Source organism: Streptomyces sp. NPDC091972, assembly GCF_044756385.1.
Lineage (GTDB): Bacteria > Actinomycetota > Actinomycetes > Streptomycetales > Streptomycetaceae > Streptomyces.
This window is the reverse complement of record NZ_JBIVSV010000013.1, coordinates 41855-98874: the sequence shown is the minus strand read 5'-3', so window position 1 is coordinate 98874 and position 57020 is coordinate 41855. Positions and strand designations below refer to the sequence as shown.

General features: G+C 70.4%; 50 protein-coding genes and 3 pseudogenes (1 of these 53 cut by a window edge). 26 read left to right on the top strand and 27 right to left on the bottom strand.

What is annotated here, in order from left to right:
• Positions 1-132, top strand: the 3' end of a protein-coding gene (locus ACIQJT_RS32170; protein WP_402649360.1) for an FHA domain-containing protein. Its footprint begins 1860 nt before the window's first position; only the last 132 of its 1992 coding nucleotides appear in the window; its start codon lies off the left edge, out of view; the stop codon is at positions 130-132.
• 179 nt (positions 133-311) lie between these two features.
• Here ACIQJT_RS32170 and ACIQJT_RS32165 read toward each other — a convergent pair whose 3' ends face one another.
• The 5 genes and pseudogenes from ACIQJT_RS32165 to ACIQJT_RS32145 all read right to left on the bottom strand — a co-directional run bounded on the left by ACIQJT_RS32165 (position 312) and on the right by ACIQJT_RS32145 (position 4878).
• Complete coding sequence (locus ACIQJT_RS32165; RefSeq protein ID WP_402649359.1) at positions 312-1199, bottom strand: NAD(P)-dependent oxidoreductase; 888 nt, start codon at positions 1197-1199, stop codon at positions 312-314.
• A 195-nt stretch (positions 1200-1394) separates the two neighbouring features.
• Positions 1395-1757 (bottom strand): STAS domain-containing protein, encoded by a 363-nt coding sequence (locus ACIQJT_RS32160; protein WP_402649358.1) that lies wholly within the window; start codon positions 1755-1757, stop codon positions 1395-1397.
• Positions 1758-2268: 511 nt separating this feature from the next.
• Positions 2269-2850, bottom strand: coding sequence for a flavodoxin family protein (locus ACIQJT_RS32155; protein ID WP_402649357.1), 582 nt, complete (start codon positions 2848-2850; stop codon positions 2269-2271).
• A gap of 587 nt (positions 2851-3437) precedes the next feature.
• A pseudogene (locus tag ACIQJT_RS32150) lies at positions 3438-3868 on the bottom strand (transposase); the annotation flags it as partial.
• 158 nt (positions 3869-4026) lie between these two features.
• A complete protein-coding gene (locus ACIQJT_RS32145; protein WP_402649356.1) occupies positions 4027-4878 on the bottom strand; it encodes an enoyl-CoA hydratase/isomerase family protein in 852 nt (283 codons plus the stop codon).
• A 42-nt stretch (positions 4879-4920) separates the two neighbouring features.
• Here ACIQJT_RS32145 and ACIQJT_RS32140 point away from each other — a divergent pair, with 42 nt between their 5' ends.
• From ACIQJT_RS32140 to ACIQJT_RS32130, 3 genes and pseudogenes are all read left to right on the top strand, one after another.
• A complete protein-coding gene (locus ACIQJT_RS32140) occupies positions 4921-5325 on the top strand; it encodes a winged helix-turn-helix transcriptional regulator (RefSeq protein WP_402649355.1) in 405 nt (134 codons plus the stop codon).
• Between the two features lie 35 nt (positions 5326-5360).
• Positions 5361-5739: pseudogene (locus tag ACIQJT_RS32135) on the top strand (transposase); the annotation flags it as partial.
• Positions 5740-5798: 59 nt separating this feature from the next.
• Positions 5799-6143, top strand: a complete 345-nt coding sequence (locus tag ACIQJT_RS32130) for a hypothetical protein (RefSeq protein WP_402649479.1) — start codon at positions 5799-5801, stop codon at positions 6141-6143.
• Here the strand turns inward: ACIQJT_RS32130 and ACIQJT_RS32125 are convergent.
• The 5 genes and pseudogenes from ACIQJT_RS32125 to ACIQJT_RS32105 all read right to left on the bottom strand — a co-directional run bounded on the left by ACIQJT_RS32125 (position 6133) and on the right by ACIQJT_RS32105 (position 10462).
• Positions 6133-6935, bottom strand: a pseudogene (locus tag ACIQJT_RS32125) (IS5 family transposase). The gene ACIQJT_RS32130 and the pseudogene ACIQJT_RS32125 sit on opposite strands and share 11 nt — an antisense overlap.
• A 158-nt stretch (positions 6936-7093) precedes the next feature.
• Positions 7094-8428: an FAD-dependent monooxygenase gene (locus ACIQJT_RS32120; protein WP_402649354.1), complete on the bottom strand. Its 1335-nt coding sequence runs from the start codon at positions 8426-8428 to the stop codon at positions 7094-7096.
• A gap of 555 nt (positions 8429-8983) precedes the next feature.
• Positions 8984-9217 carry a helix-turn-helix transcriptional regulator gene (locus tag ACIQJT_RS32115; RefSeq protein ID WP_365461540.1) on the bottom strand — a complete coding sequence of 78 codons (234 nt, stop codon included), beginning with the start codon at positions 9215-9217 and terminating at the stop codon, positions 8984-8986.
• Positions 9217-9717 carry a DUF2975 domain-containing protein gene (locus ACIQJT_RS32110; protein WP_402649353.1) on the bottom strand — a complete coding sequence of 167 codons (501 nt, stop codon included), beginning with the start codon at positions 9715-9717 and terminating at the stop codon, positions 9217-9219. Before ACIQJT_RS32110 ends, ACIQJT_RS32115 begins: the two co-directional genes overlap by 1 nt.
• Positions 9718-9823: 106 nt before the next feature.
• Entirely contained in the window at positions 9824-10462 is a 639-nt protein-coding gene (locus ACIQJT_RS32105; RefSeq protein WP_402649352.1) for an SMI1/KNR4 family protein, read from the bottom strand.
• Positions 10463-10706: 244 nt separating this feature from the next.
• Here ACIQJT_RS32105 and ACIQJT_RS32100 point away from each other — a divergent pair, with 244 nt between their 5' ends.
• On the top strand, positions 10707-10877 hold the full coding sequence (locus ACIQJT_RS32100) for a hypothetical protein (RefSeq protein ID WP_053847868.1): 171 nt from the start codon (positions 10707-10709) through the stop codon (positions 10875-10877).
• 108 nt (positions 10878-10985) lie between these two features.
• Here ACIQJT_RS32100 and ACIQJT_RS32095 read toward each other — a convergent pair whose 3' ends face one another.
• From ACIQJT_RS32095 to ACIQJT_RS32075, 5 genes are all read right to left on the bottom strand, one after another.
• Positions 10986-11615 carry a hypothetical protein gene (locus ACIQJT_RS32095; RefSeq protein WP_402649351.1) on the bottom strand — a complete coding sequence of 210 codons (630 nt, stop codon included), beginning with the start codon at positions 11613-11615 and terminating at the stop codon, positions 10986-10988.
• A gap of 128 nt (positions 11616-11743) precedes the next feature.
• The gene (locus ACIQJT_RS32090) at positions 11744-12976 is read right to left on the bottom strand and encodes an XdhC family protein (protein ID WP_402649350.1); all 1233 of its coding nucleotides are present in this window, start codon (positions 12974-12976) and stop codon (positions 11744-11746) included.
• Positions 12969-15086 (bottom strand): xanthine dehydrogenase family protein molybdopterin-binding subunit, encoded by a 2118-nt coding sequence (locus ACIQJT_RS32085; RefSeq protein ID WP_402649349.1) that lies wholly within the window; start codon positions 15084-15086, stop codon positions 12969-12971. Before ACIQJT_RS32085 ends, ACIQJT_RS32090 begins: the two co-directional genes overlap by 8 nt.
• Entirely contained in the window at positions 15083-16075 is a 993-nt protein-coding gene (locus ACIQJT_RS32080) for a xanthine dehydrogenase family protein subunit M (protein WP_365461552.1), read from the bottom strand. The genes ACIQJT_RS32085 and ACIQJT_RS32080 overlap by 4 nt, the downstream gene beginning before the upstream one ends.
• Entirely contained in the window at positions 16072-16629 is a 558-nt protein-coding gene (locus tag ACIQJT_RS32075) for a (2Fe-2S)-binding protein (protein ID WP_053847863.1), read from the bottom strand. Before ACIQJT_RS32075 ends, ACIQJT_RS32080 begins: the two co-directional genes overlap by 4 nt.
• A 156-nt stretch (positions 16630-16785) precedes the next feature.
• On the opposite strand from ACIQJT_RS32075, the gene ACIQJT_RS32070 reads away from it, so the two are divergent.
• The 4 genes from ACIQJT_RS32070 (at position 16786) to ACIQJT_RS32055 (ending at position 19589) form a co-directional block, all read left to right on the top strand.
• On the top strand, positions 16786-17382 hold the full coding sequence (locus ACIQJT_RS32070) for a TetR/AcrR family transcriptional regulator (RefSeq protein ID WP_402649348.1): 597 nt from the start codon (positions 16786-16788) through the stop codon (positions 17380-17382).
• A 461-nt stretch (positions 17383-17843) separates the two neighbouring features.
• On the top strand, positions 17844-18275 hold the full coding sequence (locus ACIQJT_RS32065; RefSeq protein ID WP_365461556.1) for an Rrf2 family transcriptional regulator: 432 nt from the start codon (positions 17844-17846) through the stop codon (positions 18273-18275).
• Positions 18276-18357: 82 nt separating this feature from the next.
• Positions 18358-19110 (top strand): SDR family NAD(P)-dependent oxidoreductase, encoded by a 753-nt coding sequence (locus ACIQJT_RS32060; protein WP_402649347.1) that lies wholly within the window; start codon positions 18358-18360, stop codon positions 19108-19110.
• 62 nt (positions 19111-19172) lie between these two features.
• Positions 19173-19589, top strand: coding sequence for a nuclear transport factor 2 family protein (locus ACIQJT_RS32055; protein WP_402649346.1), 417 nt, complete (start codon positions 19173-19175; stop codon positions 19587-19589).
• Between the two features lie 589 nt (positions 19590-20178).
• On the opposite strand, the gene ACIQJT_RS32050 is transcribed toward ACIQJT_RS32055, so the two are convergent.
• Positions 20179-20742: a TetR/AcrR family transcriptional regulator gene (locus ACIQJT_RS32050; RefSeq protein ID WP_402649345.1), complete on the bottom strand. Its 564-nt coding sequence runs from the start codon at positions 20740-20742 to the stop codon at positions 20179-20181.
• 136 nt (positions 20743-20878) lie between these two features.
• On the opposite strand from ACIQJT_RS32050, the gene ACIQJT_RS32045 reads away from it, so the two are divergent.
• The 3 genes from ACIQJT_RS32045 to ACIQJT_RS32035 all read left to right on the top strand — a co-directional run bounded on the left by ACIQJT_RS32045 (position 20879) and on the right by ACIQJT_RS32035 (position 23560).
• Complete coding sequence (locus ACIQJT_RS32045; protein ID WP_402649344.1) at positions 20879-21604, top strand: SDR family oxidoreductase; 726 nt, start codon at positions 20879-20881, stop codon at positions 21602-21604.
• 69 nt (positions 21605-21673) lie between these two features.
• The gene (locus ACIQJT_RS32040) at positions 21674-22744 is read left to right on the top strand and encodes an aldo/keto reductase (protein ID WP_402649343.1); all 1071 of its coding nucleotides are present in this window, start codon (positions 21674-21676) and stop codon (positions 22742-22744) included.
• Between the two features lie 69 nt (positions 22745-22813).
• Positions 22814-23560: an SDR family oxidoreductase gene (locus ACIQJT_RS32035; RefSeq protein ID WP_402649342.1), complete on the top strand. Its 747-nt coding sequence runs from the start codon at positions 22814-22816 to the stop codon at positions 23558-23560.
• Positions 23561-24168: 608 nt separating this feature from the next.
• Here ACIQJT_RS32035 and ACIQJT_RS32030 read toward each other — a convergent pair.
• From ACIQJT_RS32030 to ACIQJT_RS32015, 4 genes are read right to left on the bottom strand one after another with little or no spacing between them, the layout of a single operon-like run.
• Positions 24169-25023 carry an ABC transporter permease gene (locus tag ACIQJT_RS32030; protein WP_402649341.1) on the bottom strand — a complete coding sequence of 285 codons (855 nt, stop codon included), beginning with the start codon at positions 25021-25023 and terminating at the stop codon, positions 24169-24171.
• Positions 25020-25787, bottom strand: a complete 768-nt coding sequence (locus tag ACIQJT_RS32025) for an ABC transporter permease (protein WP_402649340.1) — start codon at positions 25785-25787, stop codon at positions 25020-25022. Before ACIQJT_RS32025 ends, ACIQJT_RS32030 begins: the two co-directional genes overlap by 4 nt.
• Complete coding sequence (locus ACIQJT_RS32020) at positions 25784-26770, bottom strand: ABC transporter ATP-binding protein (RefSeq protein ID WP_365461572.1); 987 nt, start codon at positions 26768-26770, stop codon at positions 25784-25786. Before ACIQJT_RS32020 ends, ACIQJT_RS32025 begins: the two co-directional genes overlap by 4 nt.
• A complete protein-coding gene (locus ACIQJT_RS32015; protein WP_402649339.1) occupies positions 26770-28095 on the bottom strand; it encodes a nucleotidyltransferase family protein in 1326 nt (441 codons plus the stop codon). Before ACIQJT_RS32015 ends, ACIQJT_RS32020 begins: the two co-directional genes overlap by 1 nt.
• 362 nt (positions 28096-28457) lie before the next feature.
• Here ACIQJT_RS32015 and ACIQJT_RS32010 point away from each other — a divergent pair, with 362 nt between their 5' ends.
• From ACIQJT_RS32010 to ACIQJT_RS31960, 11 genes are all read left to right on the top strand, one after another.
• A complete protein-coding gene (locus ACIQJT_RS32010; protein WP_402649338.1) occupies positions 28458-29462 on the top strand; it encodes a hypothetical protein in 1005 nt (334 codons plus the stop codon).
• A 55-nt stretch (positions 29463-29517) separates the two neighbouring features.
• On the top strand, positions 29518-30339 hold the full coding sequence (locus tag ACIQJT_RS32005) for a metallophosphoesterase family protein (protein WP_402649337.1): 822 nt from the start codon (positions 29518-29520) through the stop codon (positions 30337-30339).
• A gap of 195 nt (positions 30340-30534) precedes the next feature.
• Positions 30535-30696 (top strand): hypothetical protein, encoded by a 162-nt coding sequence (locus ACIQJT_RS32000; RefSeq protein WP_159044250.1) that lies wholly within the window; start codon positions 30535-30537, stop codon positions 30694-30696.
• 53 nt (positions 30697-30749) lie between these two features.
• Positions 30750-31817, top strand: a complete 1068-nt coding sequence (locus ACIQJT_RS31995) for an alkaline phosphatase family protein (RefSeq protein WP_402649336.1) — start codon at positions 30750-30752, stop codon at positions 31815-31817.
• A 34-nt stretch (positions 31818-31851) separates the two neighbouring features.
• Positions 31852-33072: a hypothetical protein gene (locus tag ACIQJT_RS31990; RefSeq protein WP_402649335.1), complete on the top strand. Its 1221-nt coding sequence runs from the start codon at positions 31852-31854 to the stop codon at positions 33070-33072.
• Positions 33069-35024 carry an aminotransferase class I/II-fold pyridoxal phosphate-dependent enzyme gene (locus ACIQJT_RS31985; protein ID WP_402649334.1) on the top strand — a complete coding sequence of 652 codons (1956 nt, stop codon included), beginning with the start codon at positions 33069-33071 and terminating at the stop codon, positions 35022-35024. Before ACIQJT_RS31990 ends, ACIQJT_RS31985 begins: the two co-directional genes overlap by 4 nt.
• A 106-nt stretch (positions 35025-35130) precedes the next feature.
• On the top strand, positions 35131-36993 hold the full coding sequence (locus ACIQJT_RS31980) for a DUF4910 domain-containing protein (RefSeq protein WP_402649333.1): 1863 nt from the start codon (positions 35131-35133) through the stop codon (positions 36991-36993).
• Entirely contained in the window at positions 36990-38021 is a 1032-nt protein-coding gene (locus tag ACIQJT_RS31975) for a GNAT family N-acetyltransferase (protein ID WP_402649332.1), read from the top strand. The genes ACIQJT_RS31980 and ACIQJT_RS31975 overlap by 4 nt, the downstream gene beginning before the upstream one ends.
• Before the next feature lie 147 nt (positions 38022-38168).
• Positions 38169-39416 carry an acetyl-CoA carboxylase biotin carboxylase subunit family protein gene (locus tag ACIQJT_RS31970; RefSeq protein ID WP_402649331.1) on the top strand — a complete coding sequence of 416 codons (1248 nt, stop codon included), beginning with the start codon at positions 38169-38171 and terminating at the stop codon, positions 39414-39416.
• A gap of 97 nt (positions 39417-39513) precedes the next feature.
• Positions 39514-40356, top strand: coding sequence for a class II fructose-bisphosphate aldolase (locus tag ACIQJT_RS31965; protein ID WP_402649330.1), 843 nt, complete (start codon positions 39514-39516; stop codon positions 40354-40356).
• Complete coding sequence (locus ACIQJT_RS31960; protein ID WP_402649329.1) at positions 40353-41168, top strand: HAD-IA family hydrolase; 816 nt, start codon at positions 40353-40355, stop codon at positions 41166-41168. The genes ACIQJT_RS31965 and ACIQJT_RS31960 overlap by 4 nt, the downstream gene beginning before the upstream one ends.
• Positions 41169-41254: 86 nt before the next feature.
• Here the strand turns inward: ACIQJT_RS31960 and ACIQJT_RS31955 are convergent, their stop codons facing one another.
• From ACIQJT_RS31955 to ACIQJT_RS31925, 7 genes are all read right to left on the bottom strand, one after another.
• The gene (locus ACIQJT_RS31955; protein ID WP_402649328.1) at positions 41255-42541 is read right to left on the bottom strand and encodes a Zn-dependent hydrolase; all 1287 of its coding nucleotides are present in this window, start codon (positions 42539-42541) and stop codon (positions 41255-41257) included.
• Positions 42538-44325, bottom strand: a complete 1788-nt coding sequence (locus ACIQJT_RS31950) for an amino acid adenylation domain-containing protein (RefSeq protein WP_402649478.1) — start codon at positions 44323-44325, stop codon at positions 42538-42540. Before ACIQJT_RS31950 ends, ACIQJT_RS31955 begins: the two co-directional genes overlap by 4 nt.
• Positions 44325-45293 carry an ornithine carbamoyltransferase gene (locus ACIQJT_RS31945; RefSeq protein ID WP_402649327.1) on the bottom strand — a complete coding sequence of 323 codons (969 nt, stop codon included), beginning with the start codon at positions 45291-45293 and terminating at the stop codon, positions 44325-44327. The genes ACIQJT_RS31950 and ACIQJT_RS31945 overlap by 1 nt, the downstream gene beginning before the upstream one ends.
• Positions 45294-45338: 45 nt before the next feature.
• Complete coding sequence (locus ACIQJT_RS31940) at positions 45339-47594, bottom strand: pyridoxal-phosphate dependent enzyme (RefSeq protein WP_402649326.1); 2256 nt, start codon at positions 47592-47594, stop codon at positions 45339-45341.
• A 14-nt stretch (positions 47595-47608) separates the two neighbouring features.
• Positions 47609-48556 (bottom strand): kinase, encoded by a 948-nt coding sequence (locus tag ACIQJT_RS31935; protein WP_365461602.1) that lies wholly within the window; start codon positions 48554-48556, stop codon positions 47609-47611.
• 32 nt (positions 48557-48588) lie between these two features.
• A complete protein-coding gene (locus ACIQJT_RS31930; protein WP_402649325.1) occupies positions 48589-50094 on the bottom strand; it encodes an argininosuccinate lyase in 1506 nt (501 codons plus the stop codon).
• Positions 50095-50276: 182 nt separating this feature from the next.
• A complete protein-coding gene (locus ACIQJT_RS31925; protein ID WP_402649324.1) occupies positions 50277-51596 on the bottom strand; it encodes a helix-turn-helix domain-containing protein in 1320 nt (439 codons plus the stop codon).
• 300 nt (positions 51597-51896) lie between these two features.
• On the opposite strand from ACIQJT_RS31925, the gene ACIQJT_RS31920 reads away from it, so the two are divergent.
• Genes ACIQJT_RS31920 through ACIQJT_RS31910 form a run of 3 tightly spaced genes read left to right on the top strand, consistent with a single transcriptional unit; the run spans position 51897 to position 56907 of the window.
• Positions 51897-52085, top strand: a complete 189-nt coding sequence (locus ACIQJT_RS31920) for an MbtH family NRPS accessory protein (protein ID WP_053847875.1) — start codon at positions 51897-51899, stop codon at positions 52083-52085.
• The gene (locus ACIQJT_RS31915; protein ID WP_402649323.1) at positions 52082-56086 is read left to right on the top strand and encodes an amino acid adenylation domain-containing protein; all 4005 of its coding nucleotides are present in this window, start codon (positions 52082-52084) and stop codon (positions 56084-56086) included. Before ACIQJT_RS31920 ends, ACIQJT_RS31915 begins: the two co-directional genes overlap by 4 nt.
• 5 nt (positions 56087-56091) lie before the next feature.
• Entirely contained in the window at positions 56092-56907 is an 816-nt protein-coding gene (locus ACIQJT_RS31910; RefSeq protein WP_402649477.1) for an AMP-binding protein, read from the top strand.
• Positions 56908-57020 lie beyond the last annotated feature (113 nt).

Genomic DNA, 57020 nt, shown 5'->3' with positions numbered 1-57020 from the left:
ATCGTCGGTGGCGAGGAAGCCGACATCGACATCTTCTACCAGCAGGACGCTCCGGTCTTCGTCCCAACGACTCCGCAACCACCGCAGCCGCTCCCCGATCCCCGCGCCTCGGTAATCCTCGATCCGGCCTGAACTTGTTCTCCGACATCGAGACCGGTGGCTCTGTCGGCGCCTGGCTCAACCCTCCGCTGAACCTCACGAGCGGGCGACGTGGTTGGTGAGAGCCGATGCACCACTTCCCTGTTGGGAAGGCGGCCGGGCAGGCGGCGGCTACGGGTCTGGGTCGACGAACCGCAGGGATGGGCTCCCGGTCAACTCGGGAGGCGCAGGCGCAGACCGGCCAGTTCCTCCAGCAGGGCAACTGCGGCAAGTTCTCCGCCGGCGGGGCCGTAGGACTCCAGGGCCTCTTGATGGAGTGCGCGGACCGCGGCTGCGAGGGGATGAGGTGAGCCTAGGCGTTCGGCTTGGGAGGTGATGGCTGTGAGCTGGTCCACGATGCGGTCGAGACCGAAGCCCGTCAGGTAGTCGCCGGTGAGCAGGCCCGGCAGGTGGTCGTGCATGAACGCGCTGGATGCGGGGCCGCCGGCGAGTGCACGGGTGAGCGAGGTGAGGTCGATACCGGCGCGGTGGCCGATGAGGAGGGTCTCGGCAGTGGCCACGGCATGGGTGAACCACAGCAGGTTCACGAGGAGCTTGGTGGTGTAGCCAGTGCCGTGGCCGCCCATGTGGGTGACGCGATCGGAGAGGACGTCCAGCAGGGGTCGACATCGCTCCAGGTGGACGGTGTCACCGCCGGTGTAGAGACGTAGGCGGCCTTCGGCGGCATCTTTTGGTGATCCACCGATGGGCGCTTCCAGAGTGGCCACCCCATGAGCAACTGCTCTGTCCCAGCCAGCGCGTGCGTCAGCGGCCGTGTTGCTGGTCATGTCGATCCAGATCGCGCCCGGAGCCAGTGCCGCGAGGACGGAGTCGTCAACGGCGGCTGCCGCTTCGGCCGGTCCGGGAAGCACAGTGATGAGAACCTCGGCCGAAGTGGCGGCGACGAGGGCGGTATCCGCGTACCGGGCTCCGCACGCGAGAATCGCTTCCCTGCGCTCAGGTCGGATGTCATAGGCGTGCACGTGGTGTCCGGCTGCAACGAGCCGGGTACAGATGGGCTCCCCCATGCGGCCGACACCGATCAGACAGATCTTCGACATCGGAGGAGTCTACGTCTTGCAGCGGCTCACACCGTGCGGCGGACGGGGCCTGGGTGCCGTGTCCAGGGCGCTGGTTGAGCGTTCGGACTGCGGCGGGGATGCTGCCGCAACGTGACTGGTGGGTATCCGGGCCGCGAGGCGTTCTCGGACCGGGTGAACACCCGCGGTTACGACTGGCGCGAAAAGGTACCGGCTTCAGGCACCGCCATCTACCACCAGGGCGCTTTCCGCCTCGCCGACCGTGACATACGCCAGCACGACGGTGTCCACGCCGGTCATGACGAGCGTCCTCTGCACGTTCGCCGGCACACATGCCAGTACCAGCTCGGAACCGGCCTCATTCGCCAGGCGCCGGGCCCACAGCAGTACATTCAGCCCGGCCGAATCACAGAACGACACCGCGGACAGATCGAGCACCACACGCCGGTACTCCGCGGTGATCTGCGCCAGAAGCCGTTCACGGAGGAACGGGGCGGTCTGCCAATCCATGTCTCCGCCGACCTGCACCGTCAGCGACAGTCCCGACGCATCTGCCTGATCGGAGGCCTCAGCCGTCATCACGCTCTCCCCACCGCCGCATCGGGAGACGCAACTTTGAATGACGAGCCTACCTCTCTCTACACGGCATCTTCACATGACATGCACAGGCAAGGCGTTCTCAAGGTGGAATCCGATTTCCGGCGAAACGCGGAGGGAGTCCAGGGACCAGCCGTCCCACGGATGGGGCTGTGTCACCAGCCACGCGCGGCTGCCGCAGGCCATCGCCCGCAACCCTGCGCTTCGCCTGCGCGACATCGCGGCAGCCCGCAACAACACCTAACGCACCGTCCAGAGCGCCGTCACCGACCTCCAACGAGCCGGCTACCTCAGCCGCGAGCGCGACGGACGACGCACCCGGCGGGCCAGCTCATCGCCCTGCGAGCCGCTCTCGATAGCCGATGTCACCGCAGACCGGATCGCCGTCGCGCTCGGCGCGCCGACCCGGCCGGGCACGGCGCCCGGACCATGCGCCCATTCGGATCCGCCGTACAGGTCTGGTCCCGCCAATCTCGACTTTCCGTTACGACGCTCAGGCGGCCCGGCCCTGCAGAAACACTCGCGCCGTCTCCGTCACCCGGCGGCCCAGGTGTTCGGCGGTCTTGACGTCGGACTTGTGGACGGCGTCCGGGCCCTCGTCGACGTTGGTCTGCGCGGCGGCGCCGGCGAAGACACCGAGGCGGTTGAGGTCGTGCTCGGAGCCCTCGCTGTTGTTCCAGCCGGGGTGCAGGCCGAGGTTGACCCAGTGCATGCCGTGCTGTGCGGCGAGGATCTGGAAGAACTGCAGGGTGTGCAGCTTGTCGCCGCTCTTGGAGCCGGAGTTGGTGAAGCCGGCGGCCAGCTTGTCCTTCCAGTCCTGACCGAACCAGCGCTTCGAGGATGCCTCGGCGAAGACGTGGAAGGCTCCGGACGCCGTGCCCATGTAGGTCGGCGAACCGAAGACGACTGCGTCTGAACGGTCCAGTAGCTCCCACTGCTCGTCGGTGATCTCGTCGACCTTGATCAGATGCACCTCGGCACCCGCCTCGGCGGCACCGTCCCGGACGGCTTCGGCGAGGACGGCGGTGTGCCCGAAGCCGGAGTGGTAGGCGATGGAAACAACGGGGGTGATCACAGTGCGTACTCCTGGGACGAAGGGAAGAACGAGCCGCCCGAGACGGCCAGCCCGCTGGAACTTACGAAAGGAAAGCACTAACTAGAAGTTAGCGCAACCCACTGGTTAGCTCAGCGACTCTTCCCCGGCATCCTCACCAAGGCCGCCTGCCCGTCGCGCGGCCCCCTGGACACGTCACGGGACGCTGGGGCGCGCTCACGTTGGGCGCCCCTCGCGACAGAGGGAGATGCCGACAGCGAGCCGCTCGGACGGACCGCCGGTGCCCTACGCGGGTTCAGTTGACGGAGGCAACCGAGGCGCAATGTTCAGCGTTCTCGCCGAACGCCCCCACGGCGCCAGCGAGTTGGCCCACCGGATCATCCCGGTCGTACCAGCCCGGGCTCTTCGATCGGCAGGACGACAAGGTCGGTCCACGCCAGGCCTCGCTGCCACGCTCCGGCCCCGCTAAGGGCGCTGACACACCCAAGAGCACGGCCCACCTCCGGCTGCCCTGACCGAGACGCCACGACTGACGGTCTCTGACCGACGCTTCACGACCGATGGGCCCCGACCGACGCGCCGCGACCGACCTCGGATGCGGGGGATCGAGGGATGCATTGCCGGTCGACGATCAGGTGGCGTTCACTGCCTGGCCGTGCGCGGTGGACCGGCGAAGGCCCGGTGTGAACCCCCCTTTGAGAGCTCGAACGTGTGAGCCGTCGATCACAGTGTCGTCCATGTCCCGCAGCCCTGCCTTGCGCAGCTCGGCCAGGAGCACTTTGTGCAGGCCGGACCACACCCCGGCCTCGGTCCAATCCCGCAACCGCCGCCACGCTGTCAAGCCGCTGCACCCTCGGCGGGTACATCTCTCCAGCTCACGTTCTTACGCAGCACCTAAAACGATGCCTCGCAGGGCCGCGCGGGCGTCGGCCGACAGGCGTCCGGGATACCGATGACGGCGCGGCGGCCGGGGCGGCAGCAGCGGAGCGATGCATTCCCACAGATCATCAGGTACAAGATCATCCGGCGCCTGGACCACTCTGCCGCCACCGGATCCGATCGCCGAGCCCTCACACCGAACTCATCCCGAAACAATCAGCTTCACAGAGTTGGAGGCGGTCCGTACGGTCGTTCGACCCGAATTAGCTAACGGACCGTACGGACAACTTCTGCACTCCACCCACGCAGGGCGATTCGTTATGAATGCCGGACGAGGTTCGCCCGCAGCACGTCTTCGAGGTTCAGCTCCACCTCGCGCGTGTGAACCCCGGCCGCGAGCGCTGCCCGGGCAAGCTCTCCAGACGCGGGCGTGAACGTTTCACCGAGCAGGCGGCTTTCCGCGCGCAGTGCGTCCTCAAGCGTGCCGTCGGCCGCGTCGACCGCTTCGGTAGCCGCGGCGCGAACACCCTCGGGCAGAGACGCGATGGCCAGTGCGACCCGATCAACATATTCATCAAGTTCCGCGGCGGGCAGAGCTCGGTTCACCCAACCCCACCGCTCGGCAGTCGCCGCGTCGACGAGCCCGCCTGTCAGCACGATCTCAAGAGCGCGGGCGCGACCCACGAGGCGGGGCAGGTGTGCAGTCGCACCGGCTCCAGGGACGATGCCGATCAGTGCCTCGAACTGGCCGAACGCCGCAGTCTCGAGGGCCGCGAAGCGCAGATCCAGGCTGGAGACCAGCTCGGCTCCACCGCCACGGGCGAGTCCCGCAACCTTGGCGATGGTGGTCTGGGGCAGACGCCGCCAGCGTTCATGAAGCCGCATCATCGGGCCCGTTCCGACAAGCGTCTCCTCCGCGACCGGGAGAGCGGCGTAGGTCGCGGGGTCCTCCACGAATGACAGGTCGCCGTGCGCCAGGAAGAACTCCGGATTCGCGCTCTGGACCACGATGACGTGCAGATCGGGATCATTCTCGGCCGATGCAGCGACGGCGTCCAGGTCGAGCATGAGCTGTGCCGTCATCAGGTTGACGGGCGGAACATCAATCGAAACCCATAGCACTCCGTCCTGGCGCTTGAGATCGAGACTGGGCAGGGACTGTTCGGCCATGAGATTCCTTTGGGTTGCCGGTATCTCTGGTATACCTGGTGCATGGCAGGTACTTCAAAGAAACCTGGTATCCGCGAAGATCGGGCCGATCACGAGACCATTGTTGGCCCGCAGCGCGAGCTACTGGATCAGCTGCTCGACAAATGGGGTCATCTGCTGCTGGCCGCGCTGTGCCGGCAGCCGCGACGCTTCAACGAGCTGAAGAGAGAGCTCGATGGGATTACTCAAAAATCGCTGACGCAGGCACTGCGACGGTTGGAACGCAATGGCCTCGTCGAGCGCCGGGTACTGATGCAACGCCCCGTTGCTGTGGAGTACCGGATCACACCGCTGGGCCGCACGCTTGAGGAGCCCTTCTCGATCCTGCGCTCCTGGACCGCCGACCACCTCCCCGAAGTCGAACGACACAGGGAGGCGTTTGACAAAGGCACGGACACCCATCACTGATTTCTTCGGGATGAGTTCAATGTGAGGGCTTGGCGATCGGATTCGGTGGCGGCAGAGCGGTCCAGGCGCCGGATGATCTTGTGCCTGACGCTCCGTGGGAACGTATCGCTCCGCTGGTGCCGCCCCGGCCGCCGCGGCGCCTGCGGGACTGGACCGAGGTCGGCGTCTGGCCCCGCCTGCACGAAATCCTCCTCGCGGAACTCCGCAGAGCCGGCCTGCTGGACATGGAGGATGCCACGGTCGACACCTCGCACGTCCGGGCCCTCAAGGGGGGCTCACACCGGACCTTCGCCGGTCGACCGCGGCCGCCCCGGCAGCAAGCATCACCTGATCACCGGCTGACACGGAACGCCGATTGTGGTGTCGCCGACCAGCGGAAACCGTCACGACGTCACCCAGTTCATACCCCTGCTTAGACGCCGTTTCTTATGGCTGTCAGAGCGGCATGAGAGCCTCCTGGCAGGAGCTACGACCTGGCTGTCTGGGAAGGCGAGAGGCCGGCGGATGACAAGACCGCCGGCCGAGTCTTCAACGACTTGTACGACCGCTACATCGACAGCGAGGTAGAAGAGCCTCCATCCGAACGCATCGCGGCTTACGTGGCTGCGCTGCTTGAGCGGTGGTGCGACCTCACCGAGGACGAGGAGGACAGCTCCCCCTGGTCGACCGGGCCGTTGATCGGCGAGGCCAGTGGTCCGCTGATCTACTTCCCCATGCGGTGGAGCATGGCCGAGGAGGCGTCCGCCTATGCGGCGGCCGTCGCGGAGTCCATGGGGTTGGTCTGCTTCGACGTGCAGGAGAACCGGCTCAGGCCGTAAGCCGGTCCGCCAGTCGGCGGTAACCGATGAGGGTCGAGGCTATGCCGACGAAGGCGAGGAAGTGTTCGGCCTTGCGTTCGTAGCGGCGGTGGAGACGACGGCAGCCGGCCAGCCAGGACACGGTTCGCTCGACCACCCACCGATGCCGGCCCAGCCGCTGTGTGGACTCGACGCCCTTGCGGGCGATGCGGTGACGGATTTCCGCACAGGCGGCTCCAAGCCCTGGCTATCGTGCGCGTGCAGTTTCGCCGGCCGCCGACGCCGGGGCCCGCGGCGGGACCGGATGGGCAGGATGCCGCGCACAGGCGGCTCCAAGCCCTGGCTATCGTGCGCGTGCGCGCCAGAGATGCCCAGGGACAGTGGTAGACCGTTCCGGTCGGTGATCAGGTGAATCTTCGATCCCAACTTGCCGCGGTCGGTCGGATTCGGTCCGGTCAGTAGCCCCCTTTTGCGGCCCGCAGGCTGACAGAGTCGATCGCGCACCGCGACCAGTCCAGCTCGCCTCGCACTCCAGGTTCGTCGGGGATCACGCGGTACAGATTGGCCCAGACCCGGTCCCGGCTCCACTGGGCGAACCGACGGTAGACCGTGGGCCAGGCCGGCCCGAACACCGGCGGCAACTGCCGCCAAGTGCAGCCCGACGTCGCCACGAAGATGATCGCTGCCAGGGCCTCACGGTCACCTGCCCGGCGCCGGCCACCGCCCTGCGGACGTCACCACCGTCGGCGGCACTACCCGCCTGAACAAGACCCACAACTCGTCTGACACCAACCGCTCAACGAAATCCGTCATGCACCGATCAACGAGCGATCACGCCATAAGAAACGGCGTCTTAAAGCAATCCCCCGCATCCGATGGCCTGGTCGACCACCTCCCGGGAGCCGACACACCGTCACCGGTCCCCTAAGGTCCCGCCGGTCCAGAATCGTGATCGCCCGATTCCGGTGCCCTTACGGATTGGCCGACGAGGTGGTCGGAGCTCCGGCCGGGGCTGCGGAGTCCGCCACCCCCGCGTAATCGGGCAGCTCGACGCCGTTGATCGCGCGTCCGACCAGCTCGGTGAACCATTCGCCGGCGAAGTCGGGGCCCGGTTCGGCGTCTAGCCCGGGGACTTCGCGGCTGCGAGCGTTCAGTCGGCCGATCTCCTGGTTGGCCTCGACGAACGAACGCATCCGCGCCTCGTATCGGGCGAACCCGGTGTCGGGGTCCCACCCGGCGGCGGCCAACTCCCCGGCCAGCAGGTAGGCGCCGACCAGCGCCAGCCCGGTGCCCTGCCCGGACATCGGCGACGAGCTGAACGCCGCGTCCCCGAGCAGTGCCACCCGTCCCTGCGACCAGCGGTCCATCACCACCTGGGCGACCTGGTCGAGGTAGAAGTCCGGCGTGTCGTCCAGGTGCGCAAGGATGTCCGGGGCCAGCCAGCCCAGTCCCGCCATCCGCGCACGCAGCAGACGCTTCTGGGCAACGACGTCCCGGTGGTCGACGTCGAAGTCGGCCGAGGCGCAGTAGAACATGGCCATCGCCCGGGTGGCGTCCTGGATGGGCCGCAGGAGGACTGAGCGTCCGGACTCCTGGTCCTGGTACTCGAGCAGCCAGCGGTCCAGGCCGAACTCGTTGGGCACACTGTAGAAGGCCAGCACGTGCCCGAGGTGGCGCAGGAACCGCTCATGCGGCCCGAAGACCATCGCCCGCAGCTCGGAGTGCAGTCCGTCGGCCCCGATCACCAGGTCGAAGCGCCGCCGGTCGCCGCCCGCGAAGACCACGTCGACCCCGTGCGCGTCCTGGGTGAGCTCGGCGATGCGGTCGCCGAAGAGGTACTCGACGCCGCCGCGGGTGTCGTCGTAGAGCACCTGGGACAGGTCCCCGCGCAGGATCTCGATGTCCGCGATGAACCCGTCGCCACCGTCGTCGTCCGCGCGGAAGGTCTCCAGCACCTGCCCGTTCGCGTCCACGGTGTACGCGCCGGCGGTGTCGGTGCACGCCGCACGGACCGCCGCGTCCAGCCCCATGCGCTCGATCACTTCCTTGGCGACCCCGCGGGCGTCCACCGCCTGTCCGCCGGGACGCAGTTCGGGGGCCCGCTCCACCACGGTCACCTCGGCCCCCCGCCGGCGCAGCCAGTGGGCCAGCGCGGGACCCGCGATGCTCGCCCCCGCCACCAACACCCTGGGACCGCTCATCCACGTCCCCTGATCGCCGGCCCGAATGGTGTGGTCCTGCTCGGACTCGTCGACGCTCATCACCGTCTCCATGTGCTTGCTCCCGTACTGGAACGCCTCCAGCACCGGCCCACCATCGACGGTGGGTCCAGGGGTATCGACTGCCGATCACCACTGAACTCATCGGCAGTGCCCCCATCACGTCCGCACCCCCACGAACACCGGAACTCGCCATGCGCGCAGCGGGCGTGGTCATGATCACCCCCGCCCCATCAGACATCGATGAGCAACGCCAACCGTCTGCCGAGCTCGATGACCTGGTCGCCCTGGGCGTCGTCGAGCCCCTGGCCGTCGCCGGGCCGAGCAACTGCCCGATGCGACGGTGTTCGACGACGAGCCGGTGGTGCGGGAGCCCGACCGCCTCGCGGTCGAGTGGCTCCAAGAGCGGCTGCACCACCACGGCGCCGGCGCGACCCGGGCGGTGGACCCGTGGCCGGCACAGCCTCGGTGGACAGCCCCCGTCCGTCCATGCCCTCCCACACTGGTACTGCTTCGGTGAACGGGCGCGTGGCCGTGCTGTGCGTCCTGGCGGCGCGTCCTGTTACTCCGCCGCGCCCGGCCGCACCGGCCGCAGGGGTGTCGCGGCGACTGGGCAGGCCGGGTCTGTACGTCGGTGGCCAGTCACGGGGCGGGAACAGGGTCGGGGTGGTCGGCGGCCTCGAAGCGCAGCAGGTCGCCGGGCTGGCACTCCAGCACCTCGCACAGGGCTGCCAGGGTGGCGAAACGAACGGCCTTGGCCCGCCCGTTCTTCAGCACCGCCAGATTCGCCGGGGTGATCCCGATCCGTTCGGCCAGTTGCCCGACCGACATCTTGCGCCGGGCCAGCATCACATCGATGTCGACGACGATCGGCATCAGATCACCCCCGCCAGCTCGGCCTGCATCCGGCATGCCTCGGCATCCCGCGCGACCGCCTGAGCCAGCAGGATGCGCAGGACCAACACGACCAGAGCGACACCGGCAACCCCCAGGCCCACCGCACCGATCAGCAGCACGACACCCGGAGCGACAGCCTCACCCGGCGCCAGCACCACGCCCAGCGCCCACAACAACAGCGCAGCCACCGCGAAAGCACCACCCGCCACATCGACGTACCGGAAGGCGGACGGGGTGAAGACCTTGCCACGCCGAACCAACGTCGACAGCCGCCAGACACACCACAGGACCGTCTGGGCACACACGATTCCCAGCACCACAATCAGCATCACGGCTGCCGCCCGGGGAAGCACTCCGCCGCCACCGGCACCGGACAGGTCACGGACCATGAGCGTCACCAGCACCCCCTGAAGGACGACACAGCCGCCGAACAGCGCCACGATCACCGCCCGCAGCGCAAGAACAGCCTGCTTCCCCATCACCACTCCTCCCATCGAGATACGACACTAATCTATCGTTTCTCGATGGGTCGCGCCAGGGTTGAAATCCCGCAGGGCAATCCCGCCAGAGTCGTAACCGACCGCGTCAGGCTCGGGTCGGCCACTCCAAGCAACGGTGACTTGACGCGTCTTCGAAAAAAGTGGGCCGGTAGCAGAGGAACGCACCGTCCGTTTCCAACGCGTCGGTCAGGGCTTCAAAGAGCCGCGTGAGACTGGTTGCCCACAGGGTCCCTTCCAGGTCCCCGGACCCGATGCCCATCTCGTACACGTGGCCGTACGAAGGGCCGGGCCGGTGATCGACAAAGGCAACCCCGCCGTCGTTGGGGAGCGCGAACGGCACGCAGCGATGCAAATTCACGGCCAGCGCATCGTCCTCCCACAGGTCAGCATCGATGTTGTCCATGCCGACGTCCACGATCACGTCGTACATCGACGCGATGTCGTCCACGCCGCTGAGCCTGTGCCCCGACGGAAGAAACGCACCAGCGGGAAGGCGAGCGCGGGAGCCGGGAACGGCAAGAGGCTCAGCGGCGCCATCATGCTGCCGTAGCAACGCCCTTAGCTCCGGATGCAGTTCGAAGCCGAGCCGCGACTCCAACTCGATGAGCCGCTCGGGGACCGCAGGTCCTCGCAACATGGCGTGATCAGCGGGCGAGTTCGCTTCCAGCCACGACGCAAAGCGAGTCCATGCACGCTCGAACGCAGGACTGTCCGTCGATGTCATGAGCTGAACATAGACGACCACACTGACACCGACGCACCAGTCAGCGAGTGCGCGGGGTGCCCGAGAGCGACGCGAGCCGCCTGGGCGCCTGTGCCGTCAGACACACGTGTGACGTACTCCAACGGCGACGTGGACGCCGTGAAGAAACAATGTCCAGTGCCCGCACGAGCAGTGGAGAAACCAAGGAAATCGACTGTGTGTGCTGACATTTGCCGGGCACAAGGAGCGACGGAGGTTGATAACTATGGTTCCCCTGCTTGTCGTTCTTCTGCTGGCTCTGCTCCTCTTCGGTGCGGGTTTCGCCCTGAAGGCACTGTGGTGGCTCGCCGTCATCGTGCTGGTCGTCTGGCTGCTGGGCTTCGTCCTGCGCTCCGCCGACTCAGGCGGCCGCAAGGGACGCTGGTATCGCTGGTAACCCGCCAAGCAGCGACATGTCTGTGGCTCCGGCTTTGTCCGGAGCCACAGACATGTCGCGCATCAGGCCACCTCCGTCGCACAACGGTGTGAATACCGTGATCGGTCGTCACCGTCGGGCGGGCCGTACTGCACCGCGCTGATCTCCACGCTCGCCGCGCCGCAGTGCGCGACGCTCCTTTCCCGGCAGCGTGGCGGCCAACTCGCCCACCAGGCAGACGTCGTGTCCTGAGCCGTCTCGGCCCCCCTGGCACCACCACACCACCGGGTCCGACGCGACCGCCTCGCCCCCGCACCAGTCGTCAGCGGTCCCTGCCGGGCGCACATGCATCCCGATCTTGTGTGTCCGGCAGACCGGCCACACCTGCCAGCGCAGCTCCATGACGGTCTCCTGCGCAGCTTCCGCGACCAGCGTCAGGGCCGCCATCGCGTCATCCGGCTCCGGCAGCTCGCCTTCCTCAAGGTCGACCGCGTTCAGCGCATTGCCCTGCCAACGGCCGTCCAGCATCGCCACATGGACCGCGCCCCTGTCGGTCCCGCTCGCGGGCAGCGGCTGCCAGGACGGGGCGACCATCAGTATCAGCGCGTCCTGACCGGGCAGGGTCGCCGTCACGTCGCGATTGACCACAGCCAGTGCGGCCTCGAACTTCGGCCACTCACCGGGTTCGGCCTGCCTGGGCTCCGAGAGATCCGTCCGGTCATGACCGGGACCGATGCGGTCGTACGAGAAAGAGTTCACCGAGGCATCGTCTCAGTGAGTCCGCTGACTCTCTCTCCCGCGTCCCGGAGCGGCGGCGATGAGCAGGTCGCCGACTCGGCTGCTCGGCCCCTACGGCCCACACGTTTGTCGCGGCGTACGGCCGGCCACTACCGAAAGCTAGGCATGGACGTGTGCACCGGTGCGGTGTTCCGCGTCCACGGGTCTGACCCCCTCCCCGCGCCATGTGTCTCCCCCTCGTGGTGGATCGGTCCCCGCGACACGGTCAGGGGCGTGCCCGTTCCGCCCCGTCGGGTGGCGATGATCTCCGCCGCGATGGACAGGGCCGTCTCCTCGGGCGTGCGGGCACCGAGATCGAGGCCGATCGGTGACCTCAGCCGGGCCAACTCCCCGTCGGCCAGGCCCGCTTCGCGCAGCCGTCTGTCCCGGTCGGCGTGCGTGCGCCGTGAGCCCAGCGCGCCGACGAACGCGGCCGGCATCCGCAGGGCCGCTTCCAGCAGGGGCACGTCGAACTTGGCGTCGTGGGTGAGCACGCACAGCACCGTTCGCGCGTCGGTCGTGGTGCGGCGCAGGTAGCGGTGCGGCCAGTCGACGACGACTTCGTCGGCCTCGGGGAAGCGGGTCGTGGTGGCGAAGACGGGGCGGGCGTCGCACACGGTGACGTGGTAGCCGAGGAACTTGCCCACCCGTACGAGTGCCGCGGCGAAGTCGATCGCCCCGAAGACGATCATGCGGGGCGCAGGCGCACTCGACTCGATGAGCAAGGTCAGTCCGTCGGGGCAGCGCGAGCCGTCCGCCGACAGGTCGACCGTGCCGGTGCGGCCGGCGTCCAGCATGGCGAGGGCCTCACCGGCCGCCGTACGGTCCAGTTCCGTGTGCCCGCCGAGTCCGCCTTCGTACGAGCTTGCCCGGGAGGGCCGGGATGGCTCCCCCACCGATTCGCCCGGCCGCACCAGCAGGGCCGTTCCCAGCAGATCGGCGGGGCCTCGTACGACGCGGGCGAGAGCTGCCGGTTCGCCCCGGACGGCAGCCGACAGGGCCGACCGGAGCACCGGCCTCCCAGGCGCGTCGGTGCCGACCGGGGTGACCATGATGTCGATGATTCCGCCGCAGGTCAGGCCGACCGCGAAGGCGTCCTCATCGCTGTATCCGAACCGTTCGACGACCGTGTCGCCGTGCTGGAGCGCCTGGACGCAGAGGTCGTACACCGCTCCCTCCACGCAGCCGCCGGAGACGGAGCCGATGACCGTGCCCTCGATGTCGACGGCGAGGGCGGCGCCGGGGCCGCGCGGGGCGCTGCCGCCCACGGCCACAACCGTGGCGACGGCGAACGCGCGGCCCTCCTCCATCCAGCGGTGCAGGTCCTCGGCGAGGTCAAGCACGGACGCCTGCCGTCAGGACGCGGTCGGGGCGGATCGGCAGGTTCCGGTGGCGTACGCCGGTCGCGTGCCAGACCGCGTTGGCGATGGCCGCGGCGGCGCCCACGGTGCCGATCTCGCCGATGCCCTTGATGCCGACCGGGTCGTCGGGGTCCGGGTCGTCGATCCAGTCCGCCTCGATGGCCGGAACGTCGGCGTGGGAGGCGACGTGGTAGCCGGCGAGGTCGGCGCCGTAGTGGCTGCCGAGGGTTCGGTCGCGGACCGCCTCCTCGTGCAGGGCCATGGAGATGCCCCAGGTCATGCCGCCGACGAACTGGTTGCGGGCGGTGAGCGGGTTGACGATCCGGCCGGCCGCGAAGATGCCTAGCATGCGGCGCACCCGGACCTCGCCGGTGGCGGGGTCTACGGCGACCTCGGCGAACTGGGCGCCGAAGGAGTGCCGTTCCGTCCTGGCGAGGGCGCCGAGGGCCTCCGTGGTGTCGGACCGTACGGTGATCCCCTCCGGCGGGATGTCGGCGCCGAGGGCGAGTTGCTCCCGCAGTTCCTTCGCCGCGGCCATGACCGCCCAGGCCCAGGAGCGGGTGCCCATGGAGCCACCGGCGATGAACGCAGGGCCGAGGTCGCTGTCGCCGATGCGCACCCGGACGTGTTCCGTCGTGGTCTGGAGGGCGTCGGCGGCGATCAGGGTGAGGGCGGTCCGGGCGCCGGTGCCGATGTCGGCGGCGTTGACCCCCACAGTGAAGGTGCCGTCCGCCTCCGCCGTCACGGCCGCGGTGGACGGGCCGGCACCCGCGGGGAAGGATGCGGCCGCTGTGCCGGTGCCGAGCAGCCAGCGTCCCTCGCGGCGCAGGCCGGGGCGCGGGTCACGGTCGGCCCAGCCGAACCTGCGGGCGCCCTCCCGGAAACAGGCGATCAGGTTGCGGCCGCTGAACGGCAGCCCGGACACCGGGCCCGCCGCGGGTTCGTTGCGGGCGCGCAGTTCGATCGGGTCGAGACCGCACTTCACGGCGAGTTCGTCCATCGCCGACTCCAGTGCGAACGATCCCGGTGCCTCGCCCGGCGCGCGCATGTACGTCGGGGTCGGCACGTCGAGGCGGACGAGCCGGTTGGCGGTGTGGTGCGCGTCGGCGCCGTACATGGTCCGGGCGGGGCCGGCGGCCGATTCGATGAACTCGTGCACGGTGGAGGTGGCGCTGAGGGAACGGTGCTCCAGCGCGCGCAGCCGGCCGTCGGCATCCGCGCCGAGCCGCAGCCGTTGCCGGGTGGGGCTGCGGTAACCGGTGAGGGTGAACATCTGACGGCGGGTCATGACCACGCGGACCGGACGCTGCAGTTCGGTCGCGGCCATGACGGCGGCCACCTGGTGTGCGCGGAGGCCCTTGCTGCCGAAGCCGCCGCCGACGTGCTCGGAGCGCACCCGGACAGCGGACGGGTCGAGCGAGAACATCTGCGCGAGTTCGCTCGCGACCCAGAAGGTGCCCTGGTTGGAGTCGACGACGTCGAGACGGCCGCCGTCCCAGCGGGCGGTCGCCGCGTGCGGCTCCATCATGGTGTGGTGCTCTTCCGGAGTGGTGTACTCGGCGTCCACGACCACGGCGGACGCGGCGAGTTCGGCCTCCAGGTCGCCGTTCTCGATCACCGCAGGCCCATGGCTGTCGAGCGGGTAGGCGTCGGGGTGCTCGCCGGCGAAGTCGACGTCGTGCGGCTCCTGTTCGTAGTGCACCACCAGCGCTTCGGCGGCCTCCCGGGCCCGTTCGGAGGTGTCGGCGACGACGAGCGCCACCGGCCAGCCGGCGTGCGGCACCCTGTCGTGCTGGAAGACGGCCGCGGTCGGGTCCGGAACGCCCAGCACACCGACGTAGTCCGTCTCGATCCGCGGGGCGTTGCCGTGGTGCAGGACGGCTATCACGCCGGGCATGGCGAGGACGTCGGCGGTGTCGATGGAGCGGATGCGGCCGCGGGGAACCGTGGAGAGCACGAGCCAGCCGTAGGCGAGGTCGGCGAACGGGATCTCACCGGCGTAGCGGGCGGCTCCGGTGACCTTGTCGCGGCCCTCCACGCGGGTGTGCGCGGTGCCGACGGCGTTGTGGCGTGCCGTGGGGGTGGTGGTCATCGGGCGGCCTCCTCGGTCAGTTCGGTCAGCACGGCCACGACGAGGTTGCGCATGAGGGTCACCTTGTATGCGTTGTGCGGCAGCGGTTTCGCCGCGGCGAGTTCGGCGTCCGCGGCGGCGGCGAAGGTCTCGGCGTCGGCAGACGCTCCGGTGAGGACGCGTTCGGCCGCCGTCGCCCGCCACGGCCGGGACGCGACCGCCCCGAAGGCGAGGCGTACGTCGCGTACGAGGCCGTCCTGCACGTCGAGCGCGGCGGCGACGGAGCCGATGGCGAAGGCGTACGAGGCCCGCTCGCGCACCTTGCGGTAGCGGGATCGGGCGGCCACCGGAGCGGGCGGCAGGGTGACGTGGGTGATGAGCGCGCCCGGCGGCAGCGCGGTCTCGCGGTGCGGGGTGTCCCCGACCGGCAGGTAGAAGTCGGCGAGGGGCAAGGTGCCGGGGCCGTCGGCGGTCTCGTACGACACGACCGCGTCGAAGGCGGTCAGCGCGACGCCCATGTCCGAGGGGTGGATGGCCACGCAGTGCTCGGAGGCACCGAGGACGGCGTGGTTGTGGTGCTCGCCCTCGATCGCCGGGCAACCGCTGCCGGGCACGCGCTTGTTGCAGGGCTTGGTCACGTCGGTGAAGTAGCCGCACCGGGTGCGCTGGAGCAGGTTGCCTCCGACGGTGGCCATGTTGCGGAGCTGACCGGAGGCGCCGGCCAGGACCGCCTGTGCCAACGCCGGATAACGGCGGCGGACTTCGGGGTGGGCGGCGAGATCGCTGTTGGTGACGGTGGCGCCGATACGCAGGCCGCCGTCCGCCGTCACCTCGACGCCGTCCAGGGGCAGTTCGCGGACGTCGACCAGGCGGGTGGGCCGCTCGACGCCGGACTTCATCAGGTCGACAAGGTTGGTACCGCCGCCGAGGATGCGGGCGTCGGGGTCGGCGTCCAGCAGGGCCAGGGCCCCGGAGACGTCGAGGGCCCGGTCGTATGCGAACTCCCTCACGCCGCCGCCTCCTCGGTTTTCGCTTCCGCCGCCCGGGCCACGGCCTGGACGATCGACACGTACGCGCCGCAGCGGCACAGGTTCCCGCTCATCCGTTCCCGGATCTCCTCGGCGCTCAGGGGTGGTGGTCCGGCCTCGGGGCGGACGTCGTCGGTGACGGCACTGGGCCAGCCTGCCGCGTGTTCCTCGATCACCGCGATGGCCGAGCAGATCTGGCCGGGGGTGCAGTAACCGCACTGGTAGCCGTCCAGGTCGAGGAACGCCTGCTGCACCGGGTGCAGTCGCTCGCCGTCGGCCAGACCCTCGACGGTGGTGATCTCGCGTCCGTCGGCGGCCACGGCGAGTTGCAGACAGGACACCGCCCGGCGTCCGTCGAGCAGTACCGTGCAGGCGCCGCACTGCCCCTGGTCGCAGCCCTTCTTGGTACCGGTCAGATCGAGGCGCTCGCGCAGGGCGTCGAGCAGGGTGGTGCGGTGGTCGACGGGCAGACTGTGCTTCTCGCCGTTGATGTTCAAGGTGATATCGCTGGACGTTGACGAGGGGGCTGGGGCCATGTTCAGCCTTCTTTCACGTGTCCCGGACACGTCGGGGCGTCAGTCCGACGCTAGAGTGAACTCAAGCGGACAGCTGTCCGCTAACGGCTCGAACGTAGTGGACAGCTGTCCGGTTCTCAAGGGCCGCTTTCGGACACAAGCCGGCGAGGAGGACGCGTGCGGCACAGCAACGACCCGCACCTGCGCTCGGACGCGCAACGCAACCGCGAACGCATCCTGGAAGTGGCCCTCGCCGAGTTGTCCCGGGCCGCCGACACCCCGTTGAGCACGATCGCCAAGAAGGCGGGCGTCGGACAGGGCACGTTCTACCGGAACTTCCCCAACCGCGAGACCCTCGTCCTCGAGCTCTACCGCCACGGAGTACAGCAGATCGCCGACTCCGCATCCGAGCTGCTGGAGACCATGGAACCCGACCGCGCGCTCAGGGCGTGGATGGACCACCTCGCCCGGTTCGCGATGACCAAGGCCGGCCTGGCGGAGGCGATCCGCCAGGCCCTGAGCACCCCGTCCGGGAAGGCGGCGACCCCAGGCCACACCCCGGTGACCGACGCCGCCGGCCTCCTGCTCCACGCCTGCGAGGAGGCCGGCACGATCCGCCCCGGCATCACGGCCGACGACTTCATGCTGGCCATCGCCGGCCTGTGGCAACTCGCCCCGCACGACGAATGGCAGCCCCAAGCGACACGCCTGCTGGACATCGTCATGGACGGACTGCGCGCGGGGGCACCCGGCCGCCGGGACCCGTCCGACTGACCGGGCCGACGGTAGGCACCGGCGACTCGTGACACGGTGCGGCCCGCTTCGGGACCAACGCCGGCCGGGCGGGGAGCAGCCGCTTCCCGTACTCGTCTCATGCTCAGCCGGGGGCTCAACGCTCGTGGCACTGGCAGCAGTTCTCCTCTGAAGAGGGCTTCGGTGCGCACCGAACTCGCGTCGTACCAGCCCAGCAGCAACGCGATCGGCGCGGCCAGTGTCCCGATGACTCCTGCGATCAGCCCCTCGGCCGGAGAGACACACCTGCACGCCCTCCGAGATCGGCAAGGCGCCACGCCAGCACAGCCGCCGCGACGGTGAGCGTCGCCCCCTCCCGGTGAGCGCATCCGCACACGCATCAAAGGCGCCTGACTCGGTTCGCCCCACAGTGATTTGCCGCCTGTCGTTGTAACTTCTACTGTTACGATGAGACTGAAGGGTCGAGGGAGGTGAGGTCCCAGGTGAGCGCCAACAGCAGGCTGACCATCGCGGCGCATGCCCTCACGTGGATCGGCCTGTACCAGCGTCGCGGTCATGAGGTCGCCACCTCCGAGCAGATCGCGACGAGCGTCAACACCAATCCGGTGGTGATCCGACGCCTCCTGGCCGAGTTGCGCAAGGCCGGCCTCGTCGACTCGCGGCGAGGTACGGGAGCGGGCTGGACGCTCTCCCGGGACCTGACGTCGATCACCCTGCTCGACGTCCATGAGGCGATCGCCGCCGGGCCGATTTTCGCTCTGCACCGCTCGACGCCTGACCCCGAGTGCGTCGTGGGGCACGGGATCGGACCGGCACTGACGTCCGTCTACGACGAGATCGAGGCCACCCTCCGCAGGGAGCTGGCGAGGACCACACTGGAGGACATCCTGCGGGACGTCCTCGCAAACGCCTAGCGCACTCCTGGTACCGGTAGTGGCACTTTTCCGCGCCCGTCAATGTAACAAAAATAGTTACCTCGAAGATTCGGAGATTCCCATGGGACAGCTGGACGGCAAGACCGCTCTGGTAACCGGCGCCTCCACCGGCATCGGTCTGGCCATCGCGCGCAGATTCGCCACCGAGGGAGCGACGGTCTACATGACCGGCCGCCGCGAGGCCGAACTGAACGCCGCTGTCGCGCAGGTCGGTAGCCACGGGATCGGCATCCAGAGCGATGTGTCGCAGCTCGACGACCTCGATCAGCTCTTCGCCGAGATCACCGAGCGCAGCGGAAGCCTCGACATCCTCGTCGCCAACGCCGGCGTCGGGGAGTACGGTCCGCTCGGCAAGATCACCGAGGATGAGTACGAACAGACCACCTCCATCAACCTCAAGGGCACGATCTTCACTGTTCAAAAGGCCCTGCCCCTCCTGTCGGTCGGCGCCTCGGTGACTCTGCTCTCCTCCAGCGCGGCCCTGCGCGCCACCCCGGGCCTCGGCGTCTACGCCGCCACCAAGGCCGCGATCCGCAGCCTCGCCCGCACTTGGGCCGCCGAACTGGCCGGCCGCGGGATCCGGGTCAACGCCCTCACTCCCGGCCCCGTCGAGACCCCTGGCAGTGACGAGCTGCGGGCCGCGTTCCCACAGGGCGATCAGTCCCCGATGGCCGAACCCGCCGCGCTGACCCCGCTCGGCCGCGCCGGTCATCCGGACGAGGTCGCTGCCACCGCCCTCTACCTGGCCGGAGAGCACAGCTCCTTCACCACCGGTGCGGAACTCCTCGTCGACGGCGGCGTCACCCAGCTCTAGGTGACGTGAAGCGCGTGCGACACACACCCGCCCCACGAATACGAAAGACAAGGAGAAACACGATGACGACAGATACCCAGACCTCACGCGCGGTGGCCGAGCAGTTCCTGGAGCGTCTCGGCAGGCAGGACCAGGAGGGCATACAGGAACTGTTCGCGGCAGACATCGACTGGTACGTCCCCGGCAACGACGAGCTGCCCTGGACCGGCCGCCGTACCCGCCGGGAGGAAGTCGCGTCGTACTTCACCACGATGTGGCCCCACTTCGTACCGGGCAAGAGCAAGGTCGTGCTGGAGCGGATCATCGTCGACGGCGGTGACGTGATGCTGCTGGGGGTCTTCACGCACACCGTCGCGTCCACCGGCAAGGAGTTCACCACCCCGGCTGCCATGCACCTGCTGGTCGAAGACGGCGAGATCGTCCGCATGCACCTCTACGAGGACACGCTGAGCGTCGACCAGGCGTTCAACACCGACTGAACGCGACAAGGGTCCACGGGCGTCTCCCGCAACCCGCCCCAGGCAACAACACCCGACACGGGGTGCACATCGCCTGATGTTGGGCCGTACGGCATCGCGGCTCGCTCAGGGCCGTTCTGCCGGCTGTGAAGTCCGAGGCGCCCACGCCGATGGTGGCCCGGTCCCAGAGGATCCAGTCGCAGGCCGACGCCCTCGAAGCCTCCGGTGTCCACCGACAGCAACGGCTGGTGGCCGGCGTCAAGCTGGACGAAGCTGCCGGCGCGGCGGGCGAATTCGCGCCGGCAGCCGCAGCATGACGCCCCGATCCTGAGCGCAAACGAGTACGTCGACAGCACCTACTGTCATGCGGCCGCCGCGACCGAATGCCGGCCACCGGCACGGACGCAATCGGCGCACGTCGGTGCCCCCCTTGAGCGGCGACGGCAAGGACACCTGACGAGCCGTTCGGGCGCTGTCGCGAGGCGGGGAACGAGCCGAACGCAGGCAACCATCCCGCCGGTCCTCACCAGGGTCCGGGCGCCACGACCGCCCCGGCCGCAGCCATGCCGTGCGTCATGGACCGACACCTCAGCGAACCCCGCTGTGTCGCTCAGCGGGGCCTCAGTCCGTCGACGACGACGTCCAGCATGCGGTTCAGCTGGGGGCGCTGCTCGGGTGCGCCGGCCACGGAGAGCAAACCGGCGAGGATGCCGCCCACCTCGACCGGGTCGATGTCGCTGCGCAGTTCTCCTGCTGTGGCCCCGGCCTCGAGCACCATCGCCAGGATCTGCTGGACCTCGTCGCAGACCGGCCCGGTGCCGAAGCGGCCGGAAGCGCTCATGGCGACCAGGGCCTCGCAGATGCCGCGTCGTTCACCGGCCCAGTCGGCGAATCGGAGCATCCACGCGTGGAGGGCCTGCGCGGGCGGCTTGGTGGCCAGCAGGGTGCGCGCGTCTTCGCGCAGGGGCCGGATCTGGTCCCGATAGACCTCTTCGACCAGATCCTCTCGGGTGGGGAAGTGCCGGTACAGGGTGGCGTTCCCGACTCCCGCGCGTTTGGCGATCGCGTCCAGCGAGATCGGGCGTCCGGAGGCGAAGGCTTCGGCGGCCGTGGCGATCAGCTGCTCGCGGTTGCGCTGCGCGTCGGCGCGCAGGGTGCTGCGTGGAGGTGTCATGACCTTCGCGATCGTGAGAGCGGACGAGGTTCGCAAGCGATTCGGGGATGTCCCCGGTTCAGTGTACGGTGTGACAAACGGGGAGGTCCCCGATTACGGGTGTCCCACCCCTCGCTTCAGCGACGAAAGGTTTGCCATGCCTACAGCCGTCATCACCGGGGGCACGACCGGTATCGGCAGAGCGACGGCCGAGCTGCTGCACGCCCGCGGCTACCGGGTCGCGGTCACCGGACAGAATCCCGAATCCGTCGCGCGGGCTCAGTCCGAGCTCCCCGGCGACGTGCTCGTCCTCCGATCCGACGGGCGCGTGCTCTCCGACACCGACGCCCTGATGTCGGCGGTGGCGGCACGGTTCGGATCGTTGGACCTGCTCTTCCTCAACGCCGGGATCTTCCGTCCGGCACCGGTCGCCGAAGTGACGGAGGAATCGTTCGACGAGCACGCCGACCTCAACTTCAAGGGCCAGTACTTCACCCTCCAGAAGGCCCTTCCCCTCATGAACGACGGCGGCTCGATCGTGCTGACCGTCGGCGTCGGATCCCGCCGCGGCACCCCTGGCGCCACGGTGGGGGCGGCGACACGCGGCGCGCTGCTCGCCATGCTGCCCTCGCTCGCGCTCGAACTGGCCCCGCGCAGGATTCGCGTCAACGCCGTGAGCCCCGGGGCGACCGACACCCCGCTGCTCAACAAGCTGGGGGTGTCCGAGAGCGGCCGGGACACCATGCGCTCGAAGATCCCCTTCGAGCGCTTCGGAACCAGCCAGGAGGTCGCGGAAGCAGTCGCCTTCCTCGCCTCGGACGCCGCCGGCTACATCACCGGCCAGGACATCACCGTGGCCGGCGGCTACGGACTCGGCGCCTGAAACCCGGCCGAGTCGACCACGGATCCGCACCTCCCGAACGCCACCCCCCGCACCTCACAGGAGAACACGATGGCACTCACTCTCGACACGTATCGGCTGCTGGGCCGTTCCGGACTCCGGGTCTCGCCGCTGGCGCTGGGCACGGCGACCTTCGGCACCGAGTGGGGCTGGGGCGCCGAGCGCGACGAGGCGCGCAAGCTCTTCGACCGCTACACCGAGCTCGGCGGCAACTTCTTCGACACCGCCAGCACCTACACCAACGGCAGCTCCGAGCGGCTGCTCGGCGAATTCGCCCGCACCGACCGCGACAGGATGGTGCTGGCGACCAAGTACTCGACCCTGCGTCAGCCCGGTGACCCGAACTCCGGGGGCACCCACCGCAAGAGCATGCTGGCGTCGGTGGAAGCCAGCCTCCGGCAGCTGAACACCGACTACATCGACCTGCTCTACGTGAACGTATGGGACTTCAGGACGCCGGTGGAGGAGATCCTGCGGGGCCTGGACGACCTGGTGAGGCAGGGCAAGGTGCTGTACGTGGCGATCTCCAGCGCCCCGGCCTGGCAGGTGTCGCGCATGCAGGCGATCGCCGACCTGCGCGGCTGGTCGCCACTGGTCGCACTGCAGACCGAGTACAGCCTCATCGAACGCACCGCGGAGCGTGACCTGATCCCGATGGCACGCGAGATGGGACTCGGTGTGGTCCCCTTCTCCCCGTTGGGCGGCGGGGTGCTCACGGGCAAGTACAGCCGGGAGGACCAGAACCAGGCGAGCTCCGTCGCCGGCGAAACCGCCGGCGACCGCAAGAGCCTCAACGTCGCCCTGGGATGGGTCACCGACCGCAACCTCGCCATCGCCGACACGGTGAAGAAGGTGGCCTCCGAGCTGGACCACACACCAGCCCAGGTCGCACTGGCCTGGACCCTGAACGCCCCGGGCGTGACGGCGCCCATCATCGGCGCCCGCACCCTCGCACAGCTGGAGGACAACCTGGGAGCCCTGCAGGTCGACCTCACTCCTTCCCAGCTGGCCCGCCTCGACGAGGTCAGCGCCATCGGCCTCGGCAATCCGCACGACCTGCTCGCCAGCGATCACATCCGCACGGTCACCACAGGCGACATGAAGATCGAAACCCTCGGCTGACTCGCTTCACGAACGGCGACATCCAGATATATCGACATGTCTTTGATGAGGGAACGGAGCAACCCCGGTATGACCAAGTACAGCGACAAGAATGTGGTGATCACGGGCGGCAGCAGCGGCATGGGGCTCGCGCTGGCGGAGATGCTGGTGCAAGGCGGAGCCCGCGTGGTGATCACCGGCCGTTCTCAGGCCAAGCTCGACGCGGCACGCGAGCGGCTCGGCGAGGACGCCGTGGCCGTCCGGGCGGATGTGGCCTCACTGTCCGACCTGGATCGACTCGCCGACCGCGTAAAGAGCGAACTCAGCTCGATCGAGGCACTGTTCGTCAACGCCGGCATCTCACCCCTCACGCCCCTCGAGTCGACGACCGAGGAGATGTACGACGAGCTGTTCGCGATCAACGTCAAGGGCGCCTTCTTCACTGTGCAGAAGCTCGCTCCGCTTCTGAGCGCGAACGCCGGCATCGTCCTCACCACCTCGATCGCGAACGTCATCGGCATGGTGGACACCAGCGTCTACGCAGCCGGCAAGGCGGCGCTGCGCTCGATGGCCCGCACCTTCTCCCGCGAGCTGCTCCCGCGGGGAATCCGTGTCAATGCGATCAGCCCTGGTCCCATCGACTCGGGGATTCTGGAAACGATGAACCTGTCCGAAGAGGCCGCTGATCAGTTCAGGGCGGAGCGGACCGCGAGCAACCCCATGAAGCGCTACGGCACAGTCGAGGAGTTCGCCGAGGCGGCCACCTTTCTCGCTTTCGATGCCACGTACACCACCGGCATCGAGCTGGCCGTGGACGGCGGCGAGACCCAGCTGTGAGCTCGTCTGCCGTCCCGCCACGGGCGTAAGGCCCGCTAACACGGCGGTTTCAGGGGGCGCTGCAACCCGTGGTCGTGTCGATCAGGCCGCGATCAGTTCATGCAGTTCGCCGGCGACGGCCACGGCGACCAGACGCTGTTCGCAGGCGATCGGAGCCCCAGCCCTTCACCCCAGCACTCCAGGCGCTCCCACAGCTTAATCTGCCGGCTTCGGCGGCGCCCGGGCGCGGGGCGGTTGTGGACTTCACGATCTGGTCGTACTGCCGGCGGATCAGATCCGTGTGAGGCGCGCGAACTCCGGTGGCCGGCCGCCCCGGCCGTGCCGGAGTTGCTGGTCGGCTTTCTCCGGGACGGTGCAGGCGAAGCCGCGTTGCGCAGGCAGGCGCGAAATCCGCTGAGCTGTAGAGCTTGTCGGCGATGACCTGGTCGGGTCTGGAGGCTGCTTGGACGAACCTCAGCCAGATTTGCGTGGCTCTGTGCCTCACAGTCGGGTGCTCGGCTCGTGCCACGGGTTCCTGTGCCGGGCCGCCGGAGCAGAAGCTCATGTCGACTTGTCACCAGTGCCAGGCGCGGGAGGCCGGTCCGAGGCAGCGCACCGGCACGGACGGGTCAGGTCAGGAAGAGGGCCGCCCCGTCGCGACGGCTGCGGCGGGCCCGCCAGGTCAGTGCCGTGACGGCCGCCGCCAGCCAGCAGGCCCCGACGAGTGTCTCCCAGCCCGCCAGCGCGGCGGTGTGAGCGCCCGCTTCCGCGGCCAGTACTTCGCGGATCGCCAGGAGGCCGTGGGTCAGTGGCAGGAAGTCGCCGATCCGGCCGAGCACCGGGCCGACGGCGCTTGCCGGGACTTCGGGGCCGCAGACGATCATCATCACGGTGAACGCCGCGTTCGACACCACGTTGCGCAGGTCCGCGGCGGTCAGCACCAGCGAGCCCAGGAACAGGCCGAGGCAGTAGCTCGTCGTCGCGACGAGAACGAGGAGGGCGGCGAGCAGGGCAACTCGGGCCACGGTCAGATGCAGGTCCGCGACAGGCGCGAGGATGAGTATCGCGCCGAGGCCGCACGCCACGCCGTCCGGGAGCCAGAACAGGCTCCGGCCGAGCAGGACCAGCGAAGGACTGCTGGGCGAGGCGACCAGCAGCGGCAGGGTGCCGTTCTGAAGTTCCCATGTGGTGGAGGCGGTCGCGAAGATGCCGTGCAGTGCGACCAGCGCCACGGCGTTGCCGATGAGCAGGTAGCGGGCCTGGCCGGGGCCGAGCAGTTGGCCGATGGTGGTGAAGAACAGCACCTGGGCGAGCATCCGCACGAACCAGCCGAGCAGCCAGGTCTTCCAGGTGAAGACCGTTCCGTAGTCGGCGGCCCCGGCACGTGCCGCCCAGCCCAGTATCCGGAGACGGCGGGCGAAGCCGCTGGATGTGGCAGGGGTGATGTCGCCCTTCGCGATGGTCGGGGCGTCCTCGCCGCTCATGCCAGTCCCACCGTTCCGTTCTCACGCACCAGCCGTACCACCCTGCCGAGAAGCAGTCGGCCGCCGAGCCCCGTGAGAAGCCCGAGGCCCAGGACGGCGCCGGTGCGCCAGGCGACCGAGGTGACGGGCGCCGGGCTCAGCGCGTCGCGCAGCAGGTCGGAGCTCCAGGAGAGGTAGAGCAGCCGGCCGATCGGATGCGTCCATTCCGGCAACCGGTCCAGGGGGGTGAACACTCCTCCCAGCAGCAGCACCGGATAGCTCAGCGAGTTCTGGAAGGTGCGGGCGGTGCGCGTCGCCACGAACAGGGCGGCCATGAGGGTGGCGGACCCGGCGGTGGCGACCGCGGTGGCCAGCAGGCCCACCAGGAAGACGAACGGGTGCGGTACGTCGGGAACGATGCCGAAGCCCAGGATCGCCACGGCGGCGACCTCCACCACGGTCAGCAGACTGATCGCCGTGGTCACCCAGACTCTGCTGAGCACGACCCTGGCGAAGCCGGCCGGCGCCGCGATCTGGAGTTCCAGGGTGCCGAGCCACCGGTCGCTGTCGACGACCTCCCCGGAGATGAGCATCGCCATGCTCCAGACACCCATCAGCACCGGTGCGAGGAGCCCGTACGCGAGGAGGTCCGGCCGGTCGTTGTGCCGGATCAGCAGCAGGAACACGACGGCGAGCAGGGGCGTGCGCACCAGGTCGATGAGGTAGTCGCGGTGGGTCAGCACCAGTCGGCCCTGGAAGCGCCCGGCCGCGGCGAGCAGACTCACCTGTTCACCACGCTGCGCTGCTGGTTGTGGTGCACGAGCTGGAGGTAGACCTCTTCGAGGCCGGGCAGCTCCGTGCGTACGTCGGTCACACCCTCGGCGACCACGAAGGCCAGCACCGTGCTGACGGCCTCCTGACCGTCGACGGAGATGACCGCCGTGCCGTCGCCGGCCGGGTCCACGCCGAGTACGCCGGTCAGGGCGCGCACCCGGTCGAGCAGGCCGGCATCGGCGCGGACGCGGACGCGTTCCTGCCGTGACATCAGCCGCGCCAGGTTCTTCGGCGCCTCCGCCGCGATCACCCGGCCGTGATTGATCATGGTGACGCGGTCGCAGAGCACTTCCGCCTCGGCCAGATCGTGCGTGGCGAGGAGAATGGTGCGGCCTTCCCCGGCGAGTCGCCGGATCAGCTCGCGCAACTGCTGGGCGGCCAGCGGGTCGAGGCCGTTGGTGGGTTCGTCGAGCAGCAGGACGCGCGGATCACCGATGATTCCCCGGGCCAGGTGCAGACGCTGACGCATGCCGACCGAGTAGGTCTCCACGCGGTCGTCGGCCCGCTCGGCCAGGCCGAGTTCGTCGAGCAACGCGTCGGTCCTGGCCAGGCCCTTCTTCGTGGGCATCCCGTACAACGCGGCCCAGTAGCGCAGGTTCTGACGAGCCGTCAGACGTGGATAGAGTCCGCGTTCCCCGCCGAAGACGATGCCGAGCAGCGGCCGGATTCGCCGGTACTCCGTCACCAGGTCATGACCGAGTACGTACGCGCTGCCTGAAGTCGGCAGCAGCACCGTCGAGAGGATCTTCATCAGGGTGCTCTTGCCGGCTCCGTTCGGGCCGAGCAGGCCGTGCACCTCACCTTGCTCCACCTCGATCGAGACATCGTCCAGGGCGGTGACCGCAGGGCCGCGCCGCGCGCGGTACTCCCGCCTCAGCCGCCGGGTGTCGACGGCCAGATGCGCACCGTCCGACCGATTGCCGCTGTCGCGCATCACGCTCCCGTTCGCACGGACGAAGAGGTCCTCGTCTCGGGTGGTTCGGGTACGGCCGAGGGGTCGGATGCCCGACCGGCCGCCTCCTCCAGCCATTCCTCGCGGGCGGCGCCGGACACCAGCAGGAAGGAGCCCAGCGGGGTCCGCGCGACCAGGTGCCGGCCGACATCGTCGAGCCGCATGTGCTCGACCGGCTCGGCGGCGTCCGATGCTTCGTCCATGGAACCCATGGAACCCACGGAACCCACGGAGCCATCCGGATCAGCACCGGCAGGTCCGCGCGCAGCCGTGTCGGTGCCCGCATCCAGCGGCACCCCGAACAGAGGCACCCCCGCGGAGAGCAGCCGTCGTGCGCCGGGCCGGCGGTGCACCAGGTCGGAGGCGAGGGCGGACAGGCGGCCCCCGCGGCCCTCGATGCCGGACTGCGCGGCGAAGGCCACTGCGCGCACCGGGTTGCTCCAGCGCAGTACCGCACGCGCTGTGCGCAGCAGCCGTACGCGTACTGCCGCCGCCCGGGTGTGCGGCAGCACGATCGCGGGCCGCCAGCCGAGGCGGTCGATCCGGCGCATCGCCTCCCGCCACTCCGGCCACAGGCCGGCCTTGTCGAGGTCGGCGCGCACCTGTCGTACACCCTGCTCGTCCAGAGCGCGCAGGAGCAGGACCAGGTCGAGGAGGTCGCGGGACCGGAAGGGACGTTCCCACCGCTCCGCCACCAGGGCGACGGTGCTCACAGCCAGCAAGGAGCCCGGCGGGCGGGCAAGTTGCCGGGCCGGTCCGTGCACGTCCGTGACGATCTCGGCGGTGAACAGCCCTACGGCATAAGGGTCCTGGCCCGGTCCGGACGCCGGTTTGCGGAACTCCGCGCCCAGGTGGGGGTACACGGTGTCGCCAGGGCGGGCGGGCCCCACGGTGAAGGCCTCCAACTCCCAGCCGGTCGCCGACAGATGACGGGCACAGGCCCACAGATCGGCGTGGCGGGGGCAGATGACGTCTAGGTCGCCCGCTGAGCGCAGCACTCCCGGCGGGTAGAGGGCGGCGATCGTCATCCCCTTCAGAAGGAAGGCGTCGGGTGCGTGTTCCTGGAGCCGCTGCCAGATCCGGCGGTAACTCTCCACACGCTCCGCGGCCAGCCGTAGCTCGACCGCCTCCTCGTCCGTGAGCTGCTCACCGTCAGCGGCCCACAGGCTCAGCAGGGTGCCGGCGAGCTTGTGCCGACCGTCGCGGGCCGTACGCAGCACGGTGTCACGAGGAGCCCGCGGCCCGACGTCCAGCAGGGCGAGAACCGTGTCGGTCGTGACCTCGATACCGGTCGTTGCTTCAGTCACCGCGGACACCGCCCTGGTGAGCGAGTTCTGGTTGGGTTCGGAAGAGCGACGCGAATCGAATGAAGGCGAAATCGGGACGAGAGGCGGAGGACGCGATCGGGATCTTCACCGGAAATCCGGTCGAGCGGATCCCGATCGCATCGACACCGTTCGCTTACTTGCCCGGCTTCGGGCGAACCGTCACTTTCTTGAAGGCGACGCTCATGGGGCCCTCCTTGATGTGTTCGGTAGGGGAAGTTAGCCTCAGCGTATTGCTCCGGATGCCGCATGACAACGGTGCAAATCGCTGCGCGTGAAGCCTAGTTGGCGTGATTCGCCCCCGTAGGTGCACAGGATTCGACCAAGCGGAGAGTCGGAGGATCATGGCCGTCGACCAGTGGCTGCAAGCCCCCTTCACCCGCGACCCGGTACGACGCCGGACCTATCCGGACGACGTCTACTTCCGCGAGATGGCCGCTTTGCTGGACGGGCGGGACGCGCGCGACAACGAGCGGACCCTCGGCCGTAGCACCTTCGTCATGTTCAAGCCCGATGCCGTCGTCGGACGCCGTATCGAGCCCGCCCTGGACCTGCTGGCCGGTCACGGTTTCGAGCCGCTCGGCGCACTGGAGGTCCGGGTCGACGCACGCGTCTGCCGCGAGTTGTGGCGCTACCAGATCAACGCCGCGCCGCTGGCCGTCATCCGGGCCGTGGACATGATCCTGGAGTCGGGACCGCCCTGTCTCTTCGTCGCGCTGCACGACACCCGCGGTCCGCAGCGGACGGGCAGGACAGCAGCCGAACGGCTCGGCGAAATCAAAGGATCGTCCAAGAACCGGGACACGGGCGGCACGTCACTGCGCGGCGCGCTCGGCTGCGAGCTCATGTGCCTGAACTTCCTGCACGCGCCGGACGATGCCGCCGATATGATCCGCGAGACCGGCGTCCTGCTGCCCGTGAGGCGCCGGGGTGAGGCATGGGCGATGCTGGAAGGCGAGCCGTCCCCCGGACGGACCCTCGACGTGGTCGCTGCCGCACGCCGGCTCTGCGCCGCCCATCCGGCGCACCCCCTGACGCCGCCACCCGGCTCGACGTCACCGGCGGCCGCCGATTCCGCCGAGCTCCTCGCCCGGGTGGACGAGCTGGCCGAGGACCACGGCGGGCTCCCGCTGTGGGACCGCATAGTGCTCGCCGCGCATCTGGTGGACGGCCTGCCCTCCGAGGGCACGGCGCTGATCGGCCCGCCTCCCGGTACGCGGCCGAACCACCCCCGCACCTCCCGGTCCACGGACGCTGCACCGGTTCCTCAGGGCACGAGGACCTCCACGACCACCGAGCCGCCCGCCCACCTCACCGCGCCGGCCACTGCCGTCGCCGCGGACCAGTGACCACCCCCTGCTCGCCCGTCCCGCGCCAGGACCGCCCGGAAAGGCCAGATCACCGATGGACGACTCGACGAAGGACGGGGTCACGCTGTACGGACCGGCGAGTTGGGAAGGCCCGGTGCGCCGGTACGGGCCGGTGTCACGCGTCGCCGTGCTCTCCGACATCCACGCGAACATCCCCGCCTTCGAAGCCGTGCTGGCCGAGCCGGATGTCGCGACGGCCGACCTCGTCGTCCTCCTGGGCGACCTGACGTGGGGCCCGCAACCGCAGGAGACGTACGAGCGCATCCTCGCGCTGGGCGAGCGCGCCCTGTGCGTGCGGGGCAACGCCGACCGGTACGCCGCCCAGATCGGCACCTCCGAGCGGGCGGCCGGCACACCCCGTCAGTCGTGGATCGCGGCCCAGCACTCGCCCGAGGCCATCGGCTTCCTCACCCGGGTCCCGTTCGCCGTCGTGGTCGAGATCGACGGCCTCGGCCCGGTGCACTTCTGCCACGGCTCTCCGCGCAGTGACCACGAACTGGTCACTCCGGGCACGCCTTCGGAGCGGTTCACCAGCCTGTCCGCCGCTCTCGACACCCGCGTCCTGGTCACCGGGCACGCGCACCTCCAGTTCGACCGCGTGGTGGCGGGCCTGCGCAGCGTCAACCCGGGCAGCGTCGGGCTGCCGTACCACTCGGCCGAGCCGGGTACCGCGTACTGGGCCCTGCTGGGCCCCGACGTCCACCTGAGGACCACCCGTTACGACGTCTCGGACGCCGTCGCCCGTGCCCGGCTGGCCGCGGATCCGGACGCCGAGCGCTATGTCGACACGCTGATGAGCCCACCCGAACCGGAAAAGATCGTCGCGCAGGCGGAATCATTGATCTTTGTCGAATGACGGCACCCGTAGCTTCCGTCGCGCGGGTTTTCATTGTTGCCGTTTTGTCAACTTCCCTGAATAGAGCAGGAGTTGGCGCGACAATAGAACCGGCCTCTATTGACAGACTAACTGGCCGTGTGTTGACCTGTTCGCGCAAAAGTTGAAAGTTGTTTCGCACTTTTCTCTCGCGCTGTCCCATGAGCAGGAGGAACCATGCAAACAGCTCCACAACCCGCACCGAAGACGACCACCACGTCGACACCCGCGCCCGTGATGTTGCTGCCGCGACTCATCGAGCGCATGATCACGGACCGTCAGGCGGTGCACGTCAGCAAGTTCCGCACCACCTGCACCGACTGCGTGCCGAACTTCTGAGCACGGCGTCCCGTGTCGGCGGACGTGCGACAGCGTCCGCCGACCTGCGTGTGGTGCCCGAAATCGTCGAACGGTGCCTGAGCGCCGCACCCCGCGGGCTGTGCGTCCTGGCACTCGACGGCCTGTCGTACGGCGTCGCGGAGGCGGCACTCGCCCACGCCAGGACACGTCCGTTGCGCTCGACGTTCCCGAGCACCTCGACCACCGCCTGGCTGACCGCCGTCACCGGCGCCGCCCCCTCCCGGCACGGCGCCCTCGGCATGGTGTACCGGGCGCCGGGAACCGACTGCGTCACCCACCTCGTCAGCGGCGACACGTACGCCTTCGGCCCCTGCCCACCGTCCGGGAAACCCTTGCTGCACGGCGGCACCACCCTCTTCGACCGCGTCGTCGAGGCGGGCGGGGACGCCTTCGTGATCGGCGCCGAACTCGAGCGGCTGACCGGGGAGTGGGCTGCGGCGCTGCTCCACGGCGCCCAGGTCGTGCCGTCGCCGGCGACGGTACTCGACAGCGATTCCGTCGCGGTCGTCGAAAGGACCGTGCGCGAGGTCGAAGCCGTTCTCAGACGCACGTCCGAGGTGCCGTTCCTGGTGTGGGCGTACGTGAACCTCGACGACCACATCCACATGCACGGGTACGACGACCGCCTGCACGCGTCCCTGCGGCTGCTGGACTCGGCGGCGAGCCGCTGGGCCGACGCCGGATGGAGCGTGCTCGCGCACGCCGACCACGGCCAGGTCCCGGTCGCACCGAGGGCCGGACTCCTGGACGCCTGGGCCCGGCTGGACTCCCCCGCGCACTGCCGGATGCCCAGCGGCGGCGCCGGCCGCGTCCGGTGGATGTACCCCCTGCCCGGGCACGAGCGGAAACTCGCTGCCGAACTGGGCGACGCACTCGGTGACCATGCGTTGGTCCTGACCCCCGACGACCTGGACGAACGCGGGCTGCTCGATGCGACGCCCGCCGTCCGCGAGCGCATCGGCGCGGTGGTCGCCCTCGCCACCTCCGCGGCCTTCCCCGTGCCGGACCCCACCGTCGCCTGGGAGCACGGCTCCCTCAGCGACGACGAGATGCTCGTCCCCCTCGCGGCCTGGAACGCACCGCTCGCCCAGGACGCGTAGGCCCACAACTCCGCCCAGACGAACAGGAGATACCGTGAGCACGGTCGTGTTCCGCAACAAGACCGGTGGTTCGGAAACCCTGCACGCAGTACCGGGTCAGAAGCTCCTCGATGTCCTGCGGCTGCACGGCATCCCGGCCAACGCGGTGCTCTGTTACCGGAACGGGACGGTGATCCCCGAATCCGCCGTCGTCGTCGAGGCCGACGAGGTCGTCGAGGTCCGGCAGGTGCGCCACTACGACCTCGACGTGCTGCGCAAGCCCAAGGAGCAGGTCTACGCCGCGCCGGATCCCGTGTACTCCAAGTCCGTCCTGTTCGACCACGGCGGAACCCTGGAACGCCGCACCGAGCAGCTCACCGCCGAGACGTTCGTGCAGTACGTCGAGGAGACCTTCGTCCAGAGCATCGTTGCCGGTGGCACCATGCGGGCCGGGGACCGCGCCGTCATCGGGCTGTCCGGCGGCCGGGACAGTGTCGCCTACCTCAAACTGCTCGAACGCACACGGGGCCGCTGGCCCGAGACGGACCTGACCGCCGTCACCATCACCGGCCTGCCCGACTGGGACGAGCCGGCGACGTTCCAGATCGCCCTGGACGCCTGCGAGGGACTCGGCCTGGACCACACGATCGTGACCGCCGACGACGTGGCCGAACTCTTCAAACTGCGCGAGCCGTTCGTCGACGTGATGAACAGAGTCGTCGCCGGCGAGCACCGCAACATGAACATGGTGATCGGTCACCAGGTGCTGCGCCGCATGCTGGAGCGGGAGGCCGCCCGCGCCGGAGCCTCGGTCGTCGCCTTCGGTTTCAACGCCGACGACCTGGTGGCCAGCATGGTCACCTGGTTCACCACCGGCTATCGGATGGGCGGCATTCCCGTCCGGGAACTGGGCGATCTGCGGTACGTCTTCCCGCTCTACCGGATCACCAAGAAGGAACTGACCCTCTACCTCGAACTCGTCGCGCCGGAGCTCAACCGGCAGGGCGCCCCGGGCCGCTTCACCACCGGCTCCGACGAACGCTCCCTGGCCTATGCGATGGCCGACCACCTGTACGACCTCTGGCCGGGCATCGACTACTACCTGTTCAACGCCTTCGAGAACGTGCAGCGCAGCCTGCTGCCGGTGGTGGACGACGTGTGCCGGGTCTGCGAGGGCAGGTACCTCCTCATGGAGGGCATGCCCAACCCCGCCGGCCTCTGCGACGTCTGCGGCTTCCTCCACCGGCAGGAGGCGCTGCGGGCGGACGCCGTATGACCCCTGGGGCACAGGGCGGCGACGCACACCGTCCCTGGTACCAGGACTTCTTCGGTGAGGAGTTCTGGGCGGTGGCGGCCCACGAGTACACCGCCGAGCGCACGGCTGCGGAGGCCGACTACCTGGCTGAGGTCCTCGACGCGTCGGCCCCGGGCCGACGCGTCCTCGACCTGGGCTGCGGTACGGGCCGGCATGCGGTGGCCCTGGCAGGGCGTGGATTCCGCGTCACCGGTGCCGACGTGGGCGAGTGGGCTCTGCGGCAGGCCGCGCGATCGGCGGCCGCGGCCGGAGTGGAGGTGGAGTGGCTGCACCTCGACCTGCTGCGTGAACAGAGCTGGCCGGTGGGAGAGTTCGACGCGATGGTCTGTGTGCAGTCCTTCGGCTGGGGCAGTGACGCCCAGCAGTTGAGGCTGCTCCGGGAGGCCCGCCGGGCGCTCGTCCCCGGCGGGCTCCTCGTGCTCGACCATTCCAACGTCCTGACGATCGCGAGCCACTACGTACCCGAAGCCACCTTCGAGACCGAGGGGTTGCTGGCCGTATTCCGCCGTGACTACCGCGTGGTGCGCGGCCGCAGCACCGGTTCGATCGAGGTGCGGCGGGGTGCCGCGGAACCGGTCGTCATCCGCGATGACGTGCGGCTCTACCAGCCCGCCGAGGTACGGGACCTGCTGATCCGCGCCGGGTTCGAGATCGAGCGCGCCGACGCCGACTTCACCATCGGCCGCCAAGCCGCACTCACGACGCGCTACGTGCAGTTCGTGGCCCGCAACCCCGAGGCCGCGGACACCACCGCGATCAACAGGTGGGAAGAGCCCCCCGCCCGAAGGCGCACGGAACCTGCGGCACCGGGGCCGGCGGACGCGGTCGTTCCCGGGGATCTCGTGGACCTGCGCTGGTCGCCCGACGAGATCGACTTCGTCCAGCCCTCGGTCGACCGCGCCTTCCGAGGGGTCGCCTCCGGCACCGCACGGGCCTATCACGTGACCGACCCCTACGCCGCCGCACAGGCCGCGCCGGTGCTCTCCGAACACTTCGGCCTCGAACTGCGCCCGGACACGGTCACAGCCGGCACCGGAGCCACCGGCCTGCTGCACGCGTGCGCGGCCCTGGCGCAGCCGGGTCCCGTGCTGCACCTGAGCGGCGGGCACCCCGACCTGCCACGCTGGGCCGCGCGCCTGGGCAGCGAGGCGTTCGCGACCCGGATCGGGAATCTGACGGCCGACCTCGACCGGCACGCTCCCTCGGTCCTCGTGCTCGACCGCCCGACGATCGCCGGGGACCTGTACGGCAGAGAGACGCTGGACGAGATCGCTCGGGCCGCCCGCGCACGCGGCACGACGGTGGTCCTCGACGAGGCCTACGCCGTCTACGCCGGGCCGGACGCCAGTTGTGTCCCCGCGGTCGCCGAGCACGACAACCTGATCGTCCTGCGCAGCATGTCCAAGGGCTACTGCTGCGGCGGACTCCGGGTCGGGTTCGCGGTCGCCGCGCCCGCGCTGACCCGGCGGCTGCGGGACGTTCTGCCACCGTTGGGCGCGAACAGCTTCGGGCTGACCGTCGCCCTCCGCCTGCTGGCGCAGGGCGACATCTTCGCCGGGCTGCGGGCCAGGATCGCCGAGGTGAAACCGGAAGTCACCGCGCTGCTGCGCGAGGCGGGCCTCGCGGTGACGGAGGGAGCTGCCTGCCTTCCCTGGGTGACCGCACCGGCGCACGACGCGGTCAGAGCCCTGCTCGAACGGCTCGGGCTGCGCGTCAAAGAGGTACCGGGGCAGGAAGCGCCCGGCACAGGAAGGCAGTTGGGAAGACGTCACCAGGGGGATGCGGGTGCTGCGGATCGAGAGCTGTCGGACACGGAAAACAACGGCAGGATCTTCAAGATCGCCGTTCCACTGTCGGACGCTCGACTGACGGCCTTCCGCGCGGCTTTCACCCGGAGCGGACAACATGCGTGACCTCAGTGGTGCGAGCTCCCCGGGCCCTTCGAACAGCCTCAGTGGTCCAGGCGGCCTGAGCGGTCTGGTCGGGGGCATACACGCTGCGATCGACGCCGTCGAGGCAATGGAGTGGGTGGCCCGGCTCGCCGGATGGGACCGCTACCAGGGATCGGCGGGAATCGCCGACGCGGCCGACTTCGTCGCGGGCGAGGCGGAGCGCGTGGGGCTCGCCGACATCGAGGTGCTCAGTCTGCCCGCGGACGGCAGAACCGCGTGGTGGACGTACACCGCCCCCTCCTCCTGGACACCACGCGCCGCGCATCTGTCGCTCAACGGCGCTCCCCCGGTTGTCAGTTACCCGGCACAGCCCTATGCCCTCGCCGCGAACTCGGCGGCCGCGGAGGGCGAGGTGCCGCTCGCGGTGCCGCAGGATTCCCGCTGGCCGCCGGGCGCGCTCGTCCTCGTCGGATCGGCGGCCGACCTCGGCACCGAGCTGTTCACCCGGATGCAGGCCGAGAAGGCATCCGGGTTCTGCGTGACGGCCCGCCCCGACGGCATCGAGCAGTCGGGGCGCGTCGAACTGCCCGGCGGCAGCTCCCTGTTCGGCTTCAGTGTGCTCCCGGCGCAGTTGGGCGAACTCCTGCGTGCGCACCGGCGAGGCACGCGGGCCCAGGTGCTCGTCGATGTCGACACCGCTCCCCGGCGCATGCCGGTCGTGGTCGCCCGTACGCCGTCCGGCCGGGTGGAAGCAGGCGACGCGTGTCTGCTCAGCGCCCACCTGTGCCATCCGGCCCCGGGGGCCAACGACAACGCCTCGGGTGTCGCCGCGGCACTGGCGGCCGGGCGCGTGCTGGCGGCGCGGCCACTGCGTCGTCCCGTCCGGTTCGTATGGGCACCCGAGTTCGTGGGCCTGGCCGCATACGTCCACCAGGCGGTCGAGGAAGGCGTCCGACAGCTCCCCGCGATGGCGGTCAACCTCGACATGGTGGGTGAGGACCAGCGCCGCTGTGGCGGCCCGCTGATCGTCGAGTACGGCCCCGAGTACCTGCCGCACTACGCCAACGCACTGGTCGAGGCCTGCGTGCGAGCCCTTCCGCCCGCCGCGCGTTCCTACAGCGGTGCCGTCGGCTGCGACACCTGGGCCTGGCGTACGACACCCTTCGTCGGCGCCTCCGACCACGCGATCCTCGCCGACCGGGCGATCGGCTGCCCCGCCGTCCAACTGGGGCACTGGCCCGACCGGTTCAACCACTCCGGTGCCGACTCGATCGACAAGGTCGATCCGCAGGAACTGCGAAGGTCCGCAGCGATCGCGGCGTCCGCGGCCGCCGTCGTGGCGACGGCCGACGAACGGGACGCCGACCTCCTCGCCCGGCTCCTGACCCGCTGGACGGCCCGGCGTATGACCGCCTGCCTGCCGCCCGCCGACGGGCCGGACTGTGAACCGTGGGCCGTCACCCGGCTCACCCGGCGCTGGCACTACGGCCGGGACGCCCTGCCCACGCTGCGCCCCCTCGGCGCGAGCCCGCGCCTCCTCGACAGACAGGCGGAACTCCTTGCCGGGCTGCACCGCACTCTGTCGTCCGCCTTGGACGACGGCCCCGCGGAACCGCGACCGCCGGCACCTCGCGGCCCGGCCCTGCGCAGGAACTGGCCCGGCCCTTTCAACCTTCGAGCGCTGATGGCAGCCATGACGGAGACGGACCGCCGGTGGCTCCTGCAAGAGCTGACCGCGGACCGCGGCGGCTGCTATGCCGCCGCGATGGCCCTCGCTCAAAGCATCGACGGCAACGCCGACGCCGCGACCGCGATGCGCGTCGCTGAACTGGACTCCGGTGTCCGCCCGAGAACAGCGGGCTTCGGGGAACGCTTTCTGACGGCGATGGCCACGGCCGGGTGGATCGAGGAGGGCGGCGCAGCCGTGCTCGGGGCGGACGGCGCGGCGGCCACGGGAGCGGGACGGACGCACGAGGGGAGCACGCCATGAGCACGGCTCAAGTCCGGGTCGAGGTCTGCGAGTCCGTCGAGAGCCTCGACACCGCACAGTGGCAGCGGGTGGTGGCCTCGGCCGGCGCCCCCGTCCACTACTCTCCTGCGTACTTGCGGGCCTACCAGGACAGTCCGCTCAGCCCGTACGCCGCCGTCCGCTATCTGACGGCCGTCGACGCCGGGCGGATCGTCGCCGTGCTGCCGTGCTACCTCGACAAACAGGGCGACCCGTACGGCTTCCTCCAGGCTGTCGGCATCCCGGAAGCGAACGGCACCGCGCTCCTCGGACACAACTGGTACTGCTACGACACACGTGTCCCGGTGCTCGCGACGAACGCGGAACACCGCGACCGGGTACTCGCGGCGATGCTGGACGCCTTGGTGGAGCTGGGGAACCGGGACGGCGCGCGAGCCACCGGTCTCGTCAGCGTCGCGGAAGGCGACCCGCTGCTCGGCGCGGCCCGCCGCAAGGGGTGGCGGGTGACCCCGATCGTGACCCGCTTCCAACTCCCGCTCCAGGGTGTGGCGACGTACGACGACTATCTCTCGCCCCTGGGACCCAGGACGCGTCGCACGATCCGCCAGTACATGCGGCGCGCGGCCGATGCCGGGGTCACGACGTCCGTCGAATCCCCCCGGCCGGACTTCCTGCGCACCGTCTGCGATCTCACACGCCGCACGGCGGCCAAGTACGGCAGCGCCGACATGTATCCCGAGAGCGCCTTCATCGACTTCGTCATGGCGCTCGGCGACCATGCCCGTGTCGTGCGCGTCGACGTGCCCGAACGGACACTGGCGGCTGCGGTGGTCCTGCTGGACGGCCAGCGCCTGCACATGTGGGTGGGCGGGACCAGTGACGCCACCGTCCACAGCTTCAGCCCCAACTACCTGCTGTGGGCCACCGAGATCCGCGCCGCCATCGAGGCGGGCAAGCAATGGGTGGAGGGGGGCCGGAGCAACCGGCCGATGAAGGAACGCCACGGCATGCGGCCGCTGCCGCTGTACGCCTGCATAGCCCCTGAGTGAACCTCGACCTCTGCACGGGGTCGCCCACACCGCTCCGCCGTCCCCCTTCCCATCTGCCGACCCATCTGCCGTGCGGACTGCCGCCCACGACGGCTGCGTACCTCATCCTTTAATGCGATGCGTACGTACCGACCTTGAGGTGGGTGTATGCCAAAGGATGCATCATTACTGGTCACTTATGACTACGGCAGCCTTTCTCCCGTCCGGCTGGCCGAGGCCGCCGAGCAGAACGAGTCCGATGTCGTGTTCGTCACCACCGGCTCGGAACATGCCCGGGAAATGACACCCGCGCTGGAAATGGTCGGGTCGGTCATCGACACCACGGGCTTCGACGACTCGGAAATCCTGGAGGCACTGGAGCCTTTCAAACCCTCCGGCATTGTCACGTTCAGCGAGGGAATGATCGTGCCGACCGCGCGGCTGGCACATCTCCTGGAGCTTCCCTATCACTCGCTCGCCGACGTCGGGGCCATCACCAGAAAGGACCTCCAGCGCAGGAGACTTGCCGAGAAGGGTGTCGAGTCGGTCCGTTTCCACGAGGTGACCCGGGTGGAGGAGATCGGCGCGGCACTCGACCGGGTCGGTCTGCCCGCGATCGTCAAGCCGACCACCGGCGCCGCGAGCAAGCACACGGTCTCGGTCACCACCGAGGCGCAATGCGCGGACGCCGTCGCCCGCATCCTCGACGGCACGGCGTCGCCGCCCCGGACCGCCATCGTGGAGGAACTCCTCGTCGGGCGCCCGGTCGACGCCCCCTGGGGCGACTACCTGGCGGTTGACTGTGTGGCCGACGGCGAGGAGGTCCGGCCGCTCTTCGTCACCAGCAAGTTCGCCCTGGCCGAGCCGTATCGCGAGCGCGGCGGCTACGGACAGGCCTCGACGGTGCCGCAGGCCGAGCTGACCGCCGCACAGGATCTCGCCTGCCGTGCGGTCGGCGCGCTCGGCATCCGCACCGGCATCGCCGACGTCGAGCTGAAGCTGACGCCCGCCGGCCCCCGGGTGATCGAGGTCAACGGCCGGCTCGGCGGGTGGGTCGATGACCTGGCTGTCCGCTCGGCCACCGCGGACCCCGCCGACACGGCCGTCAGGGCCGCGCTGGGCAGGCCGCCTGCCCCGGCGGCCGCGCGATCCGCCGACGCCGTCGCCTTCCACTACCTGGTGATGCCCCCGGTGACCGCCCACCGCGTGCGCGAGGTCCGGGAGGGTCTGTTCGCCTTGCGTGAGCGGCCCGAGGTCGAGCGCGTCACCATCACGACCCGTCCCGGCGCGAGCGCCGACTGGCGCGACGGTACGGACGGCGGTGTGGCCGCGGTGCTGGGCACCGCCGCGACCCATGACCGACTCGCGGACCTCGTAGCGGAGATCGAGTGCATCGACTGGATCGACTACGACTGACATCCGCGTACCGCACCCGTGGCCGACGTGTGCAGGAAACGCAGGCGCGTCCGTGCCGCTCACCGCGTTCGGCTTCACCGACGAAGAGAAGAGAGACATGCCGGTCGCATGGCTGCGTGAGTTGCTCGACAATGCCTCATCGGGCGGATACGCCCTTCCCGCGTTCAATGTCGTCGACGAACTGAGCATGGATTCCGTGCTCTCGTCAGCCGCCCTCGCCCGTTCTCCGGTCGTCGTGCAGGTGTCGGTGCGTACGGCGAAGTTCTGGACTCCGAATTTCCTCCGAGCCACGTTCGAGGCCAAGAGGAAACTGCACGGCACGACGGCCGTTCTGCATCTCGACCACTGCGGAGAGCCGGCGTTTCTCCTTTCCTGCCTCGACGTCGGCTGGCATTCCGCCCTCTTCGACAGCTCGCATCTTCCCTACGAGGAAGGGGTGCGGGCCACCCGGCGTGTCGTCGAGGAGGCCGGGAGGCGGGGAGCCGCGATCGAGGGGGAATTCGAGCGCATCAGGCGCGTCGACGACCCGAGTGTCAACACCGCCGAGGACACCGCGGCGCAGCACCACAGCACCCTCTCCTTTCTCGACAGGACAGGCGTCCACTGCTTCAGTCCCGATCTCGGCACCCGGCACGGCATGCACACCGAGGAACCCGCCGTCGACTACGGGCGGGCACGAGAGCTCTCCGCGCGGGTGCCGGTGGTCCTGCACGGCGGCAGCGGGTTGTCCGACGCGTGTCTGCGCAAAGCTGTCGACAGCGGCGTGACGAAGGTCAATCTCTCGTCCGTGCTGAAGGAGACGTACGTGGCGGCCGTGCACGCGTTCGTCCGGGCCTCCCGCACCGAACCGCTCGACCTGGTGAGCACAGCGCACGGCCGGATCGGTGCGTTGTGCCGCCACTACGCCGAGGTGCTCGGCAGTGCGGGGCAGAGCCGATGAAACGCGGGCTGATCTTCGACTGTGACGGCGTCATCGTGGACGTCGAGATCCAGAGGCATCTGCGTGCCTTCAACCAGGTGTGGGCGGAGCTCGGTATTCCGTGGCGTTGGAGCGACGCCGAGTACCAGCGCGCGCTGCGGGTGTCGGGGGGCAGGGAACGCCTCAACCTGTTGCGGGACGATCCACGTTTCCGCGCGGTCTTCGACGTCCCGGCCGACCCGGCCGAGTGGCAACGGCTCATCGCCGCCTGGCATCGGCGCAAGACGCAGATATACGTGGAGTCGCTCAAGGCCGGGAACGTCACGCCTCGGCCGGGCGTGCGCCGCCTGGCCGAGGACGCGCTGCGGGCCGGGTGGCGGGTGGCCGTCGCCTCAGCGGGAGCCCGGGACTCGGTGCGCACACTGGTCGAGGCCGCGCTCGGGGCGGAACTCGCGTCCCGGCTCACCCTGATCACCGGCGAATCCGTACGGCGCAAGAAGCCGGCGCCCGACGTGTTCGACGCCGCGGCCACGGCGATCGGCGTGCGCCCGGAGCGCTGTGTCGTGATCGAGGACACGCGCAACGGCCTGCTGTCGGCCAGGGCATCCGGCATGACCTGTGTGGTGACGCCCACCAGGCTCACCGTCCACGACGACTTCTCCGAGGCCGCGCTGGTGATCAGTGGGCTGGGCGACCCCGGCCTGCCGCCGGAGGTCGCGCTGGGCGGCCGGGCCTCGCACGGCAACCCCCCCTATCTGACTCTGGAGGCGTTGCGGCGGCTGAGCGAGACGGCCGGCGCGGCCCGCCCTGACGTGCGGTCGCTGTTGCGCTGACGGCAGCGGGCGGCCCGGACGCAGACAGGCATGACGGACGGGTGCCGGGGCGCAGAGCCCCGGCACCCGTCCGTCATGTGCCGTGTTCAGCCCTCCGGGCGGAACTCCCGGTCGCCTGCCAGCACGACGTTCAACAGTACGTCGGCGCCCGCGACCAGGTCCTCGGGCGCGGTGTACTCCTCGGGCACGTGGCTGACCCCGCCCCGGCTCGGTACGAAGACCATGCCGCTCGGCGCCACCCGGGACATCCATTGCGCGTCGTGCCCGGCCCCGCTGGGCAGGCTGCGGTGCGCGTGGCCGAGGGAGTCCGCGGCGTCGGCGGCCAGTTTCCGCAACCGCTCGTCGCACCGCGTGGGCGTGACCCTCTGCTGCGGGGAAAGGGTGATCGTCGTACCGGTGTCGGCGGCGATACGGTCCGACAGGGCGCGCAGGCGGGCCAGTCCCTCGTCGATGGCCGCACCGTCCAGGTCCCGCAGATCGATCTGGAGGCGTGCCTCGCCGGGGATGACGTTCCAGGCGCCCGGCACCACCCGGCACTGGCCGACGGTGGCCACCCGCACCACCCCCGACGGCCCGGCCAGCTCGCGAACGCCCAGCACGGCCTGCGCGGCCGCGACCAGGGCGTCACGGCGGGCGTCCATCGGTGTCGTTCCGCCGTGGCCGGCCGCTCCCCGCACCACCAGTTCAACGGTCTGACGTCCGCTGATGCCCTCCACGACACCGATCCGGGCGCCCTCGCGCTCCAGGATCGGGCCCTGCTCGATGTGGGCCTCCAGGAAGGCGGCGATCGACCCGTGCGGCCAGCGGGCACGCCCTATCCGGGCGCTGTCGCCGCCCGCGGCGTCCAGGGTCTCGGAGAAGGGGCGGCCGTCCGCGGTGCGTGCGTTCAGTTCCCGCTCGTCGACCAGTCCGGCCACCGCCCGGGAGCCGAACATGGGCGAGGTGTCGGGGGTCCCCTCCTCGTTGGCGAACGCGATGACGGCCAAGGGGTGTTCGAGCTCCACGCGCCGGTCGCGCAGGCTCTGCACCACCTCGACGGCCGCCATCACGCCGTACGCCCCGTCGTAGGCCCCGCCGCCCCGGACGGTGTCCAGGTGGGAGCCGAGGACCAGGGCGCCGAGTTCGGGGCGCCGGCCGGGCGCGGTGCCGATGAGGTTGGCGGCCTCGTCCACCCGGACCCGCAGGCCGGCCTCGCGCAGGTAGCCGGCGGTGGTCTCCCGGGCGCGCAGGTCGTCCGGGGTGAAAGCGGGCCGGGTGACACCGCCGTCGGTCGTGCCGCCGAACGTGCGCAGCTGTCCCAGGCGGTCCGTCAGGCGGTCGCCGTCGACGTGGATCGGGCCGGCGCGCAGGGGCGAGTCGAGCAGGGCCATCATGTCTCCCGGTTGGCTGCGGTGTCTGAGGTCAGGTGGGCGGCCAGCCGGGCGACGGTCGGATACCGGAACAGATCACGGATCGTCACCGCGTGGTCGGTCGTCTCCCGGATACGGGCGCCGAGCCGGATGGCGAGCAGCGACTGGCCGCCGAGCTGGAAGAAGTTGTCGTCGACGCCGACGGGCGGGCACTGGAGGATCTCGGCGAACAGCCCGCACAGCTTCTCCTCCAGCGGGGTGCGGGGGGCCGGGCCCTGCTCCGCCGGAGCGGCCGGGCGGGGCAGCGCCGGGTGGTCCACCTTGCCGTGGACGGTCAGGGGCAGTTCGCGCAGGACGGTGAACGCGGAGGGCACCATGTACGGCGGCAGCAGCCGGGACAGGTGCCGCCTCACCTCGTCGACGTCGACGGCCTGGCGTGTCTGGTCCCTCGGTACCAGGTAGGCGGCGAGTCCGCGTCCGCCCGGCAGGTCCTCGCGCAGGGCGACCGCGGCGCGGGCCACCTCGGGGAGGGCGACGAGAGCGGCCTCGATCTCGGCCGGCTCGATCCGGAAGCCCCGCAGTTTCACCTGCCGGTCGACTCGGCCGGCGAAGGTGAGGGTGCCGTCGGACTCACGGCGTGCCAGGTCGCCGGTGCGGTACATCCGGCTGCCCGGCGCGCCCTGCGGATCGGGCAGGAAGCGCTGGGCCGTGAGTCCGGGCCGTCCCACGTAGCCGCGGGCCAGATGGGATCCGCTGACGTACAGCTCGCCCGTGCCGCCCGGTGGCACCGGACGCAGGGTGTCGTCCAGGACGTACAGGCCCGTGTGGCGCATAGGGGTGCCGAGATGGAGCCGGAGCGCTCCGCGGAAGTCCGGGGCGAACGGCTGGAGGCTGCAGAAGACGGTGGTCTCGGTGGGGCCGTAGGCGTGCACGACGGTGGTGCGGGGACAGTGCTCGCGCACCCGGCGGAGCGCGCTGACGGACAGCACGTCGCCGCCGGTCGTGACGTCCCGCAGCGGTGCGAGTGCCGTCGGGTCCTCGTGCGCGATGGTGTCGAACAGCGCCGTGGTGAAGTACGCGGCGGTCACCCCGTTCCGGGCGATCACGTGCTTCAGCTCGGCGACGTCGAAGTGCTCCGGGCTCCACACCACGGCCCTGCCGCCCTGGACCAGGGGCACCCACAGCTCGTAGGTGGAGGAGTCGAAGCCCAGCGGGGAGTAGGCCAACACGCGCGCCTGCCGCTCCGGGTCCCAGCACGGGTCGGTCACGAAGTCCACGATGTTGCGGTGGGTGTTGGCCACGCCTTTGGGTGTGCCGGTGGAGCCGGAGGTGTACATCACGTACGCCAGGTGCTCGGGGTGCGCGGGAGGGTCGGGCAGCCGTCGCGGTGCCGGGACCGGACCGGAGGTCGGGCCGAGCTCCTCGACGGGAGTCTCCCCGGCCCAGTCGATCACCGCGGCGGGACCGTCCGTGAGGAGCAGGACGGCACCGGCGTCCTCGACCATCCAGCGCAGGCGGTCCTGCGGGTGACGGCGGTCGAGGGGCAGGTAGGCGCCGCCCGCCATGAGCACCGCGAGCGCCGAGACGACGAAGGACACCGAGCGGTCCATGAGGAGGGCCACCACGTCACCGGGCCGCACCTCCCGCGCGGTGAGCCGGTGCGCCAGCTCCCCGGCGCGGGAGACGAGTTCGGCGTAGGTCAGTTCCTGGCCGACGTGGGTCACCGCCACCGCGTCAGGTGTGCGGGTGGCCTGCCGTACGACGAGTCCGTCGACCGTCCCGGCCGTACGGGAGGTAACGGGGACCATCACGGCGTGCCGCCCCCCTCGTCCCGGGCGCCGGGAGCGCCGTCGAGCAGACACCACTCGAGGACGGCCATGGCGGCGGTCATCTTGTGGAAGGCCTGCCGCCAGGCCAGGCTGCGGGGCCCGTCGAGCACCTCGTCGGTGACCTCCTGGCCGCGCACCGCGGGCAGGTCGTGCAGGAAGACGGTGTCCGGTCCGCCCACCCGGTCGAGGAAGGCGTCGTCGATGCGGAAGCCGTCGAAGGCGCGGATCCAGTCGGGGTCCTCCTTGGGGACCCCCATCGTGCGCCAGCGGCTGGTGTAGACGGCGTCCACGGGTCCGCTCACCCGGGCCGGTTCGGTCTCCTGGGTCACGAGGGAGCCGTCGCCGATCTCGTCGAGCAGCTTGAGGTGTTCGTCGGGCACCGTGTAGCCCTCGGGGCAGAGCAGGGTGAGACGCAGGCCGGGGGTGAGTGCCGCGGCCAGGGCCAGGGCGCGGGCGGAGCTGTTGCCCTCGCCGACGCACAGCACATGGCGGCCGGACAGCTCGCCGAAGTGCTCTGCGAGCGTGGTGAGGTCGGCGACCGCCTGAGTGGGATGCTCATCGAGGGTGAGCGCGTTGACGACGGCCAGGTCGCCGGCCGCGGCCAGGTCCCGGAGCTCCTGTACGTCCTCGTTGGTGCGGACGACCAGGGCGTCGAGGTAGCGGCTCAGCGTCTTGGCGGTGTCCTGGAGGGTTTCGCCCGTGCTGATCTGGAGGTCGTCGGGGCCGAAGGCGATGGCGTCGGCCCCGAGGGCGACCGCCGCGCTCCAGAAGGCGGTGCGTGTCCTGGTGGACGACTTGCGGAAGTAGATGCCGACCCGGCGGCGGTCCAGGGTGCGCTCGGGTCCGGGGGCGGGCGGTTCGGTCCGTTCTGCGAGCCGGACGGCGCGGCGTACGAGGTGCGCCAGGTCGTCCGGGCCGAGGTCGGTGAGCGAGATCAGATGGCGCATGGTTGATCGGCCTCCTCTGTGCGGGCGGGTCAGGGCGGGGCGTAACTACGCGGCCCCGGGACGGACGGGATCGGTGAGCCTGATCCGGATCAGCCCGGACGCCCTGTCCAAGGTCTCGATGACGTCGGCCCGGGTCGGGCCCTGGGCGATGACATAGCCGAGCCGGTCGTAGGCCTGACGCGGTGTGCACACCGTGCGTCCCGGCTGGGCCGTCGGCACCACGTGGGTGACGCCGGGCAGGTGCCCGGCCTCCTCCAGACCGTCGAAGCCGCCGAGCACTCCGTCGCGGTCGGCGGTGAGGAACTGGACTCCGGCCCAGGACTCCTGGTCGGCCCTCGGTTTCACGGACAGTCCGGCGGCCGCGCCGAGTTGCTCGGCCAGCAGATCGGTGCCGGAGGAGAGCCGGACGAGTTCGGGAATCATGCCGCCGGCGGGCCTGCCGTTGATCTCGATCACGGACACGTCGTCGTCGTGCACCCGTACCTCGGTGTGGGAGGCGCCGTGCCGAAAGCCGACGGCGGCCAGCGCGGCGGACACCACGGTCTCGATCCGGGCGGCGAGGGCCGGCGGCAGCACCGCGGGGAAGACGTGCCGGTACTCGACGAAGTGCGGTCCGTCGGTGACGTGTTTCTCGGTGATGCCCACGCAGATCGTCTCGTCGCCGGTGCCGAACATCTCCACGCTGTACTCGGGTCCGTCCAGGTACTCCTCGATCAGCGCGGTAGAAGCGACCCGCTGCCCCCGCACATTGAACGTACGGCCGAGCACGGACCGGGCGGCGGCCTCGGCTCGGTCGGCGCTCGCGCACCGCACCACGTCGACGGATCCGGAGTCGTCGACCGGTTTCACCACACAGGGCAGTCCGACCCGGCGTACCGCTTCGGCGACATCCTCGGGGCGGTCCGCGGTCGCGAACCGGGTGCGGCACAGGCCCGCGTCGGCGAGTGCCCGCCGTACCCGCGCCTTGTCCCGGCACAGGGCGGCCACCTCGGGCGGGTTGCCCGGCAGTGCCAGCCACCGGGCCAGCTCGGCGACGAGCGGCAGGTAGAACTCGCTGGTGGTCGTCACGCCGGCGCAGTCCTCCCGGCGGATGGTGTTCCTGAGCGTGCGGCGCACCGCGCTGAGGGAGTTGGTGTCGCAGCGGACCGTCTCGCAGGCGCGTTCGGCGAGGCCCTGGTAGCGCTCCGGGTCCGCGGTCAGGAAGAGCGGTTCGAGGCCGAGTTCCCTGGCCTTGTCGAGGGCGAGCATGCCGGTCCCGGTGGTGTTCGACTCGACGAAGATCAGCTTGCGTGGTTCCTGGCGGCGTCGGAGCTCCGCGCAGGACCAGGCCGTGACCTCCTGGCCGTAGGGGACGCGGACGGGTGTGCGCCGCCGGGGCTGGGAGGTGAGGTCGGCGCCGCGCCAGTGCTCGTCGTCGTAGACGGTCCCGGTGTAGCGGTCGCCGCGGTCGGGGAAGATGCCGACGATCCGGCTGCCGGGCGACGCCTGTGCGGCCAGGTGCCGCAAGACCTGGTAGACGGAGCCCGAGGTGTTGCCGCCGAAGACGTTCTGCTCCCGTGCCAGGTCCCGGGTGGCGGCGAAGGCCTCGTGGTCGTTGAGCCAGTGCACCTCGTCGATGAGGGTGCTGTCGAGGTTGGCGGGGTGCAGGCTGTTGCCGAGTCCGCTCTGCAGCCGCCGAGGACGGTCGGGCTGGTCGAACAGGACGCTGCCCACACAGTCGACGCCCACCACGCGCAGCCCCGGCAGGCTCCGGCGCAGGACGCGGGAGGTGCCGCACAAGGAGCCGCCGCTGCCGACGGACCCGACGACGGTGTCCAAGGAGCCCAGATCCTCCAGGAGTTCGGCCGCCAGGGCGCGGTAGGCCAGCGGGTTGTCCGGGTTCTGGTACTGCTGGGGGCAGAACGCGCCCGGCAGTTCGTCCATCAGTTGCGCGAGGCGTTCGAGCCGGGCGCTCTGCCAGCCGGCGGCGGACATCGCCTCGACGATGTGGACCGCGCAGCCCAGGGCCCGCAGTTTGGCCAGGGTGATCGGGTCGATGCGCGGGTCGGTGACGATGTGGACGGGATGGCCGAGGGAGGTGCCCACCAGGGCGACGCCGAGGGCCATGGTCCCGGACGAGCTCTCGATGACAGGTGCGCCGGGACTCAGTTCGCCGGTGCGGCGGGCTTCCAGAATGGCTTGTTTGGCGACCCGGTCCTTCATCCCGAAGAGGTTCTGCAGTTCCAGTTTGGCGTAGATTTCCACGTCGCCGGGGCCCTCGTGGCGGAGCCTGACGACAGGTGTGTGTCCGATTGCGTCCACGACGCTGCTGAAGATCACAGGTTCCCCGATCGGTCGACGGGCGGTGAGTGGGGCGGGCCCTCATCGACCAGTGAGTGGTAGAGGGCGGTGTGGCCGGCGAGTTCGCGGCAGGCGTCCCTGACCCGGGCCAGCCGGTTCTCGTACTCCGGGTCCTCCTCGGCGAGCAGGATTCCCAGAACCGTGCCGCTGTGGGCCGCCACCACGCCCAGCGCCCCGGCGGTCCGGCTGATGCGGCACATCTCGTCGAGCATCCGCTTCGGACGCAGCCGCTGGTTCATCACCGCGCTGCGCGTGGCGACCTCCCCCATGGTCACCAGGTCTCGCTCGCGCAGCGCACGGACCAGGGTGTCGAGGAGCCGGCCGTACTCACGTTTGTCGGCGGGGCCGAACGGTTTGGGGATCCGGTTGAAGGCGATGGTGGGTACGGCACCACCCTCGTCGACGCCGACGATGGTCAGCGGGGGCGGCTGGCCCAGGTGCTCGCGCAGTCGCGCCTGCCGGTGGTAGAAGGCGACGGAACCCGGGTACATCACCCCGTCGGTGGGCTCGATGGCGCGCAGCAGGTCCTCGATCGTGCTGTTGGCCAGGGGGATGCCGAAGGCGGAGCAGATCGCCCGGCAGGCGGCCACCAGGTCCGCAGACGAGCTGGCGAGCCCCTTGCCCTCCGGCAGGGCGCTGTGGATGGTCAGCGTGCCACCGCGGTCGATGCCGTGCCGGGCCAGCAGCATCCGGGCCAGGGTCAAGGACTTGCGTTTGTGCGCAGGTCGCACCGTGACGGGGCAGTCGGCCGGGCCCACGTCGAAGCGGGCGGTGGACCACAGATCGATCGGCAGGGTCACCAGGAAGTCCAGGCCGTTGTCCGGCAGCACTCCTTGGAGCAGTTCGCCGAATGTGCCGAAGGCGCGGCTGATGCCCAGCCCGCCGTCCAGTGTTCTTTCGATAGCGGACTCGTGGGTGCGCATGTGTGTGGGCGTCCCTCTCGTTCGGAGTGCTGTCAGCCGCTGAGACCGAGCAGACGGTCCGTCTCCGTCAGGCCGGCCCGGACCGTGGCCCGGCGGCTCTCCCAGGTGTCCGCCAGCCGGCGGGCGTGCGCGCGCTGGTCGGTGAGCAGCGCGCGCACCGCGTCGGGGTGGGCGGAGCCAGGGGTGGTCTTGTTCCGCAGTCCGTGGTCCACGTCGAAGGACTCGGCCAGCAGCGCGTCCGGGGCCTCGACGTGGTGTCCGTGCCGCAAGGCGGCCTCGCGCAGCAGTGCCGGTTCCGTACGGCCCGGGGGCAGTCCCTTCTCCAGTGCCGAAGTGATGTACTCCCCGGCGACGACCTGCGCGGTCCGCCAGGGCACGGCGGCCCGCAGCGTCAGCAGGTTGGCGAGGGTGAAGCCGCCCAGGAAGTCCCGCTCGCAGGCGGCGCGCATCCGGTCGGCCCGGAAGTCGAGATGCCGCAGCACCGCCGTGAACAGCCGCAGAGCCGAGGCCATCTCCTCGACGGCGGAGTGCCGGAAGCCACCGGCCTCCTTCGACGCCTCGATCATGTTGGTGTAGGGCACACCGCGCTGCCCGATCACCAGGTCGAGATGGGCGCTCGCCACGTGTGCGGCACGGCCCCGGATGCGTTCGAGGACGGGAAAGTTCCTCTTCTGCGGCATGGCCGCGGAGATCCCGCAGAACTCGTCGGGCAGGTCGACGAAGCCGAGCTCACTGCTCCCCCAGGCCATCAGATCGGTGACGAACCGGCTGAGGGCCACCGCGTAGGTGGACAGTTCGGCGGCCGTCTCGACGCGCCAGCCCCGTGAGGCCACCGCGGTGAGCGCGTGCGGCACCGCCGAGGTGCAGCCGATCAGACGGGCCATGCGCTCCCGGTCCCACGGCAGTTCCTGGCCGGCCATGGCCCCCGCGCCCAGCGGAGACCGGTTGTTGACGTCGTGGGTGAACAGGAGCCGCTCCACGGTGTGGAGGGTCTGCTCGACGACGGCGGTGAGGTAGAAGCCGGGGCTGATGATCTGGGCGGCCTGGTACTGGGTGTAGCCGGGCATCGGCAGTTCTGCGGTGCGCTCCCCGAGGTCGAGGGCGGCCTCGGCCGTCTCCAGCAGGGCCTGCGCGGTTCGGGCGAGTGTCTCGCGCCCGTGCAGCAGTTGTGCGCAGGCCTGGAGATCGTTGCGGCTGCGGTCGACGTGCCAGTGCACCACGCGCCGCGGCAGATGCCGTTCCACGTGCCGCTCCAGCGCCAGGGCCAGGTCCGACAGGTTGGCCGCGGGGTCGGCGACCAGTGTCTGCGGCGTGGTGCGGTGCAGGATCGCGGCGATGGCCGTGCGGTCGGCGGCCTCGACGAGTTCCATTCGGTGGTACTCGACGAGGAGCACCTTCTCGATGAGGACGTACCAGGGGAGGAGGTGTTCGGCCTCGTACCGGAACTGGGGGCCGAGCACCTCGTCGTGCAGGAGTCGGCTGGGTGTGTTCCGGACGCGGCCGCTCAGGGGGCCCGCCGCGTTCTCGCTGGGTCGCATCGTCGCGAGTGCTCCTGCCTGGCGACAGCCGTCGCCTGCCCGATCGGTTGCGGGCACCAAGCATCACCGGGCGCCGGCGGCGCGGGCGGCAGCATGGAGGGCAAGAACGCGGCAGTCTGCCTGCCGGTCGCATCCGGCGCAGACTGCCGTCGCTCGTGCCCGGGACGCGCCCGCGGCTGTCGTCAGTGGACGGTTTCCGGCTCCTGCATCTCGAAGAGGCGGGCGACGAGGTTCAGGACGCGGAACTGTGAGCCGGCCGAGCCGTCGACGCGCCGGATCAGGCCGCGGACGAGCAGTCCCCAGACCCGCCGTGCGGAGTCCGGTTCGTCGATGCCGGCGAGCCTGGCGACGTCCTGGACGGTCCAACCGGTACGCAACGGGGCGAGTAGGCCCAGCAGTTGTCGGTCGGTGGCGGTGACGGTGCGCACCGACTGTTCCAGGGTCTGCCGCAGCGCCGGTCCGGCACCGCCCACGGTCGGCGAGATCAGCAGGGACAGCGGGTCCCGCCGGGCACGTTCCAGGAGCTGTACCGGGGACAGGACGAGACCCCACTCCGCTCCGAGTTTGAGGGCCGCGGGAATGCAGTCGAGGGCGCGGCAGACACCGACGAGATGACCGACCGTCGCGGCGGAGGTGTCCGCAGCCCGTGGCTGAAGACGGCGGATGTGCGAGAGCATCAGTTGGACGGCGGGGTGGTGCTCGGCTCTGGGGGGCGGGTTCGTCTCGCACGCCGGCACGTCGAGCGGTTCGAGGGGCAGCAGGTGCTCGCCGGGGGTGGCGCCGCTGTCGCGGGTCGTCACCAGGACCCGCAGGCCGTGGCAGCCCGCGAGCAGCGCCAGCACGCGGTCGGCGCCGATCCGCTTCAGGTCGCATCCGTCGAGGACGAGCAGGGTGCGCCGCTGGCCGATCATCTGGACGAGCTGACGGGCGTCGAATTCGTCGCCCATGAGGTGCTCACCGATCCGCGAGACCTCGGCCACCACCGCGCTGTCCACCCGGAACCGGTCGGAGCCGTCCGGGTGCGGGCCGGGAGCGTCGAGTGAGACCCACAGCGTCGAGTACGCGTGGAGCTTGTGGAGAGTGTGCGCGACGTCGAGGGCCACGCTCGTCTTTCCGACACCGTTGAGACCGGTGATGGTGATCCAGCGGTTGTGGTCGCGTGTCATGGCTTCGACCACGGCCTGCACCTCGGCCTCGCGACCGGACAGGCCGTTGATGCGAGCGGGTGGTTCGATCGGGGCGGCGTCGCTGATCAGTTTGGCGGCGGCCTCCTTGGCGCTTCCTCCGCATGCCGCGTGGAGCACCAGGCGCTGGGACTCCCCCAGGTGCAGTCCGTTGGCGATGAGCCGCACGGTCTCCTGCCGGGGGCGTTCCACCCGTCCGTTCTCCAGATCCCTGATCGCCCGTACGCTGACCGTGCTGATCTCGGATAACTCGTACTGGGTCAGGCGCGCCTGGCAGCGGAACCTGCGGACCAGGGTGCCGATTCCTTCGGGTCCCATTCACAACCTCCGTTGGTTGTTCGGATTTCCTCGTGCACATGTGATCGGCGAGACGATGGGTGGGCCACGGCCGAGGGACATCGTTGTCCCGGCCGAACCGGTGCTCGGCCCCCTTTCGAAAGGCTTCTTTCATTCTTCTCACGGTCCTGGTCGGTGTCCATAGCAGCGAAATCGGGATCAAGGCCGAAACCGGGCGGCGGGCCAAGGTGCCGGTCGACTGCCGGTCCGGAGTGCCGCGGTCGCGGCCACCGGGTTCCTACGCTGACGCGGTCCGCCTCATTCCAAGGAGATTCCGTGTTCATGGTGGTGGCCAACGACCAGGACCAGTACGCGATATGGCCCGCCGAGCTCGAACTGCCGGACGGCTGGCGGGCCGAGGGCACGCGCGGAGACGAACAGGAGTGTCTGCGCCACATCGACGCGACATGGACCGACATGCGGCCCCGTGACCTGCGTGAGCGGATGGCCCGCGCGGAGGGACAGCGGTGACGGCCCCGGCCTGTGAGCCGGCGTCGGTCATCCAGCAGGGCATGTGGCTGGCCTCCCGGCTGGCTCCGAGGAGCCCGGCGTTCAACGTCTCGACGGCGAGCCGGCTGACCGGCCCGCTCGACGTGGGGGCTCTCCAGGCCGCGGTGTCGGCGCTCACGAGCCGCACCCCGATCCTGCGCGCGCGCTTCGTCGAGCGGGCCGGGACGCTCGTCGTCGAGACCGTTCCCGACGCCAGTGTGCCGCTGGAGGTGGTCGATCTCGGCCGCAGTCCGGAAGCGGCGGCCCTGGGGGACGCCCGGCGCCGGGTGGAGACCGCTGCCGCCGTGCCGTTCGACATGTCCCGCCCGCCACTGCTGCGAGCCGGCGTGATACGGCTCGGCCCTCACGATCACGTCGTGCACCTCGACCTCCATCACTCCGTCTGCGACGGCTGGTCGCTTCGACTGCTGCTGAGAGAACTGGCGGAGACCTACGCGTGTCTGTGCCGTCCAGACGCCAGGGACCCGGAGCCCGCCCCGTCCCGCCCGGCCTACTGGGAGTACCTGCGCGGCGCCCGCGGCACGGACGGTCCCGGACGTGCGGCTGACCTGTCGTTCTGGCGCCAAGAGCTGTCGGGAGTACGCCTGTTGGAGCTGCCCGGCAACTCCGTGGAGCCGACGCCGGGTACCGTGCGGCCCGGCGCGCAAACCAGGTTCGTTCTCGACGAGGATCTGCTCGCCCGGGTCGACGCCTTGGCCGGGCGGCTGTGCACCACGCGCTTCGTGGTGCTGCTGAGCGCGTTCCAGACCGTGCTGGGCCGACTGTGCGGCACCCACGACGTGGCGGTGGGCACCACCGTCTCGCAGCGGGACGGCGCCGAGGCCGAGCGGGTCGTGGGCCCGCTGTTCAACACCGTCGTGCTGCGGGGCGAGTTGGACGGAGACCCCGCCTTCGCCGACCTCGTCGACCGCAACGCCCAGCGCTTCCTCGACGTTCTGGAGCACCGGCACACCCCCTTCGAGACCGTGCTCCGCGACGTCCGGCGCACGACCAGGTCGGCGGCGGCCAACCCGCTGTTCAACGTCCTCTTCGAGGTGGACTACGAGCCGGCCGAGGCGTTGCGACTGACGGGCACCGACGCCGAGCCCTGGCCGGTCGGCTTCACCACCCCGAAGAGCGACCTGGACCTCGCGCTGGCACCGTGCGGCACGGGGCTCGAGGGCACGCTGACCTACCGGACCTCGGCCTGCGACAGCCGTACGGCCGAGGAGGTGGGGACCCGGCTGCGCACGGTCCTGGGGGCGGTCACCGACGCCGCACGCGGTGGGCCGGATCTGCGGCTGCACCGGGTTCCGGTGCTCACCTCCGGCGAGCTGGCCCGGTTCGAGGAGCTGTCGGACGGCGGACCCGGCGAGCTCCCGGACGCCTGTCTGCACGAACTCTTCGAGCGGCAGGCACGGCGCACTCCGGACCAGGTCGCCGTGCGCGAGGCCGGCGGGGACGGAACGGCCGCGCTGACCTATGCGGAACTGGACGCGCGGGCCGACCGGATCGCCCGGGCGCTCGCCGCACGCGGGGTGGGTCCCGAGACCCGGGTCGCGGTGTACATGCACCGTTCCGCGCACCTGGTGGCCGCACTGCTCGGGGTCGCCAAGGCGGGCGCGGCGTACGTACCGCTGGATCCGGCCTTCCCGCTGCCCCGGCTGCGCCATCTCGTGCGGGACAGTGGATCCGCCGTCGTCCTGACCGAGCCTGTCCTGGCGGATTCCGCCTCCGAACTGTCGTCCGCGGTCATGCTGGTGGACGAACAGGCCGCCCCCGGCGGACCGGCCCCGGTGCCGGCCGATCCGCGCAACCTGTGCTACGTCATCTACACGTCCGGTTCCACCGGAACGCCCAAAGGCGTCCTCGTGGAGCACCGGGGTCTGGTCAACTTCCTGATGTGGTGCGTCGACCGGTACGTCGGCGACCGCACCGGCGGGGCGCCGCTGTTCTCGTCGATCGCCTTCGACATGATCGTGCCGAACCTGTTCGCGCCGCTGCTGGTGGGCCAGACCGTCACGGTCGTTCCCGAGTCCGTGCCGCCCTCCGAACTCGGCGAGGTCCTCAGTGCGGCCGGGCCGTTCGCGTTCGTCAAGCTGACCCCGGGCCATCTCGAGGTGCTGACCCGCCAACTGCCCGCGCACCGGGCGAAGGGCCTGGCCCGGCTGCTGGTGGTCGGCGCCGATGCGTTTCCCCGCTCGGCGCTCGGCGCGTGGCGTGCGCTCGACCCGCACACGCCGGTGCTCAACGAGTACGGCCCGACCGAGGCGTCCGTGGCCAACAGCGTGCACGAGGTCGCGCCGGAGGACGCCGACGGGGCCGGTGACCTGCCCATCGGTCTGCCCATCCCCCGCACCACGCTCCATGTCCTGGACGCCTCCTTCAACCGGGTGCCGACCGGCGTGACCGGCGAGATCTACATCGGCGGCGACTGCGTGGTGCGGGGGTACGCCGGTCTGCCCGCGGTGACGGCGAGCCGGTTCCTGCCTGATCCGTACGGTCCGCCGGGCGCCCGTATGTACCGGACGGGAGATCTGGGCCGCTGGAACGCGGACGGCGAGGTGGAGTTCCTCGGCCGAGCCGACCAGCAGGTCAAGATCCGCGGATACCGGGTGGAACCGGCGGAGGTGGAGAGCGCGGTGGCCGCGCATCCGGCGGTGCGGCGAGCCGTGGTGGTCGCAGTGCGCGCCCCCTCGGGTCAGCTCGCGTTGGCCGCCTACGCGGTCCCCCGTACCTCCGAGCGGCCGTCCGCGGCGGAGCTCCGCGCGTCACTGAGCGAAGTGCTGCCGCCGTACCTGGTGCCCTCGGTGATCACCTGGCTGGACGCGCTGCCGCTCAATGAGAACGGCAAGACGGACCGGGCCGCGTTGCCGCCGCCGGCATGGCAGGGATCGGGCGCAGACGGGCCCCCCGCCCGCTCGGCCGGCGAAACGGCTGTCGAGCTGGCCGCCCTCTGGTCCGAACTGCTCGGCATCCCGGCGGAGGACATCGGGGCGGCCGACGACTTCTTCGCTCTGGGCGGCGACTCTCTCCTGGTGCTCGCGCTGCTGGAGCGGCTGCGCGCCCGCTACGACCGCCCCGTCCCCTTCGAGGAGGTCCTGCGCTCCCCCACCCTCGCGGCGTTGTCGGCAGTGATCGACGCCGAGCGCCGACGGCCCGGCGGGTCCGGGACCCCGGACGTGTCCCGGCCCCGCAGCCTGGCAAGGATCCAGGGGGCCGCGGGCGGGGGTGTCCCGTTGGTGCTGGTCCATCCGGTCGGCGGCACGGTGTTCTGCTACCGGCATCTGGTCGCCGAACTGCCGTCGGCACAGCCGGTGTACGGGCTGACGCTCGCCTCGTTGCACGGCGACGGCGGCGACGACGAGAGCACGGTGGAACTGCTGAGCTCCCGTTACGCGCGCGAGATCACGGGAGCCGTGGACGAGGCGGTGGTCGTCGCCGGCTGGTCGGCAGGGGCGCCCGTGGCCCTTGAGACCTGCCGTCAGTTGGCCGCCCTGGGCCATGGCGTGGCCGGGCTGGTCCTGCTCGATCCGTGCGCGCCGGAGGACCCGGCGGGCTGGCGGGAGCAGGAGCGTGAACTGGCCCGGATGAGCGCACGGTTGCACCAGGCCACGGGCCGGCGCCGGGAGGAGGCCTTCCAGGCGATCGTCCGCTCCGGCCTCGTCGAGACCATGGGGGTGGACCCGGCGTCGTGCCGCACGCCCGACCGGTTCCCCCGCGAGGTCCTGCGGGTGTGGCAGCGACAGTGTGCGCGACTCGGCGCCTACCGCCCCGGCCCCCACGACGGCGACCTCTGCCTGGTGACCTCCGCCGAGGACGCGCATTCGGCCCGCTGGGAGTCCCTGGCAACCGGCGCGGTGCACCGGGCGAGCGTGTCCGGCGGCCACTTCGACATGCTCAGGCCGCCGTTCGCCACCGAGGTCGCCCGGGCGGTGAGCGGGTTCCTGCCGATCGCGGTGGCGGGCGGGCCCGCGTCGTGACCGCGATGACCCTGGACGTCAGTCCCGTGCACGAGCTGGTCGGCCGCCAGGGCGAACGGGCCCTGGGGCGGCTGGCGGTCCGCTCGCCCATGGAGCAGTTCACCTACCGGGAACTGCTGCACAGTTCGCACAGTCTGGCGCGGCGGCTGACCGCGCTCGGCAACCCGGCGCAGGCACCGGTGGGCGTGTGTCTGCCGCGCGGCCCCCGGTTCGTGGCGGCGACGCTCGCGGTCCTGGAAAGCGGCGCGGCGGCACTGCCCATCGATGCGGCGACCCCGCCCGAGCGCGTGGACCGGATTCTTGCGTCGGCCCGGGCCACGGCCTGCTTCACCGACCGGGACGACACGGCGGCAGCGCCCGCCCCGGACGAACGGGCGGGCTCCGCGTCCATGGTGGTGTCCCGGCACGGACAGTGGCTGGCGCAGATCTTCGAGGCCCAACTGGTCTGCCCGCTGACGCCGGGTGACACGATGCTGCACTCGGCGGCGGTCGGCTCGCCCGAGGCGGTGCTCGAGATGTTCTGGCCTCTGTGCGCGGGCGCGGCCGTGGTCGCGCAGGAGGCCCGGGATCCCATGGCCCGGCTGCTGGCCTGCCAGCGCAACCGTGCCACCGTGATGGTGCTCCCGCTGGACGCGCTCGAGGAGTTCATGGACTTCCAGCGGGTGCACGGGCTGCTGCCGCCGCCGTGGCTCAGGCATGTCCTGTGCACCGGCGCGGTGCCGCCTCCCCAGGTGGCCGCACGGTTCGCCGAGCAACTGGGGCGGCACGGCTGTTCGTTGCACGTCGTCGGCGGGTCCGGGCCGGCAAGGACACGAGCGTGACACGGCGGTGGGGGGGGGGGGGGGCGGCGGCCCCCCCCCCCGGGGGGGGCGGGGGGGGGGGGGGGGCGGCCGCGGCAGGGCGGCGGGGTGGGGGCCCCCACGGGGGGGCGGCG

Coding starts and splice junctions, on each gene's coding strand:
- ACIQJT_RS31925 (WP_402649324.1), bottom strand. CDS start 51,596: ATGGGACCCGAAGGAATCGGCACCCTGGTCCGCAGGTTCCGCTGCCAG.
- ACIQJT_RS32110 (WP_402649353.1), bottom strand. CDS start 9,717: ATGGGGAAGCAGGCTGTTCTTGCGCTGCGGGCGGTGATCGTGGCGCTG.
- ACIQJT_RS32010 (WP_402649338.1), top strand. CDS start 28,458: ATGGCCGTCGACCAGTGGCTGCAAGCCCCCTTCACCCGCGACCCGGTA.
- ACIQJT_RS31960 (WP_402649329.1), top strand. CDS start 40,353: ATGAAACGCGGGCTGATCTTCGACTGTGACGGCGTCATCGTGGACGTC.
- ACIQJT_RS32050 (WP_402649345.1), bottom strand. CDS start 20,742: ATGACACCTCCACGCAGCACCCTGCGCGCCGACGCGCAGCGCAACCGC.
- ACIQJT_RS32165 (WP_402649359.1), bottom strand. CDS start 1,199: ATGTCGAAGATCTGTCTGATCGGTGTCGGCCGCATGGGGGAGCCCATC.
- ACIQJT_RS32075 (WP_053847863.1), bottom strand. CDS start 16,629: ATGGCCCCAGCCCCCTCGTCAACGTCCAGCGATATCACCTTGAACATC.
- ACIQJT_RS32030 (WP_402649341.1), bottom strand. CDS start 25,023: ATGAGCGGCGAGGACGCCCCGACCATCGCGAAGGGCGACATCACCCCT.
- ACIQJT_RS31975 (WP_402649332.1), top strand. CDS start 36,990: ATGAGCACGGCTCAAGTCCGGGTCGAGGTCTGCGAGTCCGTCGAGAGC.
- ACIQJT_RS31945 (WP_402649327.1), bottom strand. CDS start 45,293: ATGCGCCATCTGATCTCGCTCACCGACCTCGGCCCGGACGACCTGGCG.
- ACIQJT_RS31980 (WP_402649333.1), top strand. CDS start 35,131: ATGGAGTGGGTGGCCCGGCTCGCCGGATGGGACCGCTACCAGGGATCG.
- ACIQJT_RS32020 (WP_365461572.1), bottom strand. CDS start 26,770: ATGCGCGACAGCGGCAATCGGTCGGACGGTGCGCATCTGGCCGTCGAC.
- ACIQJT_RS31965 (WP_402649330.1), top strand. CDS start 39,514: ATGCCGGTCGCATGGCTGCGTGAGTTGCTCGACAATGCCTCATCGGGC.
- ACIQJT_RS31955 (WP_402649328.1), bottom strand. CDS start 42,541: ATGATGGCCCTGCTCGACTCGCCCCTGCGCGCCGGCCCGATCCACGTC.
- ACIQJT_RS32160 (WP_402649358.1), bottom strand. CDS start 1,757: ATGACGGCTGAGGCCTCCGATCAGGCAGATGCGTCGGGACTGTCGCTG.
- ACIQJT_RS31910 (WP_402649477.1), top strand. CDS start 56,092: ATGACCCTGGACGTCAGTCCCGTGCACGAGCTGGTCGGCCGCCAGGGC.
- ACIQJT_RS32085 (WP_402649349.1), bottom strand. CDS start 15,086: ATGACCACCACCCCCACGGCACGCCACAACGCCGTCGGCACCGCGCAC.
- ACIQJT_RS32115 (WP_365461540.1), bottom strand. CDS start 9,217: ATGCCGATCGTCGTCGACATCGATGTGATGCTGGCCCGGCGCAAGATG.
- ACIQJT_RS31985 (WP_402649334.1), top strand. CDS start 33,069: ATGACCCCTGGGGCACAGGGCGGCGACGCACACCGTCCCTGGTACCAG.
- ACIQJT_RS32105 (WP_402649352.1), bottom strand. CDS start 10,462: ATGACATCGACGGACAGTCCTGCGTTCGAGCGTGCATGGACTCGCTTT.
- ACIQJT_RS31935 (WP_365461602.1), bottom strand. CDS start 48,556: ATGCGCACCCACGAGTCCGCTATCGAAAGAACACTGGACGGCGGGCTG.
- ACIQJT_RS32000 (WP_159044250.1), top strand. CDS start 30,535: ATGCAAACAGCTCCACAACCCGCACCGAAGACGACCACCACGTCGACA.
- ACIQJT_RS31920 (WP_053847875.1), top strand. CDS start 51,897: ATGGTGGTGGCCAACGACCAGGACCAGTACGCGATATGGCCCGCCGAG.
- ACIQJT_RS31950 (WP_402649478.1), bottom strand. CDS start 44,325: ATGGTCCCCGTTACCTCCCGTACGGCCGGGACGGTCGACGGACTCGTC.
- ACIQJT_RS32005 (WP_402649337.1), top strand. CDS start 29,518: ATGGACGACTCGACGAAGGACGGGGTCACGCTGTACGGACCGGCGAGT.
- ACIQJT_RS32055 (WP_402649346.1), top strand. CDS start 19,173: ATGACGACAGATACCCAGACCTCACGCGCGGTGGCCGAGCAGTTCCTG.
- ACIQJT_RS32145 (WP_402649356.1), bottom strand. CDS start 4,878: ATGGCCGAACAGTCCCTGCCCAGTCTCGATCTCAAGCGCCAGGACGGA.
- ACIQJT_RS32060 (WP_402649347.1), top strand. CDS start 18,358: ATGGGACAGCTGGACGGCAAGACCGCTCTGGTAACCGGCGCCTCCACC.
- ACIQJT_RS31970 (WP_402649331.1), top strand. CDS start 38,169: ATGCCAAAGGATGCATCATTACTGGTCACTTATGACTACGGCAGCCTT.
- ACIQJT_RS31930 (WP_402649325.1), bottom strand. CDS start 50,094: ATGCGACCCAGCGAGAACGCGGCGGGCCCCCTGAGCGGCCGCGTCCGG.
- ACIQJT_RS32040 (WP_402649343.1), top strand. CDS start 21,674: ATGGCACTCACTCTCGACACGTATCGGCTGCTGGGCCGTTCCGGACTC.
- ACIQJT_RS32140 (WP_402649355.1), top strand. CDS start 4,921: ATGGCAGGTACTTCAAAGAAACCTGGTATCCGCGAAGATCGGGCCGAT.
- ACIQJT_RS32035 (WP_402649342.1), top strand. CDS start 22,814: ATGACCAAGTACAGCGACAAGAATGTGGTGATCACGGGCGGCAGCAGC.
- ACIQJT_RS32100 (WP_053847868.1), top strand. CDS start 10,707: ATGGTTCCCCTGCTTGTCGTTCTTCTGCTGGCTCTGCTCCTCTTCGGT.
- ACIQJT_RS32045 (WP_402649344.1), top strand. CDS start 20,879: ATGCCTACAGCCGTCATCACCGGGGGCACGACCGGTATCGGCAGAGCG.